The following is a 56,192-nucleotide window of genomic DNA, read 5'->3' as shown; positions in this document are numbered from 1 at the left end:
CGATGTGCCCTACACCAGCAGCAGCCAGATATAATGCAGCCGGAGCTCCCAACCCGCCGGCACCGATAATGAGTACTTTCGCCTGCAGGATTTTCTCCTGGCCTTCTACACCTACATCCTGAAGCAGGATATGGCGGCTGTATCTCTCTATTTGCTCTTCTGTAAGATTAATCATTCTTTATCTTCTGTTTGATGGATGGGAAATAGGATTTACCGGGGACTTCCGCCACCCATGAAGTAAAGAAAGTCCACTTTGTCACCCTCTTTCAACTCGGTGGTACCATAATCCTCTTTCTCAACGAACTCACTGTTAACTTGAACGGTGAGCATATCCGGTTGTAAGACTCGGTTTAACTCAATGAGTTTGTCTAATGTCAGTGGAAGATTAACTTCCTGTTTTTCGTCATTTACAATGATTTGTGCCATTTCTCTTCATTTTGTCTTGGTTTCAGTGCAAAGGTCGCAACTTTTCAGCACGTGTGTAATACCACCATCGGGGTATTTTACCTACCAAACTTATGGGATACGAATACTCATCTTATGGTATTGCCAGTGAAACCAAATGTAGCGACCTTTGCAATCAAGTCTTTAAGAATTTTAAAAAAGAAAATTATGAGTGATTACGAAAGTAGAATCTTATGTACTCGTTATCCGAAGAAAGATGCTTATGGCTCACTGGCCATGCCGGTCTATTATACTGCCGCTTTTGAGTTTGACAATGCTTTGGCCATGCAAAACGCTTTTTCCGGAAGGAGTATGGATCCTGCTTATTCACGTATTTCCAATCCCACAGTGATGTATCTTGAACATCGTGTCCAGGCCGTTACGGGAGCAGCAACTGTGACAGCACTCAATATGGGCATGACAGCCGTAAGTTATTCCCTTACAACTGTTGCTGCAAAAGGTAAGAACATCATTATATCTCCGTACCTTTTCGGTAATACGATCAGTTTTATCCATGATACGCTGGGTGAGTTTGGTGTTGAAACACGCTATGCGAATCTTCTTGATCCGAAGGATACTGAAAGCAAGATAGACGAAAACACAGTAGCCATCTTCTTTGAGATCATCACTAATCCACAGATGACGGTAGTTGACATCAAAAGTCTCTCAGATATTGCACATGCACATCATGTACCCTTGATTGCTGATAGCACTATCGTACCTTTCTCGCGCTTTCATGCTAAAGAATTCGGCGTTGATATCGAAGTGGTATCAAGTACAAAGTACATCAGTGGCGGAGCCACGGGGTTAGGAGGATTGCTGCTTGACTACGGTCATTTCGATTGGAAAAATTCCCATTCACCGGCACTGAGACGTATAGCAAGACAGGCAGGGAAACTTGCTTTCTCGGCTCGTGTGAAGACCGAACTGATCTCAAATCTAGGAGGATTGATGACTCCTCAGGTCGCTTATATGGAAACGCTCGGTTTGGAAACACTTGATCTCCGGTTCGAACGTCAGGCCTCGAGTGCGCTATGGCTGGCAGAGCAACTTCAGGAAGTGCCTGGAATAAAAAGAGTCAGTTATACGGGTTTGAAAGATAATCCTTATTATGAAATAAGCACCAGACAATTCGGTCCGTTACCCGGCGCAATGCTCACCATTGACCTGAAAAGCAAGGAGACAGCATTCCAGTTTATTAATCATCTGAAGTTGATACGCAGGGCTACAAACCTCTTTGACCACAAGAGTCTGGCGATTCATCCTGCAAGTACTATTTTCGTTCATTTTACAGAAGAGGAGCGTCTGGCTATGGATGTGCGCCCTACTGCTGTACGGTTGAGTATCGGGCTGGAAAGGAAAGAGGATCTGTTAGCTGACATTATCCAGGCTGTGAAGGCTGCCGAATCATCTCTATAGAACATCAGTTCTGATTTGAATGAGAAAAAATATATTCATCGGAATAGTATTATGTTTTTTCGGGATATCGGTATTGGCACAGGAGGACAGTTTGCTAAACCGGAAAGTGGTAAGGCTGGGACCTGTTGTCGTCACTGGTGACGGTTACCATCAATATTTGCGCTCTTCGGTAACGCCTGTCCGTGTGATTACACTTGCTGATATTCAGCGGACTGGCTTTGGCAGTTTTACGGATGTCATCACATCTATGATGCCACAACTGTCAGTGTCACCTAATTCTACGGGTTCTTATCTTCATCTCAACGGACTGGGAAACAAATATGTGCTGGTGTTAGTTAACGGCAAAAAGTTGATAGGGGATATCTCTGGAAATATTGACTTGAATAGAATGGATCTATCCGGCATACGCCGTATTGAAGTACTTGACGGTGCAGCGTCTTCTTTATATGGCAGCGATGCTATAGGGGGTGTAATCAATATCATTACGGATCAACCAACTGACCATCCCTTTTCCTTTATTGCAGATACCCGTGTATCCGGAAAAGGGCAGTTCGGTCAATCAGTTCATCTGAATCTATATCGAAAAGGATTTGGCAGTTATACTTCGTTCTGTCATGATCAGGCAGGCTATTTCCGCAACAACGACTATGAATATGTCAGTGGAAATGCCGGAGCAGTCCAACGTTCTCTGGCTCCTCTTACTTCTGGCTTCAGGACTAATCTGTTCACTCAGCGCTTTATCTATCAAACTCAGCAACATTTAAGTTTTTTCGCTGAAGGGAATTATAACTGGCATAAGACCTATCGTCCGCAAACAAGTGATGAGACGACCGGCGGGTTTGATTATGAACTGCGCTCAGAGGATTGGCGGTGGGATACTGGAGTTACATACAAATTTACAAAAGAGGCCAACCTGCAGTTTCGCCTTACGGGTGATAACTATAGTTATGGCAATGAATATAAGGTGGCAACGCCGACACAGTCTGCCGGTGATTATGTCCGGAAAAAGACTCAGAAGATGTATGAAGCAGAACTTAAAGGAACCTTCAGCTTTTACCGGAATTCTGTCACTATTGCAGGTATCGACTGGCGTAATGACTTCCTGAACTCTGTAGCAGGAGATGTTGACAATCATGTATATACATGGGCAGCTTATCTCCAACATGAGTCCCAGTTGGCAAGAGATCTGGAGTTTATTTTTGGAGCACGTTATAACGATCATGAACTTTTTGGCGTCAACTTCACCCCGAAGATTGCTTTGAGGTATGCTCCTGGGCGGTTTGTCTTGCGTGCTGCCTATTCGCGCGGTTATCGTGCACCGGGTCTTGACGAACTCTATTATCGGTATATCAGTTTCGTCAGGAATTTTTCTACGATAACGATTGGCAATAAAACCCTTAAACCCGAGAGCAGCAACTATTTCTCGTTGAGTGCTGAGTACAATGCTCAATACTGGAGCCTTGGGATTACTGGTTTTGCCAATGATGTGAATGATATGATCGTGGAAAAGATTGTCAAATTGGATGCTGAATCTCTTAGCCGACTTCGTGTTGAATTCCCGGAGATAACGGATGCTCAGGCAATAAAAACAGACCATTACAACCTATATGTAAATAGTGACAAAGGTCAAATCTATGGGTTGCAGTTAGATGCAACACTGAATCCGGTTGACGGATTGGATATATCTGCCAAATATGCTTGCATCTATGGACGCCAACAGACAGATGGCGTGTGGCAAAATCTGGAACGCAGTATTAGAAATACTTTGACGCTCATGACCAATTATCATCATGCCTGGCACAAGTATGTACTGGATATCAACTTTAATGGCCGCCTTCAGAGTAAGACCTATTATCCGCCGGAGTATGAGAATGCACCAGGTTTTGGAATCTGGAATCTGAATGTGATACAAACTTTACAATGGGGGAGAGGATGCTCGATTCAACCCAGTATTGGCATAGAAAATATCTTCAACACAAAAGATGATCGTATTGACAGTAGTACTCTCAGATATGCCAATTTTTCTGCAGGAAGGATGATGGTCGTAGGACTAAAAATAAAATTCTGGTAAGCAAGTTGTTTGCAGTTGGAAGAACTAATAGTTGGTCTCTTCTTTTTGGTGCTTGAGCAGTACGCTCATCACAATCGGCGCGCCGATGAGTGCCGTAACTGAGTTGACAGGCAATACACCTTCAAATCCCGGCATACGGGCAATCAGGTTACAGAGCAGTGCCAGGGCAGTACCTGTAAACAATGACGCAGGAACGAGGAGACTGTGATTGTTGGTCCTAAAGAGACTGCGGCAAAGGTGTGGTACTGCCAATCCGATGAAAAGAATGGGACCGCAGTAAGCTGTAACGACAGCTACCAGCATGCTGCTGCAGAGAATCACTTCCAGCCGTGCCTTCCGGATGTTAAGTCCCAGATTACGGGCATAACCTTCACCAAGTAATAATAAATTCATGGGCTTGATCAGAAGAAAAGCCAACGGAAGGAGAATTGCCATAAGTATAAGGAACAGCACAACATTATTGCCTGATACACGCGAAAAACTTCCTAATCCCCAGACCATGTAGGCTCTCACATCATCTTCGTCGCTAAAATATTTCAAGACACCGATGATAGCACTTGTCATATAGCCTATCATCACACCAATAATGAGTAAAGTAACTTTTCCTTTTACCCTTTGGGCTACGAAAGTGATGAGTGCCATCACTGACATGGCACCGATGATGGCAGCTATGGATAATGCAGCATCTCCAATATATCCCATGTTACTGAGAGCTGATCCACCGATTGCTCCTGATAGCAAAACCACCAGTGCTACACCTAAGGCAGCACCACTGGAGATGCCCAAGATAGAAGGGCCGGCCAGAGGATTATGGAATACGGTCTGCATTTGTAGTCCCGCAACAGCCAGTCCTGCCCCGGCAGCCATGGCTGTCAAGGATTGCGGAACGCGGGAAGACCAGATGATGTTACTATGGATAAGCCAGATATCGTTTCTTGTACTATTCTCCGGCACTGCCCTCACGAGGATTTGCAGTACCTCACGGAGAGGAATGCTTACGGATCCTAATAAAAGGTTCATCACGAAAAGTATCATGATGCTGGCAGCAAGTAATGGTATGAGAACCTTTGGATTTCTTCTCATTTAAGAACGGCGTAGAACTTTGGGTGATAATTCTTGATTAATTCTGGATGGAAGGCATATACCAGGTCAGCTAATACCAGGTCGGGATGTAGAGGTGTCAGTTCATGATAACCTGACGTCCGGATATTGCAGTAAATCACATGTTTTTCCCGGAAGGCCTTGAATTTTGTATTTCTGACATCGGCAGCCCGCAGTGCATTATAGCTGAATGTGCCGGGATAACTGTTGATTACTCGCCAGTAATCAGCGTTAGCAGCTTTATTGTACATGGTTTCGAAATCTGTAGGATAGCCACCTGTATGATTATCATTCCCGGGAATATATCGGGCTCCGGCATCGCGGAATAGTTCAGCCATAAAACTCTTGCCTCCCATCACATACCATTCTCCGTCTTTGTTGTCGCCACTGAATATGGTAGGCTTATTTTTCGCTTTGGCTGCGATGGCTTTCACCTTATTATATCGTCTGACTATCTGCCGGAAGTAAGTATTTGCTTCTTTCTCTTTTCCGATAAACATAGCGAAGAGTTTGATCCATTCTGCCTGTCCTAGTGCCGTAGGTTCCTTGAATCCGAGATAGGGCACCAGGATGATGCCGGTCTGTTTCAGTATGTCGTAACCGCCGCGCTTGAAAGGGGAAATAAATATCACATCAGGATTAGCAGCCATGATGACCTCCTGATCGAAGCTGCCCTCGTAACCTATCTTGGCTATTTTTCCTTCTTTGACAAGACGCTTGACGACTTTATTCTGCAGATAATGAGTATTGGTGATACCGGAAACTTTATCTAAAGCATTCAATGCGATGAAATCTGAAAGGTATTCCGTCCCCATCGGAATACAACTTCTGATGGGAACTCTTACCCGGTCATGGTATTCCTCAGGTATGCCTTTAGCTTCTATCCCACGAGGAATCAGAGCGATATGGTAAGTTTTCTGCCGTGATGTATCTTCAGAAGAAGATATGCCGATAAGGCGGATGCCATTCTTGAGGTATTTCACTTTGAAGCATTGTGCATATTGTAGTTTGACACGAGTGCTGTCACTGAGCGGGGCTGTCCTATCAACTTTATCAGATATATTTCCTTTCTGTCGTGGCTGGCAGCCACTCAGGATGATGACAGAAGATAGGACAATAACATACAAAAAATGAAATATAGATATTTTCTTCATGAATTTCCGGTTTTATATCCGAGCGGCTTTATGAATACAGAAGGATAACCCGTTGGCGGAATGAATTTAGTTCATTCTGTCAAATCATATTGATAAGATATTTTCTCAAACAATCTGACGGTGACCGAAATGCACCATTTTGGTATAGTGAAATGCACCATTTTGGGGTACCGAAATGCACCATTTTGGTCACAATGGACTATGACTGTGAAAATCAAGTGATTATGACTGTGACTAAATTCTGCCAACTGGTAAGGACGATATTTAACTGAAAGTTCCATCCAGATAGTTCTTGGTCAGTTCATTCTGGGGGGAATTGAATATTTGTTTGGCCTCACCAGCTTCGATAACCTCACCGAGGTACATGAATATGACATAATCTGCAACACGAAGTGCCTGACGCAGGGTATGGGTAACCATTACGATAGAGTAATCTTTCTTCAGATCCGTGAAGAGTTGCTCTACTCTTTTGCTGCTGATAGGATCAAGGGCACTCGTACTTTCATCTGCAAGCAGGAAACTGGGTTCAACAGCCAGACTGCGAGCGAGGCATAAACGCTGTTGCTGTCCACCACTGAGTCTGGCAGCCGGTGTTTTCAGTCGATCTTTTACTTCTCCCCATAAGCCTACAGCCTGGAGGTAATGCCTTACGATAATATCCAGTTTTCTGTGATTGCGGATGCCATGGATACGGCATCCATAAGCTACATTATCATAGATGCTCATAGGTAGTGGACACGGCCGCTGTGGAACTAAACCGATATTCCGCCTCAGGTCTGATAATTTGCTGCTATTGGCTGACAGAATGTTTGACCCGCCAAGATTCACTTCTCCTTTCATCTTCAGGCCTTCTACACTATCATTCAACCGATTAAAGGTCCGTAACAGGGTGCTCTTGCCGCATCCGGATGGGCCAATGATGCAGGTGATCCTGTTCTTTGGGATATTGACATTGACATTCTTTAAGATATGATTCCCATTAATATATACATTCAGATCCTTGGTGCTAAGACGGGCGTCAGTAAGATGTGCAAACTTGTCATCTATGACAAATGATTCCGGTCTGGAAAAGGAAAACTCTTTCTGTGCGAGTTCTTCTCTTGCATGGGTTAAAATAGTTGTTATTGCATTCATATTCTCTCTTTTATTCTCCTTTCGTTATCTGTTCGGCATTTGGAACATTGCTGGCAAAGATACTGCTAAATGTTAAGCCACAAAATACCATCTTGTTAGTAATTGTATACCATAAGTTTGGTATTTTTCCGGGTTCTTTGATGAGCCTACCATAATTGTGGTATGCTAAATACCGTAGATGTAGGATTTTATCGTATCAAAAAACTACGTAACTTTGCCACATAATTCTATGTAAATTAACTCAACAATATTTGTTTCTTTATAACTTGCGTGCTGGAGGGGGAAACGATACAGGCGTTACAGACAGAGAACAAAATTTGATGAGAAAACTTTAAAATTAAGGTGTAATGAAGAAATTGAGTTTAACCATTTTGGCCATAATGATATTATTAGCCACTACCTTGAATCTGACTTCCTGCGGTAATAAAAAATCGCAGAAGAGTGCTGATGGAGAACAACTGAGTGGCACGATATCGCTGTCAGGTGCTTTCGCCCTTTATCCATTGGCTGTGAAGTGGGCGGATGAGTTTAAGAAGTTGCATCCGGATGTGACTATAGATCTCTCTGCTGGTGGTGCGGGGAAGGGCATTACCGATGTCCTGGCCGGACAAGTAGATCTGGGAATGGTCTCTCGTGAATTAAAGAATGCTGAAATCCAACAAGGCGCTTTGGGCTTTGCTGTTGCTAAAGATGCCGTTGTGCCTACGATCAATGCCCGGAATCCCGTCTATAAAGAGTTGTTGAAAAAAGGATTCTCTATTAAAGCAGCTAAGGGTTTATGGATCACAGGGACCATCAAAACATGGGGACAGGTAGTTGGTTCTGCCAATACTTCCAGGGTAGATGTCTACACTCGCAGTGATGCCTGTGGCGCTGCTGAAACCTTTGCCAAATGGCTGGGTAAGAAACAGGAAGACTTGAAAGGTACGGGTGTCTTTGGCGATCCTGGCGTGGCTCAGCAGGTGGCAAAGGATCCTAATGGAATAGGACTTAATAACATTGGATATGCTTATGATGATAAAACACACAAGTTGAATCCTGGACTGGCAATTGCTCCTATTGATGTCAATGTCAATGGTAAACTCGATGAAGATGAGAAATTCTACGACAGCAAAGACCAACTTATCAAGGCTATTGCAGAAGGTAAATACCCATCGCCACCGGCACGTGACCTGTATCTTGTTACAAAGGGTAAACCTACGAATCCTGTAGTCATCGCTTTTCTGAAATTCATTCTTAGTAAAGGTCAGAAATATAATGTGCCGGCTGGTTATATCTCTCTCGATAAGAAAAAATTGCAGAAAGGTCTTGCTAATTTGAATCGGTAAATTCTGTAAGAATCAGACCTTTACAGAGTTTATATGAAGGAAATGATATCTTTGTGATGGATTTTCTTTTAAAAGGATTAAATAATTCTCTAAAATTTTGGCTGTTTGACAAATAAACTGTAATTTTGCGCTCGCAAAGTATCTGAAAGGGTTCTTTGGCATGAGATCTTGTCCCTCGTGATGGGGAGAGATGATCTTCTGCAAGTCTTGTCAATAAGTTGAATCATTAAAATTAAAAACAAAAAAGCATGATCATTGTACCAGTTAAAGATGGCGAAAACATCGAAAGAGCTTTGAAGAAGTTCAAAAGAAAATTCGAGAAAACAGGTGTTATTAAAGAGCTCCGCACACGTCAGCAGTATGATAAACCTTCTGTGAAGAAGAGACTGAAGTTGGAGCATGCCATCTACGTACAGAAGTTGCGCGCCGAAGAAGAATAAAAAATTCTTCAGGAAAATTTGTCAGTTTGAAGAATTCTTCGTACATTCGCTGTTATTAAACAAAACGTCAGGATCAGCAATAGTCTGCCTGCATGATTTTTGAGACCGATAAGGAAAGACAGCGTATGGTGGATGAATTCTTAAGCTATTTGAAGTTTGAACTGAACCGTTCTGACCTGACCATCACTGGATATGGTGATGACCTTCGGGCTTTTGAAGCGTACTTCAAAAATTTAGATACTCATCTCTCATGGGAGTCTGTAGACTCAGATGTCATCCGCGACTGGATGGAGAGTATGATGGATAAAGGGAACTCTGCGTCATCAATTAACAGAAGATTGAGCGCGTTGCGTTCCTTTTATCGTTTTGCCTTGTCACGAAAGATAGTGGCATCCGATCCTTCTCGCTCTATCCAAGGACCTAAAAAGAGCCGGCCGCTGCCTCAATTCCTGAAAGAAAGTGAAATGGATGAAATCCTGGATCCACGGCGATGGAAGATGGATTGTTATGAAGACGTGCGGACGAGAACTATTATCATGACCTTTTATGAAACCGGTATACGGTTGTCAGAACTGACAGGGTTGAATGATGAGGCAATGGATTTTCGGAATGGACAGTTGAAGGTTACCGGTAAGCGGAATAAGCAGCGGATCATACCATTCGGGGATGAACTTTCAACTACGCTTAAGAACTATATGGTGTTACGTAACCATTGCGTGCCAAAATATTCGGATGCTCTTTTCCTTTCAGATGAGGGCCAACGAATGAGAAATGATAAAGTACGCTATGATGTCAGGAAAAACCTGTCTAAGGTCTGTTCGCTCAAGGAACGTACTCCTCATGTGCTGCGGCATACTTTTGCCACGGCAATGCTCAATCATGATGCAGGACTTGAAAGTCTGAGAAAATTGTTGGGACATGCTTCTCTTTCAACCACCGAGATTTATACACATACCACGTTTGAACAGTTGAAACGAATATATAAAAATGCCCATCCCAGGGCTTAACCCTTAAAATTGGAGGTTACTATGGAAATTAGAATTCAATCGATTCATTTCGATGCTACTGAAAAGTTACAGGCTTTTGTGCAAAAGAAAGTTGCTAAACTGGAAAAGACTTTTGAGGGTATTCAAAAAGTTGATGTACAATTGAAAGTTGTTAAACCTGCCACAACCTTGAATAAGGAAGCAGATATTACAGTTACTGTTCCTGGCAGTCAGATGTTTGCTGAAAAAACATGTAATACTTTTGAAGAGAGTGTGGATCAAGCCGTTGACTCCTTGAAAATTCAGTTGACTAAATTTAAGGAAAAGACGCGCCAGAGATAAAAAAACGCATAAAAAGTTTGGCAGATAAAAAAATAAACTGTATCTTTGCAGCCGTTTACGAAAAGTGAAACAGAGCCGTCTAAACGGCTGCAAGGAAATGCCTCTTTAGCTCAGTTGGCCAGAGCACGTGATTTGTAATCTCGGGGTCGTTGGTTCGAATCCGACAAGAGGCTCGAAAGTTAGGAGCGCAAACAAAACATTTTTAAATTGGGTAGTTACCAGAGTGGCCAAATGGGGCAGACTGTAAATCTGCTGGCTTACGCCTTCGGTGGTTCGAATCCATCACTACCCACTTCAGTAGATAATTTTGCGGAAATAGCTCAGTTGATAGAGCACTAGCCTTCCAAGCTGGGGGTCGCGGGTTTGAGTCCCGTTTTCCGCTCTAATCTCCACGCTGTAATAGCTCAGTGGTAGAGCACTTCCTTGGTAAGGAAGAGGTCCTGAGTTCAACTCTCAGTTACAGCTCTACTTCGGTGCTGTTTGATGATGGTCGCCTTGAAGAAAAACCAAAATTATTTTGGATTAATCATTTATAAATAAAGAATATTAAGCTATGGCTAAGGAAGAATTCGTACGTACCAAACCACATGTTAACATTGGTACGATTGGTCATGTCGACCACGGTAAGACTACTTTGACTGCTGCCATCTCCAAGGTGCTGCACGATGAGCTCGGTTCTAAAGAGGAAGTGAAATCATTCGATCAGATTGATAATGCTCCTGAAGAGAAAGAGCGTGGTATTACCATTAACACTGCGCATATTGAATATGAGACAAAGGCACGTCACTATGCACACGTTGACTGCCCGGGTCATGCCGACTATGTGAAGAACATGGTAACTGGTGCTGCCCAGATGGATGGTGCCATCCTGGTGGTTGCTGCTACTGATGGTCCTATGCCACAGACACGTGAGCACGTGCTGCTGGCCCGTCAGGTAAATGTTCCCCGGTTGGTCGTTTATTTGAACAAGTGTGACCTCGTAGACGATGAGGAAATGCTTGAACTGGTCGAAATGGAAACTCGTGAGATCCTTGAGCAATATGGCTATGAAGAGGATACTCCTATTATTCGTGGATCTGCCCTGGGTGCATTAAACGGTGTTCCAAAATGGGTTGATTCTGTGAAGAAACTGATGGATACTGTAGATACTTGGATCCAGACTCCAAAGCGTGATCTTGATAAACCTTTCCTGATGCCTGTAGAGGATGTCTTCTCTATTACAGGTCGTGGTACAGTTGCTACAGGCCGTATTGAAACAGGTGAGTGCAAGGTCGGTGATGAAGTGGAGCTTTTAGGCTTGGGTGAAAATAAGAAATCAGTCATTACCGGTGTGGAGATGTTCCGCAAGACATTGGCAGAAGGTGAAGCTGGTGACAATGTAGGTCTGCTCCTTCGTGGTATCGACAAGGATGAGTGTAAGCGCGGTATGGTCGTTACACACCCGGGTACAATTACTCCTCATGATCACTTCAAGGCATCTATTTATGTGCTGAAGAAGGAAGAGGGTGGTCGTCATACTCCATTTGGTAATCATTACCGCCCACAATTCTATCTCCGTACGATGGATTGTACCGGTGAAATCAAGCTCCCTGAAGGAGTAGAAATGGTTATGCCAGGTGACAATACTGAGATTGAAGTAACCTTGATCTATAAGGTAGCTCTGAACGTCGGACTGCGCTTCGCTATCCGTGAGGGTGGCCGTACGGTTGGATCCGGTCAGATTACAGAAATTCTTGATGATGTAAAGGAACAAGGTTAATGAAACTTATTCATTAGCAGTGATACAAGTCTCCGCTGCAGCTTGTAACGGAGACTTATTTACGGGTTTAGCTCAGTTGGTAGAGCACTGGTCTCCAAAACCAGGTGTCGAGAGTTCGAGTCTTTCAACCCGTGCCAAAACGAAACAAAATGTTTAAGAAAGTGGTAAATTACTGTAAAGCTTGCTATGATGAGCTTGCACATAAGACAACATGGCCGACGCGTGATGAGTTGGTTCACAGTGCGTATGTCGTATTACTTGCTTCCCTGATCATTGCGCTCATAGTCTTTGGTATGGATTTTGTCTTCCGATGGATCATGGGTGTGATTTATCCTGGTTAAATTTTTTATCAGAAATGGCAGAATCTAAAAACAATTGGTATGTACTCAAGGTGGTCAGTGGCAAGGAAGCCAAGGTCAAAGAGTATATTGACTCTGAGATGAAGCATAATACCCTTTTATCTGATCATGTGGCTCAGGTTATGATACCAACGGAGAAGCATGCTTCTATTCGTGCCGGAAAGCGTGTGGTCAAGGAAAAAATTTCAATGCCGGGGTATGCCTTTGTTCAAGCTGATTTAGGCGAAAATGAGGAGGTGGCTTCTGCGTTGCGTTTTATGCCAAATGTTCTGGGTGTTCTGGGAGGATTGGAACATCCTTCTCCTGTATCTCAATCTGAGATTAACCGGATGTTAGGTACGGCTGAAAATACTGAGTTTGAGGACAATGATGCAGGCCTGTTTACAGTGGATGAAACTGTAAAGGTCATTGACGGACCTTTCAGTGGCTTCAGCGGCGTGATCGATGAGGTGAATGCCGGCCAGCATAAATTAAAGGTAATGGTGAAGATTTTCGGAAGGAAAACGCCATTGGAACTTAGTTTTAATCAGGTGGAAAAAGAATAAAAATAAAAAGAATGAGTTGTATAGTGTTACGATACGCTCATTCTTATATTAGGTTAGAGAGGCTTCCACTCTGTTAACCTGTATGTAAATCAAATAAATTATTAACAAGAAATGGCTAAAGAAGTTGCTGGATTAATCAAATTACAGATTAAGGGTGGCGCTGCAAATCCTTCTCCTCCCGTGGGTCCTGCTTTGGGTTCCAAGGGAATTAATATCATGGGATTTTGCAAGGCGTTCAATGCCCGTACCCAGGATAAGAAAGGTAAAGTATTGCCTGTCGTTATCACTTACTATACCGACAAGTCATTCGATTTCGTTGTTAAAACACCTCCGGCAGCTGTTCAGCTGGTAGAGGCCGCTAAGATCAAGGGGGGCTCAGGTCAGCCTAATCGTCAAAAAGTAGCAAGCGTTACCTGGGATCAGGTGAAAGTAATTGCTCAGGACAAGATGAATGACTTGAACTGTTTTACGGTGGAATCTGCAATGAAAATGGTAGCCGGTACAGCTCGTAGTATGGGCATTACTGTAAAAGGGGACTTCCCTGAAACAAATAAATAACTTCAATTTGAAAAATGAGTAAACTGACAAAAAATCAAAAATCAGTAGCTGATAAGGTTGAAGCAGGGAAGGCATACACTTTGAAAGAGGCAAGTGAACTGGTTAAAGAAATTACTACAACTAAGTTTGATGCGTCTCTGGATATGGATGTCCGCTTGGGCGTTGACCCGCGTAAAGCTAACCAGATGGTCCGTGGCGTAGTATCATTGCCAAACGGGACTGGAAAGAATGTGCGTGTGCTCGTCCTCTGCACTCCTGATCAGGAAGAGGCTGCTAAGGCAGCGGGTGCTGACTATGCAGGCTTGGATGAATATATAGACAAAATCAAAGGGGGATGGCTTGATGTTGACATCATCATTACCATGCCTTCCTGTATGGGTAAAGTAGGTCCTCTGGGTCGTTTCCTCGGCCCTCGTGGCTTGATGCCTAATCCTAAAAGTGGTACGGTCACAATGGATGTGGCCAAAGCTGTGAAGGAAGTAAAGCAGGGTAAGATTGACTTTAAGGTTGATAAGGCTGGCATTATCCATACTTCTATTGGAAAGGTAAGTATGACTGCTGATCAGATTTATGGTAATGCTCAGGCATTCCTTTCTACGGTCATTAAGTTGAAGCCTGCTGCCTCTAAAGGTACGTATCTCAAGAGTATCTATCTTTCAAGCACAATGAGTAAGGGTATCAATATTGATCCTAAATCAGTTGAATAACTCTAAAGCATTTGTAAAATGAAGAAAGAACAAAAAGATACTATTATCAAGGCACTGGGTGAGAAACTCGCTGAGTATCCTCATTTCTATCTGGTAGACGTGACGGGTTTGAATGCACAAGCTACAAGCAATCTGCGTCGCAAGTGCTTTGCTAAAGAAGTCAAGATGGTCGTAGTGAAGAATTCTCTTCTTCACCATGCTATGGAAGCTTCTGATATAGATTATAGTCCTTTATATGATAGCCTGAAAGGTTCAACGGCTTTGATGCTTACCAGCACAGCAAATGTGCCAGGCAAACTTTTGAAGGAGTATAAGGATGATGAGAAACCTTCACTTCGGGCTGCATACGCAGAAGAGAGCTTCTATATTGGAGCAGATAAACTGGATGAACTGGCTTCTCTGAAGAGCAAGAACGAGTTGATTGCAGAAGTTGTAACTTTGTTACAATCTCCTGTCAAAAATGTTGTTTCAGCCCTTCAATCAGGTGGAAATACTATCCAAGGTGTGCTTAAGACATTAGGCGAACGTCCTGAAAAATAAATTAATGTCATTAATAAAAGTATAAACAAAATTAAAATTTAAATAAAATGGCAGACGTAAAAGCTATTGCAGAAGAATTAGTAAATCTTACTGTTAAAGATGTTAATGAGTTGGCAAAGGTCCTGAAGGACGATTATGGAATTGAGCCGGCCGCAGCCGCTGTTGCTGTAGCTGCAGGACCAGCTGCTGGTGCAGCTCCTGCTGCTGAGAAAACCAGTTTTGATGTAGTGCTGACAGATGTTGGTCCTACAAAATTGAAGGTGGTTAAGGCTGTTAAGGAAGCTTGCGGCCTCGGCTTGAAGGAAGCTAAGGATCTTGTAGATGGCGCTCCTTGCAAACTCAAAGAGGGTATGGCTAAGGATGAGGCTGAAAGCCTGAAAAAGACGATTGAGGCTGAAGGTGCCAAAGTTGAGCTCAAGTAAATTGAGTATTGGAGTGTGAGAGACAGGTTCTTCCTGTTTTTCTCTTCTCGGAAATAATTGGTTAGGATTTGCCAGGTAGGTGAATCCTAACCATTTTGTGTCTTTTATAGAGATTATTCGATGGTCATTATAGACCAACTTGAATAAAAGTTGTGAGAATGGTTGGTTTTTATCAAAGTAATTCTGAAGTCATTGCCAATTGCATATTCTACAATTGCAGGCTATCGGGACAAATGAATAAGGACTAATTAAGATTATAATTCGATAACACTGTTTTATTTCTTCTGATGACAAAAACCGTAGATAACAGAATTAATTTTGCTAAGGTTCAGAATCCATATCCATTACCGGATTTTCTGGATGTGCAGTTGAAGTCCTTTAAAGACTTCTTGCAGTTGGACACTCCGCCTGAGGAACGTAAGAATGACGGCTTATATAAGGTGTTCCAAGAGAACTTCCCTATAACCGATACACGAAATAATTTCGTTCTTGAGTTCCTGGACTACTATATTGATCCACCTCGTTATTCCATTGAAGAATGTCTTGAACGAGGGTTGACCTATAGTGTACCTTTGAAGGCTAAGTTAAAACTTTACTGTACGGATCCTGATCATGAGGATTTCGGGACCTTTATACAGGACGTCTTCTTAGGGACAATTCCTTATATGACCCCTAATGGCACTTTTGTCATCAATGGTGCTGAACGTGTAGTAGTTGCTCAGTTGCACCGTTCACCAGGCGTTTTCTTCAGCCAGGGCGTTCATGCTAACGGAACAGTACTCTATTCTGCCCGTATCATTCCATTCAAGGGAAGTTGGATAGAATTTGCGACGGACATTAACAATGTGATGTATGCCTATATCGATAGAAAGAAGAAATTGCCGGTGACGACATTACTCCGGGCTATTGGTTATGAGACGGATAAGGATATTCTTCAGATCTTTGACCTTGCAGAAGAAGTGAAGGTCAACAAAAAGAACATGAAGGCTTCTGTTGGCCGCAAGTTAGCTGCGCGCGTTCTGAAAAGCTGGAATGAGGATTTCGTAGATGAGGATACGGGCGAAGTCGTTTCTATTGAGCGTAATGAAGTTATTATGGAGCGTGAAACAGAATTGACTGAAGATAACATTCAGGAGATTCTGGATTCTGGTACCTCCACAATTTTATTGCATAAAGACGAAGAGGCTGCCAATAAATTTGCAATCATCTTCAATACCCTTGCTAAAGATCCATGTAATTCTGAGAAAGAGGCCGTAAATTATATTTATCGTCAGTTGCGGAATGCTGATCCTGCTGATGATGCCAGTGCGCGGGAGGTGTTTCAGAACCTGTTCTTTTCAGATAAGCGATACGATCTGGGCGAAGTCGGACGTTACCGTATCAATAAGAAATTGGGTCTGAATATTGATACGAATACGCGTGTCCTGACCAAGGAAGACATTATTGAAATTATCAAGTATCTGATTCAGTTGATCAATTCCAACGCCACGGTAGATGATATAGACCACCTCTCTAATCGTCGTGTCCGTACGGTAGGGGAGCAATTGGCTAATCAGTTCTCTATAGGTCTGGCACGAATGAGCCGGACGATTCGGGAGCGCATGAATGTTCGGGATAATGAAGTGTTCACGCCTACTGATCTGATTAATGCGAAGACCATTTCCAGTGTGATCAATTCTTTCTTTGGGACGAATCCTTTGAGCCAGTTTATGGATCAGACGAATCCTCTGGCTGAGGTTACGCATAAGCGCCGGCTATCCGCTTTAGGACCTGGTGGCTTGTCTCGTGATCGTGCCGGTTTTGAGGTCCGTGATGTCCACTATACCCATTATGGCCGGTTGTGCCCTATTGAATCACCTGAAGGACCGAATATTGGTTTGATCTCTTCGCTTTGCGTGTATGCAACGATCAATGATCTGGGATTCATTGAGACTCCCTACCGGCATGTCAATGACGGCAAGGTCGATATGGATAATGGTCATGTGGAATTCCTGACGGCTGAGGAAGAGGAAGGTAAATTAATCGCCCAGGGGAATGCCCCGTTGAATGCAGATGGCACCTTTGCAAATAAGAATGTTCATACTCGCCAGGCCGCAGACTTCCCCGTTGTATCTCCTGAGGAAGTCAATCTTATGGATGTTTCGCCCCAGCAGATCGCTTCTGTGTCAGCCGGGTTGATTCCTTTCTTGGAGCATGATGACGGTCATCGTGCTTTGATGGGATGTAATATGATGCGTCAGGCCGTACCCCTGCTTCATAATGAAGCTCCTATTGTCGGCACAGGTCTGGAAAAGAAGGTCTGTGAGGACAGCCGTACGCAGATTGCAGCCGAAGGTGATGGGGTGGTGGAATATGTAGATGCCACCTTGATCCGCATTCTGTATGATCGTACGGAAGAGGATGATTTTGTCAGTTTTGAGCCGGCTCTGAAAGAATATCGTATTCCGAAGTTCCGCCGTACCAATCAGAATATGACCATTGACCTCCTGCCTATTTGCAGTAAAGGGCAACGTGTTAAGAAGGGGGATATCCTGACAGAAGGATATGCTACTGATCATGGTGAATTAGCTTTGGGACGTAATCTGCTGGTTGCATACGTCCCCTGGAAAGGTTACAACTACGAGGATGCTGTCGTCATTTCTGAACGGATGGTCCGGGAAGATATTCTGACCTCTGTCCATGTAGATGAATATTCCCTTGATGTGAGGGAGACCAAGCGTGGCGTGGAGGAATTTACCAGTGATATTCCTAATGTCAGTGAAGAGGCCACGAAGGATCTTGATGATAACGGTATCATCCGCGTTGGGGCTCGTGTGGAACCGGGGGACATCCTGATTGGGAAAATCTCTCCGAAGGGTGAAAGTGATCCTTCACCTGAAGAGAAGCTTCTTCGTGCTATCTTCGGTGACAAAGCTGGTGATGTGAAAGATTCTTCTTTAAAGGCTAATCCTTCTTTGAGTGGCGTTGTCATTGACAAGAAATTGTTCTCTCGTGCTGTTAAAACCCGTGAATCCAAAAAGCAGGATAAAATTACCCTTGCTAAGATTGATGAGGAGTTTGAGCAGAAGGATAAGGACTTGAAAGATATACTGGTGGACAAGTTGTTGACCTTGACGAATGGGAAGACTTCCCAGGGGGTTAAGGACTACACGGATGCCGAGATCATCACCCGTGGCAGTAAGTTTACCGCAGCGGCCTTGGCAAATATTGAGTATGATGGCATTCAGAGCAATGACTGGACGGAAGATGATCATACCAACAAGTTGATCCAGAGGCTTATTATGAACTATCTTAGGAAGTTCAAGCAGCTTGATGCAGAGATGAAGCGTCGTAAATTCGCAATCACGATAGGAGATGAACTTCCAGCAGGTGTGCTTCAGATGGCTAAAGTCTATGTGGCTAAGAAACGTAAGATCCAGGTGGGGGATAAGCTCGCCGGCCGACATGGAAACAAGGGAATTGTCTCTAAGATCGTCCGGACAGAAGATATGCCGTTCCTCGCTGACGGACGTCCTGTAGACCTGGTGCTGAACCCGATGGGTGTGCCGTCTCGTATGAACCTGGGGCAGATCTTTGAGGCTATCCTCGGCGCTGCCGGAAAGAAACTGGGTGTCAGATTCGCTACCCCTATTTTTGATGGTGCTAAATTGGACGATCTTTCTAAATGGACTGACAAGGCAGGTCTGCCGCGTCTGTGCTCTACTTATATCTATGATGGTGAGACTGGCGAGAGGTTCGATCAGCCCGCAACCATTGGCATAACCTACTTCTTGAAGTTGGGGCACATGGTAGAAGATAAAATGCATGCCCGTTCTATCGGACCGTACAGTTTGATCACTCAACAGCCACTTGGTGGTAAGGCACAGTTTGGAGGCCAGCGTTTCGGAGAAATGGAGGTGTGGGCGCTTGAAGGTTTCGGTGCTGCACATACCCTTCAGGAAATGCTGACGATCAAGAGTGATGATGTGACGGGTCGTAGTAAAGCCTACGAAGCAATCGTCAAGGGTGATCCGATGCCTACACCGGGTATCCCGGAATCTCTGAATGTGTTGATTCATGAACTTCGTGGTCTTGGACTAAGTATCAAACTTGAATAATACAACCCCTTAACAGAAAGTAAATATGGCTTTTAAAAAAGATACAAAGGTAAAGAATAATTTCTCGAAAATTACGATTAGTCTCGCCTCTCCGGAGGAGATACTTGAAAATTCTTATGGTGAGGTAACCAAACCGGAAACCATTAATTATCGTACCTATAAGCCGGAGCGAGACGGTCTGTTCTGTGAGCGCATTTTTGGTCCCACAAAAGACTATGAGTGTGCCTGTGGTAAATATAAACGTATACGATATAAAGGTATCGTCTGCGACCGTTGTGGCGTAGAGGTAACTGAGAAAAAAGTACGTCGTGAACGTTGTGGACACATCGAACTGGTAGTCCCTGTCGCTCATATATGGTATTTCCGTTCGCTTCCGAATAAGATTGGTTATCTGTTGGGATTGCCTACGAAAAAACTGGAAGCTGTCATTTATTATGAGAAGTATATCGTCATTCAGCCGGGTACGATGGCTGGCAAAAAGGATGCTGACGGAATAGAAGTAAACGGCTCTCATAAGATGGATTTGCTCACAGAGGATGAGTATATCGATATAGTAGACAATCAGATTGATCAAAACAATGATCATCTTGAAGATTCTGATCCGAACAAGTTTGTTGCAAAGATGGGGGCAGAGGCGATCTATGATCTTTTGCATGTTATTGATCTGGATGCCCTCTCTTATGAACTTCGTGATCAGGCAAACAATGATTCTAGTCAGCAGCGGCGGACTGAAGCCTTAAAACGCTTGCAGGTGGTGGAAGCTTTCCGCTCTAGTACAGGTATAAATAAACCGGAGTGGATGATCATGAAGATTATTCCCGTGATTCCACCAGATCTCCGCCCGTTGGTTCCTTTGGATGGCGGACGTTTTGCAACCTCTGACCTGAATGATCTTTATCGCCGTGTCATCATCCGTAATAACCGGTTGAAAAGACTGGTGGAAATCAAGGCTCCTGAGGTGATTTTAAGAAACGAGAAGAGAATGCTTCAGGAAGCTGTTGACAGTTTGTTTGATAACTCCCGGAAGAGTTCTGCTGTGAAGAGTGAAAGTAATCGTCCCTTGAAATCCCTTTCTGATTCTCTGAAAGGCAAGCAGGGACGTTTCCGCCAGAACTTGCTGGGAAAGCGTGTTGACTATTCTGCCCGTTCTGTGATCGTTGTCGGTCCGGAATTGAAGATGGGACAGTGCGGCTTGCCGAAATTGATGGCTGCTGAACTCTATAAACCGTTCATTATCCGTAAATTGATTGAACGCGGAATCGTAAAGACAGTGAAGAGTGCCAAGAGAATAGTCGATCGCCGAGAACCGGTTATCTGGGATATTCTCGAAAGTGTGATGAAAGGTCATCCCGTGTTGCTGAACCGTGCTCCTACGTTGCACCGTCTGAGTATTGAGGCTTTCCAGCCTATCCTGATTGAAGGAGAGGCCATTCAGTTGCATCCGTTGGCTTGTACGCCATTTAATGCGGATTTCGATGGTGACCAGATGGCTGTCCATCTCCCACTTAGCAATGAGGCTGTGCTGGAATCACAGATTCTGATGCTTCAGAGTCACAATATCCTGAATCCGGCTAATGGTGCTCCTACTACCGTCCCGACACAGGATATGGTGCTTGGTCTGTATTATATCACCAAATATCGTCCAGGTGCTACGGGTGAAGGCTTGACTTTTTACGGGCCAGAAGAGGCTATAATAGCCAATCATGATCATAAATGCGATCTGCATGCTAAGGTAAAGGTCGTTGTAAAGGATCTGGTGGATGGGAAAATCCAGAATGTCATGAGGGAAACGTCTGTAGGACGTGTGATCGTCAATCAGATTATTCCTGATGAAGTTGGTTATTTTAATGATGTTATTTCCAAAAAATCATTGAGGGGTATCATCGCTGATGTTATACATACGGTAGGTATGGCTCGTGCTTGTACTTTCCTTGATGGTATCAAGAGTCTGGGTTATCACATGTCTTATGTGGCAGGACTTTCCTTTAATCTTGATGATATTATCGTTCCTACAGAAAAACCTGAGATCGTGAAGAAGGGTCAGGAAGAGGTGGATAATATAACGATGAATTATGATACAGGTCTGATTACGGACAAAGAGCGCTACAACCAGGTAATTGATGCCTGGACTCATGTCAACAGTAATTTGAAGAAATCTGTGATGAAGCACATGACTGAGGCTGATCAAGGTTTCAATGCCGTATTTATGATGCTGGATTCCGGTGCTCGTGGTTCGGCAGACCAGATTGCCCAGTTGGCCGGAATGCGCGGACTGATGGCGAAGCCTCAGAAGGCTGGAGCCGGTGGCAATCAGATCATTGAAAATCCTATCTTATCCAACTTTAAGGAGGGTATGTCCGTACAGGAATATTTCATTGCTTCTCATGGAGCTCGTAAAGGGCTCGCCGATACGGCTATGAAGACGGCTGATGCCGGATACCTGACACGCCGTCTTGTAGATGTCTCCCATGACGTTATCATTACGGAAGAGGATTGTGGCACGCTTCGGGGACTGGTTTGTACGGCTTTGAAAGATGGGGATGAAATAGTTTCCTCTCTCTATGAACGTATTCTTGGACGTGTTTCTGTTCATGATGTGATCAATCCTACCACCGGCAAACTGATTGTTGCTGCTGGTGATGAGATCACGGAGGAGAAAGCCCAACTGATAGAGGATAGTCCTATTGAGAGTGTTGAGATCAGGTCAGTACTGACTTGTGAGAGTAAGCATGGGGTTTGCGCTAAGTGTTATGGCCGGAACCTGGCCACGGGTCGTATGGTCCAGTTGGGTGAGGCTGTCGGTGTGATTGCTGCACAGGCTATCGGTGAACCAGGAACCCAGTTGACGCTGAGAACCTTCCATGCCGGTGGTGTAGCCGGTAATGCGGCTGCCAATGCCAGTATTGTGGCTAAAAATGACAGTAAACTAGAATTTGAGGAGCTCCGTACAGTTCCATTTATCGAAGAAGGTGAAGATGGTAAGGATGTGAAATGCCAGATGGTTGTAAGCCGTCTTGCCGAAGTTCAGTTTATTGACCCGAATACCAATATTTCACTCTCTACTTTGAATGTTCCTTATGGTTCATCCTTGTACTTCAAGGATGGAGACATCGTAAAGAAAGGCAACAAGATAGCCAAATGGGACCCGTTCAATGCAGTTATCGTCAGTGAATATGCCGGAACATTAAAGTTCCATGATGTTATCGATGGGATTACTTATCGTGGTGAGACCGATGAAACGACGGGTATGACGGATCGTATCATTACGGATTCAAAGGATAAGTCCAAGGTCCCGACGATGGATGTCGTTGGACCTGATGGGAAAGTTATGGCTACTTACAACTTCCCTGTAGGGGGACATATTGCTGTAGATGATGGTCAGACCATCTCTACGGGTACTACACTGGTCAAGATTCCTCGTGCTGTGGGAGGTGCCGGTGATATTACTGGTGGTCTGCCTCGGGTAACCGAGCTTTTTGAAGCTCGAAATCCTTCTAATCCCGCTGTAGTGAGTGAAATTGACGGTGAGGTTACTATGGGTAAAGTGAAACGTGGTAATCGTGAGATCATCGTTACTTCCAAGACGGGTGAGCAAAAGAAGTATATGGTCAGCTTGAGCAAGCAGATACTGGTTCAGGAGCATGATGCTGTACGGGCTGGTACGCCACTTTCTGATGGCCAGATTACACCGAGTGATATCCTGGCTGTAATGGGGCCGACGGCGGTTCAGGAATATATCGTGAACGAGGTCCAGAATGTATACCGCTTGCAGGGTGTGAAGATTAATGACAAGCATTTCGAGATCATTGTCCGCCAGATGATGCGCAAAGTCCGCATCGATGATCCGGGTGATACGACTTTCCTGGAACAGGAACTTGTAGATAAACTTGATTTCGCTGATGAGAATGATCGTATCTGGGGCAAGAAAGTGGTTACTGATGCCGGCGATTCTGAGAATTTTAAACCGGGGCAGATCATTACTGCACGCAAACTGCGTGATGAAAATTCAATCCTTAAGCGTAAGGATATGAAGGTCGTACAGGTGCGTGATGCTGTCGCTGCTACTTCTACTCAGATCTTGCAAGGAATTACCCGTGCTGCTTTGGGTACGAAGAGTTTTATGAGTGCCGCATCTTTCCAGGAAACGACGAAGGTGTTGAATGAGGCAGCTATCCGTGGAAAGACAGATTATCTCGAGGGCATGAAGGAAAATGTGATCTGTGGTCATCTGATTCCTGCCGGTACCGGACTCCGTCAATGGAACAAACTGGTTGTCGGTTCGAAGGAGGAGTATGAAAGAATGGAAGCCAACAAGAAGAATGTCCTTGATTTCTCAGATCAGGATGTTGTTTCTAAATAAAAAGAAAAGACCGCGGGGGATACTCGCGGCCTTTTTTGTCTCAGACGGATACCTTTCATGTCGGTCCTTTTATCCTTTAAAAAGTAGGATTTTCGGGGAATTTCATTTTATGAAAAAGACGGGATTGGTGCCAATATAAAATAACTTAACGATTTGTTCTGCCTGAAAGGATCAGCAGTGGAGGATATAGACTGATCTTCCTTGAAGGCAGGTCTTAAAATTTATACATACTATGGCAGATAACAAGGATCAGAATCAAAACGGACAGTTGCAGATTGAACTCCGTCCGGAGGTGGCCGAAGGTGAATATGCTAACTTTGCCATTATTACCCATTCCAGTAGTGATTTTGTGCTTGACTTCGCGCGTATTATGCCAGGTGTCCCTAAGGCACAGGTGAGAAGTCGTGTCATTCTCGCTCCGGAACATGCTAAACGGCTCTTACAGGCTCTTCAGGAAAATGTCCTCAATTATGAACGTCAGTTTGGTAAGATCGAGATTCCAAATCAGACTCCTCGTACCATTGCACCTTTCGGAACTGGCAGGGGTGAGGCCTGATCCTGTAAGTTGGGAAGATGGATGAAAGAAATCCCGCAAATGATGAATTTGTGGGATTTTTTATAGTTTGAGTAGTTTCTGACATCGGTTTTCCTTTTGAGGTTATGATTCTTTCCAATAAGAAAAATAGGTTTGAAGGCCGTTTAATGAATTCAAGCGGGCAGCGGATGTACTTATAAAATAAGTTAATATATTATATATTTATATAATTTGACAAAACAAATACCGATGAGAAACTCAACCTATTAGGTATTGTCAAAGATTATTTGTACCTTTGCAGCCCGAAATGGCTTCATGTGGGCAAACTTTAATTATGCCCCGTAATGAATTGATAATAAATAAAATAATATATAAATAAAAACAATTATGCCTACTATTTCACAGTTAGTAAGAAAAGGCAGAAGGGTGACGGCAGACAAAAGCAAGTCACCGGCTTTGGACAATTGTCCTCAGCGCCGTGGTGTATGTGTTCGTGTCTACACAACTACTCCGAAGAAGCCTAATTCGGCAATGCGTAAGGTTGCCCGTGTGCGTTTGACCAATCAGAAGGAGGTCAACTCTTATATTCCGGGAGAAGGTCATAACCTTCAGGAACACAGTATCGTCCTGGTAAGGGGCGGTCGTGTGAAGGACCTCCCTGGCGTGCGTTACCATATCGTACGTGGCACACTGGATACGGCCGGTGTGGCTAACCGTACTCAGCGCCGCTCTAAGTATGGTGCAAAGCGTCCTAAGGCAAAGAAGTAAACTTCTTAAGCAGGAAAATTGAAGCTATGTCGAAGGCTGGAAGTCGTGAATGACTGAAAACCTTCGACTTTACCAAGGAAAAAACAATTATCATTCGTTTTGCTGGAGAAGAACTATAAAGGTTGAGTAAATGTTCAGGTGTGAATGTTGAAGGACAAAATAAAAGTGCAGCCTCCGCAGAATAATATTTTAAAGAACAATGAGAAAAGCAAAACCAAAGAAGAGAGTGATCCTCCCGGATCCTGTCTTTAATGACCAGAAGGTCTCGAAATTTGTAAATCATTTGATGTATGACGGTAAGAAGAATACTTCTTATGCGATCTTCTACAAAGCTCTTGACACCGTTAAAGCAAAGGCTCCCAAGGCAGAAGAAAAATCAGCTTTGGAAATCTGGAAACAAGCGCTGGATAATGTTACTCCCCAGGTAGAGGTGACCAGTCGCCGTGTCGGAGGAGCTACTTTTCAGGTTCCGACGGAAATTCGTCCTGACCGTAAGGAAAGTATTGCTATGAAGAATCTGATTACTTTCGCCCGCAAACGCAGTGGAAAGTCTATGGCTGAAAAACTTGCTGCAGAGATCCTTGATGCTTATAACAATCAGGGGGGTGCCTATAAGCGGAAGGAAGATATTCATCGTATGGCTGAGGCTAACCGTGCTTTTGCACATTTTAGATTCTAATCACTTTTAACAGGTAAAAAGAAAAATGGCAAACCGTGATTTACATTTGACGCGTAATATTGGCATCATGGCTCACATTGATGCGGGTAAAACGACTACGTCAGAGCGTATTCTTTATTATACAGGTAAGACACATAAAATCGGTGAGGTCCATGATGGCGAGGCCGTGATGGACTGGATGGCTGAAGAGCAGGAGAGGGGTATAACGATCACCTCTGCTGCAACTACTTGTAATTGGACATGGAAAGGCAATGATTATAAGATCAACTTGATTGATACTCCGGGACATGTCGACTTTACTGCCGAGGTAGAACGCTCCTTGCGTGTCCTTGATGGTACTATTGCTACTTATTCTGCAGCTGATGGCGTCCAGCCTCAGTCAGAAACGGTGTGGCGCCAGGCTGACAAATACAATGTTCCTCGTATTGGCTATGTCAATAAGATGGACCGCTCTGGTGCTGACTTCTTCGAAACAGTGAAGCAGATGAAAACGATCCTTGGGGCTAATCCTGTCGTTCTCCAGATTCCTATCGGGGCAGAGGAAAACTTTCTTGGGGTGGTTGACCTGATTAAGATGAAGGCTATTCTTTGGCATGATGAAACGCTGGGAGCTGAATATGATGTCGATGATATTCCCGCTGATCTGGTGGATCAGGCTAATGAATATCGGGACAAACTCTTGGAAGCTGCTTCTAATTATGATGATAATTTGATGGAACTTTACCTGGATGGCAAGGACGTTCCTGAAGATATGCTCATTTCTGCGATTCGTAAAGGAACCGTGAAATTGGAGTGCTGCCCGGTATGTCTGGGATCTTCTTATAAGAATAAGGGCGTTCAACCATTGCTGGACTACGTTTGTATGTTCCTGCCTTCTCCACTGGATACTCCTAATATCAAGGGTACAAATCCGGATACGGGTGAAGAGGAAGATCGTAAGCCGTCTGAGTCTGAACCTCTGGCTGCTTTGGCTTTCAAGATCGCTACGGATCCTTTTATGGGTCGTCTGGTGTTCTTCCGGGTTTACTCGGGCAGGGTGGCAGCTGGCTCTTATGTCTTTAATCCACGCTCTGGAAAACGCGAGCGCATCAGCCGTTTGTTCCAGATGAATTCCAAACAGGAAATTCCTATGGAGTCTATTGATGCAGGTGATATCGGTGCCGGCGTCGGTTTCAAGGATATTCATACAGGTGATACATTGTGTGATGAGGATCATCCTATTGTGCTGGAATCCATGACATTCCCTGATCCTGTGATCTCGGTGGCTGTAGAACCTAAATCGCAGGCTGATGTAGCTAAAATGGATAATGGCCTGGCTAAACTGGCTGAAGAGGATCCTACTTTTACAGTTCATACTGATGAACAGAGTGGCCAGACCATCATTTCCGGTATGGGAGAGTTGCATCTGGATATTATCATTGAACGTCTTCGCCGTGAATTCAAAGTAGAATGTACTGAGGGTAAACCTCAGGTCAATTATAAAGAGGCTGTCACTAGGGAGGTTCATGACCGTCAGACTTATAAGAAGCAGACGGGTGGTCGTGGTAAGTTCGCTTGTATTGAAGTGACTATCGGCCCGAAAGACGAAGATTATACGGAAGGAGATTTGCAGTTCGTAAATCAGGTCAAGGGTGGTAATGTGCCTAAGGAATTTATTCCTTCTGTTCAGAAGGGCTTTCAGGAGTGTCTGGGCAGTGGTATCCTCGGCGGATTTCCGATGACTGGTTTGAAAGTGACCCTTCTGGATGGTGGCTTCCATCCTGTTGACTCTGATCAGATTTCGTTCGAGTTGGTAGCTCATCAGGCTTTCCGTGAGATGTGCCCAAAGGCTGGTCCGGTTTTGATGGAACCTATCATGAAGGTGGAAGTTGTTACCCCGGAAGAAAATATGGGTGATGTCATTGGGGATTTGAACAAGCGCCGTGGCATGGTCCAGGGAATGGATGAAACCCGCAGTGGTGCCCGTATCGTCAAGGCCATGGTTCCTCTGGCAGAGATGTTTGGCTATGTGACCGCTTTGCGTACGATTACTTCCGGCCGGGCTACTTCTTCTATGGAGTATGATCACCATGCTCCGGTCTCAAAGAGTATTGCCAAGACGGTACTTGATGAGATAAAGGGACATTCGGAATTATTGTAAATCATTGGGTTAAGGAACAACAGGCTTAGCGAATGACTCTTAAGCAGGTGCTCCTTTTCCTTCATTAATCATTTAATAAATAAAAAAATGAGTCAGAAAATCAGAATTAAACTGAAATCTTACGATCATCAGTTGGTTGATAAGTCAGCAGAAAAAATCGTTAAGGCCGTGAAGGCTACCGGTGCGATTGTAAGTGGTCCTATTCCATTGCCGACGCATAAGCGTATTTACACGGTTAACCGTTCAACGTTCGTAAACAAAAAGTCCCGTGAGCAGTTCCAGTTGTCCGATTTTAAGCGTCTTATCGACATCTATAGTTCAACAGCAAAAACGGTAGATGCTTTGATGAAACTCGAGTTGCCTAGTGGCGTCGAGGTGGAGATTAAAGTCTGAGTGATGTTGGGTACAAAAAGAATTTATCTATTTTAATTTTTATTGAAATGCCAGGATTAATTGGAAGAAAAATCGGAATGACATCCGTGTTCAGTGCCGACGGTAAAAATATTCCGTGCACTGTTATCGAAGCTGGTCCTTGTGTCGTAACCCAGGTAAAAACAGTAGAGAAAGATGGTTACAAGGCCGTTCAGTTAGGTTTCGGCGAGGCAAAGGAGAAAAGATGCTCCAAGTCCTTGATGGGAATCTATAAGAAGGCAGGCACAACACCTAAAAAGCACTTGGCCGAGTTCAGGTTTGATGAGGAGCATAACCTCGGAGATACAATTACAGTTGATATTTTTAATGACACTAAATTTGTGGACGTAGTCGGAACTTCTAAAGGAAAAGGCTTCCAAGGTGTTGTTAAACGTTACAATTTCGGCGGTGTAGGCCAGTCTACCCACGGTCAGGATGACCGTTTGCGTAAACCAGGTTCTATCGGTGCTTGCTCTTACCCTGCAGAAGTCTTCAAAGGCATGCGCATGGGTGGTCAAATGGGAGGAGATCGGGTTACTACCCAGAACCTTCAGGTATTAAAGGTTATTCCAGAACAGAACCTGCTCGTAGTGAAAGGTTCTTTTGCTGGATGTATAGGTTCAACTGTATTAATTGAGAAATAATGGAAGTTAGTGTTTTAAATATCAATGGTCAGGAGACCGGCAGGAAGGTGACTCTCGATGAGAGTATCTTCGGAATTGAGCCTAACGAACACGTTCTCTGGCTTGCAGTAAAGCAATACCTTGCCAATCAACGTCAGGGTACGGCGAAAACTAAGGAAAGAAGTGAACACAGAGGTTCAACACGCAAACTCGGACGTCAGAAGGGTGGCGGCGGTGCCCGTCGGGGTGATATTAATTCTCCTTTGCTCGTCGGCGGTGGTCGTGTTTTTGGTCCTAAGCCCCGTGATTATAGTTTTAAACTGAACAAGAAGACGAATATTCTTGCTCGTAAATCGGCTTTGTCTCAGATGGCTAAGGAAAATGAATTAATCGTCGTTGAGGACTTTAAGTTTGATGCTCCGAAAACAAAAGATTTTATAAATATTACTAAAAATCTTAAAGTAGAGGGCAAGAAACTCCTTTTCGTTTTGCCAGAAGTAGATAAAAATGTATATTTGTCCGCTCGAAATATAAAATGTGCTCATGTGATTACAGCGAAGGCAGTCAATACTTATCAGGTGTTGAATGCTGATTCTGTCGTGATGACGGAAGGTGCATTAAATTCACTAAACGAACTCTTAACCAAATAACAGGAGATTCAATTATGGCATTTATTATTAAACCCTTGGTTACTGAGAAGCAAACTAAGATAACGGATAAGCGGCCTAACCGCTTTGGCTTCGTTGTAAAGCCTGAGGCCAATAAGCTCCAGATAAAGGATGAGGTTGAGAAACTGTACAAAGTTACAGTTGAAAATGTAAACACGATGCGCTATGCTGGCAAACGTCAGTCCCGCTATACGAAAGCAGGAATGGTCAAAGGTCAGAAAAATGCATTCAAAAAGGCTATCGTTACCTTGAAAGAGGGCGATACAATTGATTTTTACAGCAATATCTAAAATAAAAAATGGCAGTACGTAAATTTAACCCGGTCACTCCGGGACAAAGACACAAGATTATTGGCACGTTCGAGGAGATTACTGCATCCGTGCCAGAGAAGTCTCTCGTGTATGGCAAACGTTCTACAGGTGGTCGAAACAACACCGGTAAGATGACGGTTCGCTACATGGGCGGTGGACACAAACGCAAGTTACGTTTCATCGACTTTAAGCGGGAGAAAGATGGTGTTCCAGCTGTAGTAAAGAGTATTGAATATGATCCGAACCGCTCGGCACGGATCGCGTTGCTCTATTATGCAGATGGTGAAAAACGTTACATTATTGCTCCTAATGGATTGCAAGTAGGTGCTACATTGCTTTCCGGTGCTTCTGCAGCTCCTGAGATAGGCAATGCTCTTCCACTGGAAAATATCCCTGTAGGTACCGTAATTCATAACATTGAATTACGTCCGGGGGAGGGTGCACGCCTGGTCCGTTCGGCTGGTAATTTTGCTCAGTTGACTTCTCGTGAGGGCAGTTATTGTGTTATTAAGCTTCCTTCTGGTGAGACTCGCCAGATTCTGAGTGCTTGCAAAGCTACAATTGGCAGCGTGGGGAATTCTGACCATGCCCTTGAACAGTCCGGTAAGGCTGGACGTTCCCGCTGGCTGGGCCGTCGTCCTCATAACCGTGGCGTGGTGATGAATCCTGTTGATCACCCTATGGGTGGTGGTGAAGGTCGCCAGTCCGGTGGTCTTCCACGTTCTCGGAAGGGCTTGTGTGCTAAAGGTCTTAAGACTCGTGCACCTAAGAAGCTTTCTAACAAGTATATTATTGAAAGAGCAAATAAAAAATAAAGAGTAAATTATGAGTCGTTCACTTAAGAAGGGTCCATATATTAATGTTTCTCTGGAGAAGAAAATTCTCGAGATGAACAAAAGTGGCAAGAAAAGTGTTGTCAAAACATGGGCCAGAGCTTGTATGATATCTCCCGATTTCGTGGGGCATACCATTGCAGTTCATAACGGAAATAAATTTATCCCTGTTTACATTACTGAAAATATGGTGGGTCACAGACTTGGTGAGTTTTCACTTACCCGTCGATTCGGCGGCCATAGTGGTAACAATAAAGATTAAGTAAGCGGGTTGAAACCATTTAAATGAAGAAACAATAATGGGAGCAAGAAAACATATTGCGGCTGAAAAGTTAAAAGAAGCTCGCAGAAACCAGTACTTCGCTAAGCTCAAGGGAGTTCCTTCCTCACCCCGTAAGATGCGCTATGTCGTGGACATGGTTCGTGGTATGGAAGTAAATAAGGCTCTTGGAGTACTTAAGTTCTCTAAAAAGCACGCTGCTGCTGACGTTGAGAAACTGTTACGTTCGGCTATTGCAAACTGGGAACAGAAAAATGACCGTAAGGCTGAAGAGGGTGAACTCTATATCAGTAGAGTCTTCGTAGACCCGGGGGTCACTATGAAACGTATGAGACCGGCACCACAAGGCCGTGGCTTCAGAATCCGTAAGCGTTCTAATCACGTTACGCTTTTTGTTGATGCTAAAACTAATGACGAAAATAAGTAAATAGAATGGGACAGAAAGTTAATCCAATAAGTAACCGTTTAGGTGTAATCCGTGGTTGGGATTCTAATTGGTTTGGTGGTAAGTCTTTCGGTGACAACCTCGTAGAGGATATGAAAATCCGAAACTATATCAACGAGCGTCTGGCAAGGGCAAGCGTCTCTCGTATTATCATCGAGCGTACCTTAAAACTCGTTACCATTACTATTTGCACTGCTCGTCCGGGTATTGTCATTGGTAAAGGTGGCCAGGATGTCGATAAACTGAGAGAAGAGTTGAAGAATATCTTCAAGGAAGAGATTCAAATCAACATTTTTGAGGTGAAAAGACCTGAACTGGATGCAACTATTGTAGCAGATAATATCGCCCGTCAGCTCGAAGGTAAGATCGCTTATCGCCGTGCCGTCAAGATGGCTGTTGCCAATACGATGCGTGCTGGTGCTGATGGTATCAAAGTCCAGGTGTCTGGTCGTCTGAATGGAGCTGAGATGGCTCGTAAGGAGATGTTTAAGGAAGGGCGTACACCACTGCATACTCTTCGTGCTGATATTGACTATTGCTCTACTAAAGCAATTACGAAAGTAGGTACGATTGGGGTAAAAGTTTGGATCTGCCGCGGTATGGTCTATGGGAAAGTAGACCTTACACCGAATTTCCAGCAGGACAATAAAAACTCAAATCGTGGTAACGGTGAGAGACGTTCTGGTCGCGGTAATCGCAAGAGAAACAATAACCGTTAAAAGTTAAGAATCTATTATGTTACAGCCAAAAAGAGTAAAATATAGAAGACCTCAAGATGGGCGTGGCAATAAAGGTGACGCTCACAGAGGAACAGAACTGGCTTTCGGTTCATTTGGTATCAAGACTCTTGAATCCAAATGGCTCGACAGCCGTCAGATAGAGGCCGCTCGTGTAGCCGTAAACCGCTATATGAACCGTGAAGGTCAGGTTTGGATTCGTATTTTTCCAGACCATCCCATTACTCGTAAACCTGCTGATGTGCGTATGGGTAAAGGAAAAGGTGACCCCGCAGGATGGGTAGCTCCCGTAACACCGGGACGTATCTTATTTGAGGTAGAGGGCGTAAGTCTTAAAGATGCAAAGGAAGCACTTCGCCTTGCCGCTCAGAAGTTGCCTGTTAAAACTAAGTTTGTCGTCAGACGTGATTACGATAAAAATGCTTAAGCTATGAAGATGAAAGAAGTAAAAGAACTTGAAACTAAGGATTTGGTTGAAAAGTTGAAGGCATCGCAGGCTGATCTTAACCAAAAGATGCTGAACCATAAGATTACTCCGTTAGAGAATCCATCACAGATTAAGACGGCACGTCGTGATATTGCACGGATGAAGACAGAACTCCGTCAAAGAGAACTTAATAAAAAATAATGGTTCAGATGGAAACAAGAAATTTAAGAAAGGTAAGACAGGGTGTTGTGATCAGTAATAAAATGGATAAAACCATAATTATTGCATCAAAGTTTAAGGAGAAGCACCCGATTTATGGTAAGTTCGTCCAGCATACCAAGAAATATTACGCCCATGATGAACAGAATGAAGCCAATGTCGGCGACACTGTACTGATTATGGAGACTCGCCCTCTGTCAAAGACAAAGCGGTGGAGATTAGTAAGAATCGTAGAAAAGGCTAAGTAATTATGATACAAACTGAATCAAAACTTACAGTATGTGATAACAGTGGTGCTCGTACGGCAAAGTGCATTCGTGTACTTGGTGGAACGGGACGCCGTTATGCAAGCGTGGGGGATATCATCGTTGTCGCTGTACAGAATGTCATCCCGTCAAGTGATTTGAAGAAGGGTGCAGTATCGAAGGCCCTGATTGTTCGTACCAGGAAAGAGATCCGTCGCAAGGATGGATCCTATATCCGTTTTGACGACAATGCCTGTGTCTTGTTGAATAGTGCCGGTGAGCTCCGCGGAAGTCGTATCTTCGGTCCGGTTGCCCGTGAACTTCGGACTGTTAATATGAAGGTCGTTTCTTTGGCACCTGAGGTTCTTTAATGTTTAAAATTTAAGAAAGTAATGAGTAAATTACACATAAAAAAAGACGATACCGTAATTGTGCTCGCTGGTAGAGACAAGGGTAAGTCTGGAAAGGTGCTCAAAGTGCTGGTAGATGAAAACCGGGCCATCGTTGAAGGGGTCAATATGGTTACTAAGAGCACTAAGCCTTCAGCTAAAAATCCTCAGGGGGGTATTGTCAAGCAGGAGGCTTCAATTCATATTTCTAATTTAAGTCTGATTGATCCGAAAAGTGGCAAACCTACCCGTATCGCCATTAAGCGTGAAGGGAAGAAGGTCGTTCGTATCGCTAAAAAATCAGGGGAGGAAATCAAGTGATGAATACAGCACGGTTAAAACAAGTATATACAGATACGATTGCACCGTCTCTTACTAAACAGTTTAACTATTCTTCTGTCATGCAGGTTCCTGTCTTGAAGAAGATTGTGATTAATGAGGGACTTGGTGACGCTACCCAGGATAAAAAAATCATTGATGTCGCCATCAATGAACTGTCTTCCATTACGGGTCAGAAAGCTGTTGCTACTTACTCCAAAAAAGACATCGCTAATTTCAAACTTCGTAAATACATGCCTATCGGTGTGATGGTTACTTTGCGCCGTGAGCGGATGTACGAATTCTTGGAGAGGCTCATTCGCGTGGCTCTTCCTCGTATCCGTGACTTCAAAGGTATTGACTCCAGACTGGATGGACATGGCAACTATACCCTCGGTATTTCTGAGCAGATCATCTTCCCGGAAATTAATATCGATAAAGTTGATCGTGTGCAAGGAATGAACATCACCTTTGTAACTTCTGCTACTACAGATGAAGAAGGTTATGCTTTGCTCAAGGGTTTCGGTTTTCCATTTAAGAATGCTAAAAAGACTAAATAGATATGGCAAAAGAATCAATGAAAGCTCGCGAAGTGAAGCGTGCAAGACTTGTAGCACGTTATGCAAAGAAACGCGCAGCTTTGAAAAAGATTATCGCTACTGCTACTGATCCCGCAGAGGCTTATGAGGCTGCTCGTAAGTTACAGGCTATTCCTAAGAATGCTGATCCCATTCGTCTGCATAACCGTTGCAAGATTACGGGGCGTCCAAGAGGATATATCAGACAGTTTGGTCTCTCTCGTATTCAGTTCCGTGAGATGGCTTCCGAGGGCTTGATCCCTGGTGTGAAAAAGGCCAGTTGGTAATCTTATCAATTCATACAGATCACATTTTTAATATTGTCGGGGTGTCCCGATTAATTAATTTTTATTTTTATGACAGATCCTATAGCAGATTATCTGACTAGACTCAGAAATGCAATCATGGCTCATCACCGTGTTGTGGATGTTCCTGCGTCTAACTTGAAGAAAGAGATCACAAAGATCCTCTTTGAGAAAGGATACATTCTGAATTACAAATTTATTGAGGATGGTCCTCAAGGTACAATCAAGGTCGCATTGAAGTATGATCCGAAGACGAAGCAAAATGCTATCAGAAGCTTGAAGCGCGTGTCCACTCCTGGACTTCGTCAGTATACGGGTTACAAAGATATGCCGAGAGTAATTAACGGACTGGGTATTGCAATTCTATCTACGTCTAAAGGTGTAATGACTAACAAAGAGGCTGCTGAACAGAAAATTGGCGGTGAAGTTCTTTGTTTCATATATTAATTGGAGGATTTGATATGTCAAGAATAGGGAAATTACCAGTTAATATTCCGGCAGGTGTAACTGTAAATTTTGATAAAAAGACAGGAATCCTTTCAGTCAAGGGACCAAAAGGTGAACTTTCTCAAAAGATAGATCCTTCTATCAAGGTGGCTCTGGCCGATGGTGCGGTAACGTTTGCTGTCGATGAGAAGAGCCTTGTTGATAGTAAGCAGAAACAGGCATTCCATGGCCTTTACCGCTCTCTGGTGAATAATATGGTCATTGGGGTAAGCGAGGGCTATTCTAAAACAATGGAGCTCGTTGGTGTCGGTTACCGTGTGACGAATCAGGGGAATATTATCGAACTCACCTTGGGTTATACACACCCCATTTATATGCAACTTCCTAAAGAGGTGAAGGTTGAGACGAAGGCTGAAAGGAATCAGAACCCGATGATAACATTGGAGTCTTGTGATAAGGCTTTGCTCGGACTCATCTGTGCAAAAATTCGTTCTTTCCGTATGCCTGAACCTTATAAAGGAAAAGGTATTCTCTTTAAAGGAGAGGTCATCCGCAGAAAGTCTGGTAAGACTGCTGCTGCTAAGTAATTTTAATTTTTTACGACAATGACAACAAAAAAAGTTGAAAGACGAATTAAAATAAAGTTCCGCATTCGTAAACACGTGAAGGGAACTGCTGAGCGTCCACGCCTGAGTGTATTCCGTTCTAATAAGCAAATCTATGCTCAGTTAATCAATGATTTGACGGGAAATACTCTCGCTTATGCCTCTTCTTTAGGAATGGAAAAACTTCCTAAACTGGAGCAGGCTAAGAAAGTCGGTGCTCTTGTTGCTGAGAAGGCAAAGGCTGCCGGAGTAGTATCTATAGTTTTTGACCGTAATGGTTATCTCTATCATGGCCGTGTCCAGGCACTTGCTGACGCAGCTCGTGAGGGTGGCCTTAAATTTTAATCGATTATGGCAATGAATAGAGTAAAAGCAAATAGTGACGTCGAATTGAAAGATCGTCTGGTTGCTATTAACCGTGTAACTAAAGTTACTAAAGGTGGTCGTACCTTTACTTTCGCTGCTATCGTCGTTGTAGGTGATGGCAAGGGTGTTCTCGGTTATGGCCTGGGTAAAGCCGGAGAAGTTACGGCTGCAATAGCTAAAGGTACTGAAGCTGCTAAAAAAAGCTTGATGAAAGTACCGGTTCTCAAAGGTACTATCCCTCACGAAATGGAAGTTTCTTATGAGGGTGCCAAAGTCCTGCTGAAGCCAGCTGCTGCCGGTACAGGGCTGAAAGCTGGAGGTGCTATGCGTGCTGTCCTGGAGAGTGCAGGTATTACGGATGTGATTGCTAAGTCCAAAGGTTCTTCCAATGCACATAACCTGGTCAAAGCTACGATCCTCGCTCTTTCCAAAATGCGTGATCCTTATCAGGTTGCTGGTCAGCGTGGAATAAGTATGGAAAAAGTATTTAATGGTTAATTTGGGGGGAATTAGAAAATGGCAACTATAAAAATCAAGCAAATCAAGAGTAGAGTTGGTGCTCCTGTTGATCAGAAGAATACCCTTATCTATCTTGGGCTCCATAAGATCGGCCAGGTAGTCGAGGTTGAGGACAATCCTGGAAATAGTGGTATGATCCGTAAGGTTCATCACCTGATTGAGATTATTAAATAACGAATTCTTAAAATTTGACGCAATGATTAGATTACATAATTTGAAACCAGCAGTTGGTTCTACACATTCACGTCGCCGTCTTGGACGCGGTTCAGGTTCTGGCTTAGGTGGTACTTCTACCCGTGGATCCAAAGGAGCCAAATCGCGTTCTGGTTATAAAAGAAAGATCGGATTTGAAGGTGGCCAGATGCCATTGCAGCGTCGTGTTCCTAAAGCTGGTTTTAAAAATATCAACCATAAAGAATACCTCGCCGTTAATCTGTCTTCTCTTCAGAAACTCGTAGAGGCGAAGAACTATACCAAGATCGGCTTGAAGGAAATGAAAGAGGCTGGACTTTTTGATGGAAACAAGCTTATCAAGGTTTTGGGTGATGGCGAATTGAAGTCTAAGGTTGATGTAGAGGCAAATGCTTTTTCTAAATCAGCCGAACAGGCCATTACGACATTAGGTGGTAAGGCAACAATAATCTAAGTGAATGAAAAAGTTAATTGAGACACTAAAGAACTGTTGGAAGGTTGAGGATCTGCGTCAGCGGCTCCTCATCACCCTCCTGTTTGTGGCTATATACCGTTTTGGGTCATTTGTCGTTCTTCCTGGTATTGATCCCGGGCAGTTGGCACATTTACAGTCACAGACCGCAGGTGGACTGATGTCTTTGCTTGATATGTTCTCTGGAGGTGCTTTTTCCAATGCGTCTATCTTCGCATTGGGGATAATGCCTTATATTTCTGCCTCAATCGTCATGCAACTCCTTGCTGTTGCTGTTCCTTATTTCCAGAAAATGCAGCGTGAGGGTGAGAGTGGCCGTAAGAAAATTGATTGGTATACAAGGTGGCTGACCATAGCAATTCTGCTTTTTCAGGCTCCGTCTTATCTGATTAACCTTAAGATGCAGGCTTCTCAGGCTCTTGCTACGGGGGTCAGTTGGACAGTCTTTATGGTTCCTGCAACGATCATCCTTGCTGCCGGCAGTATGTTTATCCTTTGGTTGGGAGAACGTATTACAGATAAGGGCGTGGGTAATGGTATTTCTTTGATCATTATGATCGGAATTATTGCTCGGTTGCCCCAGGCTTTCATTCAGGAAGTGGCTTCTCGCCTGCAGGCGATTACCGGGGGAGGATTGATCATGTTCATCGTTGAGATCGTTATCCTTTATGCGGTGGTCTGCGCTTCTATTGTCCTGGTTGAGGGTACTCGTAAAGTCCCTGTGCAGTATGCCCGGAGAGTAGTAGGCAACAAGCAGTATGGTGGAGCTCGTCAGTATATTCCTTTGAAGTTGTTCGCTGCCAATGTGATGCCGATCATCTTTGCACAGGCACTGATGTTTATTCCGTTGGCTATTGTACGCTATAATACGGCAAATTCGGCCTGGTGGGTTCAGGATCTCATGAACACGCGGAGTCTGCTTTATAACATCGTCTATGTGATCTTGGTGATCGCATTCACATATTTTTATACAGCAATCACTTTAAACCCGACGCAGATGGCTGATGACCTTAAGCGTAATAATGGGTTTATTCCTGGTGTCAAGCCGGGTAAGGATACCGCGGAGTATATAGATACTGTGATGTCTCGTATTACCTTCCCTGGTTCCTTGTTCATCGCCTTTATCGCTATCATGCCGGCGCTGGCAGGTCTGTTGAATGTTCAGGAGTCTTTCTCTCAGTTCTTTGGGGGGACATCTCTTCTGATTCTTGTGGGTGTCGTAATTGATACCTTACAGCAGATTGAGAGCTATTTGCTGATGAGACATTATGACGGCTTGCTGAGCTCGGGTCATACTCGTCATGCAGGACTCTCTGCCTATTGATCTTTAGAAATGAAAATATTTCTGAAGACCGAGGATGAAATCCGACTCATGCGTGAGGCTAATCATCTGGTCGGTGCTACGCTCACGGAAGTGGGCAGACATATTAAACCTGGGGTCACGACGATTCAACTTGATAAGATTGCTGCTGAGTTTATTCGTGATCATGGCGCAGAACCTACCTTCAAAGGTGTTCCTAATCCTTTTGGCGTGGATGTGCCTTTCCCTGGTTCTGTTTGTACATCGGTCAATGATGTTGTCGTGCATGGCATACCGAGTGAAAAGACTGTCTTAAAGGATGGTGATGTCATTTCTGTCGATTGCGGCGCATTGCTGAATGGCTATAATGGTGACAGTTGTTATACCTTTTGTGTCGGCGAAGTAGATCCGGAAGTTCAAAAACTCTTGGGAACTACAAAAGCGGCACTCTATAAAGGGATTGAGCAGGCAGTGGCAGGAAACCATGTCGGTGACATTGGTTTTTCGGTACAACAGTGCTGCGAGGCTGAGGGTTATTCGGTGTTCAGAGAGTTAACGGGTCATGGGATAGGAAGGCTGATGCACGAGGATCCCCCGGTTCCTAATTATGGACGACAGGGTGAAGGCTTGCTTCTGAAAGCAGGTATGTGTATTGCTATAGAACCCATGGTTACAATGGGTGAACGCAAATTGTGGCTGCTCCCTGATAAGTGGGGCCTTGCCACGGCAGATCATCAGATCGCTGCTCACTTTGAACATACTATTGCTATTCGTAGGGGAAGAGCTGAGATTTTATCTACATTTGACGGTATCGAACAAATCAGTCGGTGAGTGATCCTGTAAGTCGTTCGCCGAGTTTGGTCCGCAGAGTGTTAACGGTCAAAGAGTATTTAATATTTATAAGGAGTTAATAAGTAATTATGGCAAAGCAGCCAGCTATAGAACAAGACGGAACGATCGTCGAAAGTTTATCCAATGCAATGTTTCGTGTAGAACTTGAAAATGGAGTTCAGATCATAGCTCATATTTCAGGGAAAATGCGTATGCATTACATCAAGATTTTACCTGGAGATAAGGTCAAAGTGGAAATGAGTCCATACGACTTGACAAAGGGAAGAATTGTTTTTAGATATAAATAAAAGATTTCAAAGATATGAAGACTAGAACATCAATAAAGAAACGTACTCCTGAGTGCAAGATTGTGCGTCGTAAAGGACGTTTATTCGTAATCAACAAGAAGAACCCTAAGTTCAAAATGCGTCAGGGGTAATGTTAAAAATTCGTAAAAGTGTACATTGACAATGAATTTTGTTGTATCTTTGCACACTCTTTCGCGAGTATGTAACTATTATTTTTTTATCAATAACAAATGGCAATAAGAATTGTTGGAGTAGATTTGCCCCAGAATAAGCGTGGCGAAATCGCATTGACTTATATTTTTGGTATAGGTCGAAGTAGTTCAGCAAAGATATTGGATGCGGCCGGTGTTAACCGTGACCTGAAGGTCAGTGATTGGACTGATGATCAGGCAGCCAAAATCCGTGAAATTATCGGCGCTGGATATAAAGTAGAAGGTGATCTCCGTTCTGAGATCCAAATGAACATCAAGCGCCTCATGGATATAGGTTGCTATCGTGGCGTCAGGCATCGTAATGGTCTTCCTGTTCGCGGTCAGAGTACTAAGAATAATGCTCGTACCCGTAAGGGGAAAAAGAAGACTGTTGCTAATAAGAAGAAGGCGACTAAGTAAAATTTAGTTGATTTCTTGAGTCTGCTCTTGACTTGTTCAAGGCGGACAAGGATTTCATGCTATAAATTCAATAATCATGGCAAAGACAAAAGCAACATCTAAGAAAAGAAATGTAAGGGTTGATGCAATTGGTCAACTGCATATACACAGTTCTTTCAATAATATTATTGTATCTCTTGCAAATAACGAGGGCCAGACTATTTCCTGGTCATCCGCAGGCAAGATGGGCTTCCGCGGTTCTAAAAAGAATACTCCGTATGCTGCGCAGATGGCAGCTGAGGATTGTGCTAAAGTCGCTTATGAACTTGGTCTGCGCAAGGTGAAAGCATACGTCAAAGGACCGGGCAACGGGCGTGAGTCTGCTATCCGTGCCGTGCATGGCGCTGGCATCGAGGTCACTGAAATCGTGGATGTGACTCCATTACCACATAATGGCTGTCGTCCTCCGAAGCGTCGTCGTGTATAATTTCATCTGAACATCAATTTTTAAAAGAATTTATTTCATTATGGCAAGATACATAGGTCCTAAATCTAGAATTGCACGCCGTTTTGGTGAACCAATCTTTGGTGCTGATAAAGTGCTATCCAAGAGAAATTTCCCTCCTGGGCAGCATGGCAACGACCGCCGTCGTAAGCAGTCAGAGTATGGTGCACAGCTTGCTGAAAAGCAGAAGGCTAAGTATACTTATGGCGTGCTGGAACGTCAGTTCCGCAATATGTTCGATAAGGCCCAGAAAGCTCCTGGAATTACTGGTGAGGTTCTTCTCCAGAATCTTGAGAGTCGTCTGGATAATATCGTGTTCCGTTTGGGCATCGCTCCCACACGTGCTGCCGCTCGTCAGTTGGTAGGTCACCGTCACATCGTTGTTGATGGTCAGGTCGTTAATATTCCTTCTTATTCCGTAAAACCCGGTCAGGTGGTCGGCGTTCGTGTCAAGGCTAAATCTCTTGAAGTCATTGAAGCTGCTCTGGCTGGTTTCAACCATAGCAAATATCCTTGGCTTGAATGGGATGAAAATACGAAGAGCGGTAAGTATCTTCATAAGCCGGACCGTGCTGATATTCCTGAGAATATCAAGGAACAGTTAATCGTTGAGTTGTACTCTAAATAATAAAAATCATTAAATTAATGGCGATATTAGCATTTCAAAAACCTGATAAAGTCGTAATGCTGGAGGCTAACGACCACTACGGAAAGTTCGAATTCCGCCCTCTCGAGCCTGGCTTTGGTGTTACTATTGGTAACGCTCTTCGCCGCATGCTCCTTTCATCACTTGAAGGTTATGCTATCAACACAGTCCGTATAGGTGGTGTTGAGCATGAATTTTCAACTGTACCTGGTGTAAAGGAAGATGTCACCAACATTATCTTGAATCTTAAGCAAGTTCGGTTCAAGCAAGTAGTAGAAGAATTCGAGAACGAGAAAGTTAGTATCACCGTAGAGAATTCCACTGAATTCAAAGCAGGTGATATTGGTAAGTACCTGACTGGATTTGAAGTGTTAAACCCTGATTTGGTGATTTGCCATTTAGACCCTAAAGCTTCAATGCAGATTGATCTTACCATTAACAAGGGACGTGGCTATGTTCCTTCAGAGGAGAACAGGCAATTCTGCACGGATGTCAATGTGCTTCCAATAGATTCTATTTACACGCCTATCCGTAATGTGAAATATTCTGTTGAGCCTTATCGTGTCGAACAAAAGACGGATTATGACAAACTGGTAATTGAAGTTACTACGGATGGTTCCATCAGCCCTAAAGATGCTTTGAAAGAGGCTGCAAAAATCCTTATCTATCATTTCATGTTGTTCTCGGATGAGAAGATAACACTGGAAAACCCTGATAAGGATAATAACCAGGAGTTTGATGAAGAAGTGCTCCATATGCGCCAGTTGCTTAAGACTCGGCTCGTGGACTTGAATCTGAGTGTTCGTGCACTCAATTGCCTGAAGGCCGCTAACGTGGAAACTTTGGGTGATTTGGTACAATATAACAAGACTGATCTTTTGAAGTTCCGTAATTTCGGTAAGAAATCGCTTTCAGAGCTTGATGATTTGCTCGAGAGTCTGAATCTATCGTTTGGAACTGATATTTCAAAGTATAAACTGGACAAGGAATAAGAATAGGATAAGGCTTGCGTGAGCAGAAATCTATTCAAATACAAGTCCAAATAAAAAACAAAATGAGACATAACAAAAAATTCAACCATCTCAGTCGTACTGCATCACATCGGGCATCTATGCTGGCTAATATGTCAGTGTCCCTGATTATGCACAAAAGAATCACTACGACTGTAGCTAAGGCAAAGGCCCTGAAAAAATATGTAGAACCTTTGGTTACTCGTTCTAAGAATGATACGACATCTTCTCGTCGTGTTGTCTTTCGCTATCTTCAGAACAAGGAAGCCATTAAGGAACTTTTTGGTGCCGTCGCTCCTAAGATTGCTAATCGCCCGGGGGGCTATACTCGTGTCATCAAATTAGGCTCACGTCTCGGTGATGGCGCTGATCGGGCTTTTATTGAGCTCGTAGATTTTGACGATAATATGGCTAAGACTCCTAAGACGGGAGCAAAGCGTACCCGCCGTGGCCGTAATAAAAAGAGTGAAAATGTGACATCAGCTGAAGAGACCGCAGAAACTCCTGAAAAGGAAAATGTTCAGAAGACGGAAAAAGAAGCTGAGACCAAGGTTAAGGAAACCAAGGATCCTGTTAAGGTAAAGGATACTAAGGCAGAAGAAACCAAGCCTGAGGATGCAAAAGAAACTCTTAAGGCTGAGTAATAGAAATTCTTGATTATACTTTAGAAAAGTAAATCAGTGACAAGTATTTCAAAAAGTCCGGATTATGATTGATCCGGACTTTTTGATTTTATTTTTAGGTGTATGCTGAAAAATCGGATCATTTTATAAAGTTGGGCTTTTTAACCATCTTATTATGTTTTAGGAATGAAGTAACTCAAATCATATTGTTGTTTTTTACAGTATATATGTCATTTTAAGGCCTTAAAATCACTGACCTTGACGCCTGATTCCGGGAGATATTGTCATGGAGGAGCAAAATGCACCATTTCGCTCACCATTGACTATCGTCGTGAGAATCAGTGACTATGATTCTTATCGTTAAAAAAACAACAATATGACGTGGACCGAAAAATCATGTATCCTTATTAAGAGTTAGATTCTCTTTTGTTTTTTATGCATAATAATATTTATAAGTAATAAAAAGTAAGAAAATATAGCTTCATGGTTACTGGTGAGTGACTTTTATGTTAAAAAGCTATTACATTTTCTTTAAAATCCTTTTCGAACGGATTAACATAGAATTACTACAAAATGTCCGATTAACTTTACAGGCGAATTAAAGGCTGTATCTAAATTGGGCAAATAGGGTATTACTGCGCCTGCACCCAATTGTTCTTCATTTTATATAGAATAAATGTAATGAAACATTTGGATGTAAAAGATAATGCGCATGCGCTTTTCTTTTGGTGTTATGCAATTTGGATTTTTGCACTCGCTGCAATGATGAGCCTCTATACGAAAGAAGAGGCATTTCTTATTATCAATCATTTTAGGTCATCTTTCCTTGATCAGGTAAGCAAGTTTGCCACTTATATGGGGAATGGACTATTTGTGCTGTTGGTGGTTGTAATATTGGCCATTTTGAAGCGTCGTAAAATAGCTTGGACTATATTAGCAAGCTTTTGTTTGTCCGGAATAGTTTGTGTCCTGTTAAAACGTATTTTTAATGAACCCAGGCCTGTATCCTGTTTCTCAGATCCACGGGCGGTATTGGGAGTGGTTGGGATACATCTGAATAGAAGCCATGGATTCCCGTCAGGACATACCACGTCAGCGTTTTCCGTTGCGTCTGTTATAGTCCTTTCTGTGCGCAGAAAAAGATGGATAGGCCTCCTTTGCTTTTTTCTTGCCTGCTTTGTGGGCTATTCCAGGATATACCTTGGACAACATTTTGTCGGAGACATTCTTGTTGGCTCTGTTTTAGGTGGTATAGGTGGTTATGTGTGTGTGTCAAAAAGCAATTTCTGCCTTATCAAATATGGTTTTGGGATAGAATTCTTATTGAGGAAAAAACTGGCGCCTTTTACTTGTAATGACGAGCGAAAAGATGATCATGAAGACGGATGTTGTAAGCGAGGTTTAGGCAACCAAAGGTTGCCAGGGGTAATGGCTATGGTGGAAGGTGAGGCTTCCGAAATTTCCAAAGGAAGGTCAGAGGCCGGGGAGAGCAGGGCACCTGAAGATGAAAATTCTGGTGAACTTTGTGAAAGACATAGAGATCGGTTCAGATCAAGCTAATGTTTCCTTTCATGCCGATGTAATTAATTATTTCAATTAATGTTGCTGGATTTTTATGTTTTTCTTTAAATAATATTACGAAATGTTCAAGTTGAAAAATAATTTAAGTTTGGTCTGGTTCTGTGTTATTGCCAGTATTATCAATTTCCTTTTATATCATTATCCCTTTTTCGCATTTGTCTTCCACAATGTCGATGATAAAAGCCTTAATGGTATTATTATCATTATAAGTTTGGTCGTCATTATGCTAGTGGCCAACTTTTTTACTTTTTATTTGTTCCTTTTCCTGTCAAGAATTGTAGGGAAATGGCTATTGGCAATCACTTTTGTCATCAATGCGGTATGTGTTTATTTTATCAATACTTACAGTATCATCATTGATGAAAGCATGATGGGGAATGTGTTTGATACCCATTATTCAGAGGCGAGTAGTTTCTTTTCTATCAGAATGTTTTTATATGTCTTGATATTCGGCGTAGCACCCGCTGTGTGGGTTATCAGGTCAAAAATAACTAAGGAAAAACCAAAAAGGTTTTTTACAATCTCGTCTCTTTCCTTGTTGTTTCTACTCATTTTATCTTTTGCCAATGCTAGTAACTGGCTTTGGGTTGACAAACATTCAAAACAGCTGGGAGGCCTTGCTATGCCCTGGTCATATACCGTAAATACTTCACTTTTCTATATTCATAAACACCAGAAAAATAGAAAAGAGATTTTATTGCCTAATGCTACAATAGAAAACAATAAGAAAGCGGTTGTGATATTGGTTATTGGAGAATCGGCAAGACGTGCTGACTTTTCGTTATATGGATATAAAAGAAATACTAATCCGTTGCTGTCTAAAACACCAAACCTTCATTGGTTTAAGGCAACTTCCGGGGGTACTTATACAACTGCGGGCGTAAAATGTATATTGGAATACAAAAACACTCGTGATTTATATGAGATATTACCGAATTATCTGTATAGAAATAATGTTGATGTCTATTGGCGGACGACTAACTGGGGAGAACCTCCGGTACATATCAAGCATTATGAGACAAAGGGTGAACTAATTTCTGAATGTAAGAGTAATAAGAATTGTCATTATAACTGTCATTATGATGAAGTGTTATTGACAGGACTGAAGAAAGAGATATTAGCCAGTAAAAAAAATAAAATATTTATTGTATTGCATACCAGTACGAGTCATGGCCCGACCTACAGTACAAAATACCCGCCACAGTTTGAAGTTTTCAAACCGGTTTGCCATAGTGTTGAATTAGGGGATTGTCCTCGTGCGCAACTTGTCAATGCTTATGATAATACGATTGTTTATACAGATTATATCTTACATAGCATAATTGGAATCTTAAAACAGTTGAAAGGCTATGACTGTGCTATGATATTTGTGTCAGATCACGGAGAATCATTAGGAGAAAAAAACTTGTATATGCATGGGCTACCTTTAAGTATTGCTCCTAAGGAACAATATGAAATTCCTTTTATCGTGTGGGTATCGGACGGTTCCAGACAACTAAAACCGGAACGGAATCTGACTCAGTGGAATGTGTTCCACAGTGTTTTGAATTTTCTTAGTGTGAAAAGCCCTATCTATAATGAGAAAATGAATATATTCAAATAGTGGCCATGGAGTCTTCGGATATATGTTACTATAGGGATAGGGGTATGTGCTTTTGTAATCCTCCTGATGAATATGAAAAGCAGAGGTTCATGTCAAGACAATAAAGTAGGAGAATAGCAGGAGAACTCAAAAGGATGAACAATGAAAATTTTTGATTAAATTAAAGAAAGTAAATCATTGAGGTATATTCCAAAAGTCCGGATTGGTAAAATCTGGACTTTTGGTTTCTTTTTGGGGTTGTACAGCAAGTACAATCTTTAAAGTTGTGTCGTGGCTGGATGTATGCTGATCATAAGACAGGCGGAAGATGCCAGTTTAATGGTTGGTTTATTCTTTTAGAGCATTTTCAAATTACGTTTTAAGAAAATTTAATCTCTTTAGGGATTTTCCTACCTCTAAATAGGGAAAAAAGTCTTGTGGAATTGCAAACATTTCACTATCTTTGCTTACGTGATTTAGAGAATAAGATGATGAAAACGAATTTTATCTTATGTGCAACATGCGCGGCACTGATGCTGGGTAGTTGCGGTACTTATGAAGGCCAGGGAGCCTACATAGGCAGCGGGATAGGAGCAGTAGTGGGTTCGTCTATTGGCGATCTGGCTGGTGGATGGAACGGATCAGATGTGGGCACAATTGTCGGTATGGCCGGCGGTGCTGTGATTGGGGGAGCTATTGGCGCTCAGCAGGACCAGCAGCGACAGTCTGATAGGACGCAGATTCATCATCAAGGGAATGTCCCTGACCGGTATGGTTCTGGTGACTATTCTGATGATTCTTATGGTTATCAGGGCGATCAGAATATTTCTCAGGATCGTCAGCAGGATGAGGGACAGAATTATGCTCAGGTGGGTTCTGATGAGAGCGGTTTTAATTCTTCAAATAGTGGTGATGATCGTATCTATGATGTCAATGGTCAAGGGACAAGGGACAATCGAACTGATGCTCCGGAAGCTGTGAGCCCTTCCTTCTCAGAGGGTAGAACGAATACTAATGCCAGTGGTTATGTTTATAATCCTGATCTGGAGATTCGAAATGCCCGTTTTGTGGATTCTGACGGGGATAACCAACTGAGTCGTAACGAGGTTTGTAAGATTACTTTTGAGATTTATAATATGAGTGATCACGCTATGATGGATGTTGTTCCTATGGTTGTAGAGGCTGATGGAAACAGACATATTTATGTTTCTCCCAGTATTCATGTAGAGAAAATCGATGCAGGACGTGGCATTCGCTATACTGCTGTCGTAAAGGCTGACGGAGGACTGAGGAATGGAAACGCCCGTTTTTGCGTGAGTGCAGTACAGGGGAATCGTACCGTCTCCAAGGTGAGTGAATTTGATGTGCCCACGCGTGCATATCAGTGGTCGCATTCTGGATATTCCTCAAGAGGAGAATAAATGATCTTAAAGAGCATTCTGGAGGGATATGCTTTCAGGATGCTCTTGTGAAAGTGGGTCTTGAAAAAATAGCGTAATCGGAAAAATCAGAAGGCCTTCTTCTCTGCTTGGAAGGATGATTATAGTGTTTCATGCTGGTTGGTGGAAGGGGACTCTTTCCCCGTTTTCTTTTGAGCTGAGCACGATCGGATATTTCTACTTCAGAAGGTGGTTACCCCAGTCTTTCAGTTTCTCAAAGACGTTCCCCCAACGATTGGGTGTTTCTTTACGAGGTAAATCTTCGCTTTTTTTGTACAAATCATCTTTCTTACTGTCTTTTTTCTGAAGGTCCTGATTCTTTTCAGACTTGTTGACTGCCTTTTCCTTTGTGGCATGTTTTGTAGAGAGTCCTTTGGGACGGAGATGCCGTTCTTCGGATTTTCTTTGTGCCTTCTTCTCTTCTTCAGTAATGGTCTTAGCCTTTTTCCAATGTTCAATAAAACTATATCCGTCTTCAGCTACTTCAAAGTCCATATCCGGCAAATTAAGATCATCAGCTGAACGAAAAGGAACGGGGTTTTGTACAACTTCGACTCTTACGGTCGCAACGCCTCTTCCGATCATGCCGATCTGCTTGGCAGCTGCCCAGCTTAGATCAATGATTCTTCCATGACCGTACGGACCTCTGTCGATTACACGTACGATAACTGATCTGCCATTATTCAGATTGGTGACTTTGAGTCTTGTTCCAAAGGGGTAAAATCGATGTGCACATACTAAAGAATCACGGTGAAGCCTTTCCCCGCTGGCGGTTCTCGTGCCCGTAGAATGCTTGGAGTAAAATGAAGCTTTCCCTCGCTGCTGGGCTGGCAGTGGAAAGACAATAAAAATGACAAACAGGGCGGACAGGATCATCCGCAGATGGATATTGATGGATGCGTTCTTTAAACTGATAATATTTGTTTTTTAGTTAAAATCCGTGATTCGGGCCCGGTGGTTCGCACTTGACTTATCAGATAAAAGTGCAGCTAAGTGAACCTCCAGATAATTGTTGTTTATGCAAAAATAATACTTTTTGTTGATAATTGCAAATAAACAGTTCGAAAATTGTCAGTTGGTCTTGCTGAAATTCTTGAAAAGGTTCCTGTTGGGCATCCTTGGTCTGTTTTGGGATAACGTAGTGCCTCTTTTTGGGATAGGTATTGCATAAGATTGGATCTTTACGGAATATTAAGACTCTTATTTTGCATCAATATCCAAAGATAGGTATCTTTGCAGATTATATAGTTACATGATTCTTTTCCTACGGGCATTTATGCCGCTTGTGAGAGGGAAGAAAACTTTAGAAAATTGAATGACGATGGAAGTAGGTCAGTATTATAGAAATCAGTCAGATGGACTGGAAGTACAGGTCAATGCGCTTAAACGTTGGAATAAATGGTGGATTATTGCAGAAATTCTCTGTGCTTTGGGAATGATAGCTGCTGTTGTCTTTATGATTGCCTGGACAGTAAAGGCCTGGATGCCTGTTCTTCTGATCATCTCCCTTCTTCTTTGGGTAGTGCTCTCACATCTTGATCAGCGGAATAGCAGACAAGTTGCCGTTTTGCAGGCTTGTATGGAAGCTTTCCAGTGTGAGGCCTTATCACTTTCTGGAGATTATTCTCATTTTCCTGAGGGGGAAGAATATGTTAATACTCATCATGAATATTCTTTTGATTTAGATGTCTTTGGAAAGAGCTCTCTTTTCAACCGCATAGCCCGGACGGTAACCCTTGGTGGAAGTAATTCCCTGGCACGTTCCCTGGCCCATTTGAAATGGGATGATAACCGGCCGGAGGCGTTGCTGGAACTGTCTCATCAGGAATCTTTTCTGACCCGGTTTAAGGCGCAAAGAATCTTGCAAGGTAAAGTCATTGATACCGGGAAAATGATGGAAGCAATACAACAACTTTCAACTTTTTCAATTCCTTCCTTCTTTACCAGCGGTTTGGGGAAGGTCTGTGGCTTTTTGCTTCCTGTAGGTTTTTTACTTTCTGTATTTCTTTCTGTCTTCGCAGTCATCCCCTGGCTCGTTCCTGTATGGTGGGGGATTATTCAACTTGTGTTTGTTTTCTCGTTGTGTAGCAGAAGTCTTAAGGAGATAGAAAAGATTGCTGACAATCTTGGGGAAATGTCAGTGGGCTATGCCGATCTGGTAGAGCTAATTACTAAAGCTGATTTTCATTCTGTGAAAAACCGGCAGATTCAGTCTCGGCTGAAAGACTCTGTAGAGGCTTTTAAAATTCTTCATCAGGTGCTGACGAACCTGGCAAGCCGGGCTAACTTGATCGGGCTGCTCCTTTTTGATCTCCTCTTCCTGAGTGATTTCCAACTGATCCGGAAATTCGCAGTCTGGCAGCATCTTTATGCTGACCGGATGCGAGAATGGGTGGATGCCGTCAGCGAAATGGATGCTTTGGTGTCAATGGCCACCGTCTGGTTTAATCATCCGGAAGGTACTGCTGCAGAAGTTGTTGATTCAGACGACTTTTACTTTGAAGCTCATGGTTTATATCATCCTTTTCTGGGCACCAGCGCTATCCGGAATGATTTTGATCTGAAAAGTCATGAGTTTGTACTGGTGACTGGTGCGAATATGGCTGGGAAGAGCACATTCCTTCGTACGATTGGTATCAATGTTATCTTGGCCTTTAACGCAATGCCCGTGTTTGCTTCGTCTCTGAAATTATCCCGGTTCAGGCTCTTTTCCAGCATGCGAACATCAGATGACCTGACACATGGCATATCATTTTTCAATGCTGAGTTGTTGAGATTACAGCAATTGATCTCATATTGCAAAAGTTCTGAAGAACCTACCTTGATTCTTTTGGATGAAATACTGAAGGGCACGAATTCTCTGGATAAGTTGAATGGTTCTAAATTGTTCTTGCAAGCGATCTCTAGGATGAATGTCAGCGGTGTCATCGCTACACATGATCTGGAACTTTCCAAACTCGCAAATGAGTATCCGGAGACATTCCGGAATGTTTGTTTTGAGATCAAACTGGGTACGGATATTACGTATTCTTATCGGATTACCCCGGGTGTTGCCAGAAATCAGAACGCTACTTATCTGCTGAAGCAGATTCTGAAAGATTTATGACGTAAAAGCCTGGGAAGATCGAAAATGCGTTAATATGTAAGTTGCATCATTAAAATAAGTATAAATATCACTCTTTTAAACCTCAGAATTTGGGGAATGGTGTTTTCTTTAATATCTTTGTGACTGTGTTTTTCATGGTATTAGATTTAAGGTTATAAATTTGGTGTACGGTGGTACACCTTTTTTTATGCTTTTTCCTAAACGAGACAGCGGGATTTTTACTATCTTTGCATTGTTTAGCGATTTCTTTTGAAGGGACAACCGGATTGTATCAGTGATCACCTTATCGTCCGGGTGGTTTTGATCTGTCCGTGGGCTTGTCATTTTGGTCTGTATGGGCGAGCTTTCCACCTCAAGGAGAGGCAGGGTGTTATATGGGGTATATCGTAAGTAATAAAATCTAAATAATGAGTAATAAAAAACCGGCATTAACGGACAAGAAGTATGCTCTGCCTTTTGTCTTGATCACAGTCCTGTTCTTCTTGATCGGGTTCTCAAGGGCTATCTTGGATGTCTTGAACAAACACTTCCAGAACACACTTTGTATTTCTATTACCAGGTCTTCTCTGATACAGGTAATGACCTTTTTAGGCTATTTCCTGCTGGCTATTCCCGCTGGAAAATTTATCACGAAATATGGTTATCGTCGTGGTGTGATCTTCGGGCTGATCCTCTTTGCCGTAGGTGCATTCCTGTTTATTCCAAGCGCACTCAACGGTTCTTTCTACGCTTTTCTGTTCTGTCTCTTTATCATCGGTTGTGGTCTGGTCTTTCTGGAAACGGCCTCAAATCCGTATGCTACCGAACTAGGCCCGAAGGAGACGTCAGCCAGCAGGTTGGTCCTCTCTCAGTCTTTCAATGGATTGGGAAGCATGATGGCAACGCTGTGCGTAGGACAATTCCTTTTCAGTGGTTATGAGGAGGGGCATCATATCTGGATCCCGTATGCCATCCTTGGAGCTGTTGTCTTGGTTATCGCAATTATTTTCTCCCATGTTTCTCTGCCGGAAATAAAGTATGATACTACTGATGAGGAGAAGGGACACCCTTATAGGAGTTTATTGAAGGAACATCGTATTTTCGTGTTCGGCCTTCTGGCTTTGCTGGCATACGAATTTGCGGAAATCTCCATTAATAGTTATTTCATTAATTTCACGACAGGAATGGACTGGATGACTGACCGGACGGCTTCTCTGGTCCTGACCGGAGCTTTGGCCCTGTTTATGGTCGGAAGATTTTTCGGAAGCTGGATCATGCGTATGATGTCAGCAGAGAAATGGCTGTTGGTATGTGCGACGGTTACGGTGCTGGATATGATATTGATCATGACCCTTTGTAAGATTGGTAAACTCTCTCTCTTCTTCCTGATCTTGAATTATTTCTTTGAGGCCATCATGTTTCCTACCATTTTTTCCATTGCGTTAAGAGGCCTTGGGGGATTGACGAAGACAGCGTCTTCTTTATTGATGATGACCCCTATCGGGGGATGCGGATTCCTGTTGATCGGCCTTTTGGCTGACCGTACCCATGTCGTCTTGCCTTTTATCGTACCGTTGATAGGATTCATTATTGTCTGGCTTTATGCACTGACGGTCCTGAGCAGGTCGAAACGGGAAGGAGCGCGGAGAAGAGAATGATTCTCTTTTGTAAGATCTGGGTTACAAGAAAAAGGAAATGACTGGTATTCAAACCTTCAGACGGCCTTTTTATCCTTGTATGACTAAAAAATATGGTTCCTGATTTGCTCAGGCTAAAAGAAAAGGTTAAATTTGCATTCGGTTTCAACAGTAAGAAAAGTAGTTAATGTTTTTAATATAATCAAATTATGGCTATCGTAGATTATAAGAAATTAGGCTTGGTCAACACCCGTGAGATGTTCAAAAGAGCCGTGAATGGTGGCTGGGCAGTACCGGCATTCAATTTTAACAACCTGGAGCAGCTTCAGGCTATCATCAAGGCTTCTGCTACTTTGAAGTCACCGGTGATCCTGCAGGTTTCAAAGGGCGCCCGTGAGTATGCTGATCCCGTTTTACTTCGTTACCTGGGTGCAGGTGCCGTAGCTTATGCTAAGGAATTGGGTTGCAACCATCCGGAAGTTGTTTTGCACTTGGATCATGGTGACAGTTTCGAACTTTGCAAGTCTTGTGTAGACAATGGTTTCTCTTCTGTAATGATTGATGGTTCTTCGCTTCCATACGAGGAAAATATCGCATTAACCAAGAAAGTGGTTGATTATGCTCATCAGTATGGGGTAACTGTAGAAGGTGAGCTTGGCGTTCTTGCAGGAGTTGAAGATGAGGTTTCTGCTGAAGAATCTCACTATACACGTCCTGAAGAAGTGATCGACTTTTCCGGTCGTTCAGGTGTTGACTCCCTGGCTATTTCTATTGGAACCAGTCATGGAGCTTATAAGTTCAAACCTGAGCAGTGTACTCGTGACCCGAAGACAGGCCGCCTGATTCCTCCTCCATTGGCATTTGATATTCTTGCTGAGATTGAGAAGAAACTCCCTGGTTTCCCCATCGTTCTTCATGGCTCTTCTTCTGTTCCTCAGAAGTTTGTTGATATTATTAATCAGTATGGTGGTAATCTTCCTGATGCCGTTGGTATCCCTGAGGAGCAACTCCGTAAGGCTGCTAAGAGTGCAGTATGCAAGATTAACATTGACTCAGATTCTCGTCTGGCCTTTACGGCAGGTGTTCGTGAGACACTGGCTAAGCATCCTGAGTATTTTGATCCTCGTAAGTATTGTGGCGTGGCTCGTGAATATATGACTGAGATGTACGAGCATAAGATCACAGACGTTCTTGGATCAGATAACAAATTGGCAAATCTTGATTAAAGTAAATAATTCTTTCTGGTATTAACTTGAAAGAATTGAAAATAAAGAGGGTGTATCACTTTGATATATCCTCTTTTTTTATCACAAAGCCCCGACTTTCTTAAGCTAGGGCTTTGCTATGTCTAATAAGTTCTTGTACCTTTAGACATCTAATTTATAACTATGACAAGGGTGCACTTTATTTCTTGGACACCCAACCAAATGGTTCTTTTTCCACAAAGAATTGATGAGGATATTGCGGAGAATGCCCCGGTCCGCATCATCAATGGGATCATAGACGGTCTGAAGCTGCACAATATTCCGAATCTCTACAAGGAAACCGGTCGCAGTCCCTATCTCCCCAGGATGATGCTCAAGGTCATCATATATGCCTATATGAACAACATCTATTCCTGTCGCCGTATAGAAAAACTGCTATGCCGTGACATCCATTTCATTTGGATGATATATCCCGCTGATAATCAATGAAATAAATATTAAATATAATTATTCAGCGGACTCTAAGTATGTCCTAAACTAATTCTGCCACGGGTGTAATGCTCACCTAATTATTTCATTTTTCTTTCTAAAATGGGGCGGGTAGTACAATCAAGTCAATATAAAACTGTAATTATTGAGAAATAAACTGTTATTTTTGATAAAATGAAAATGATTTGATAATTTTCATATATATTTGTAAAAAATTAAATAACTAAACCTGAATATTCATGAAAATGCAAAAATTACACTTAATGTATCTTGTATCATTAACTAAATTATAGAACTCATGTGAAATTCTTGGTAAATAAAGCTAAGGGGGATAATTATACCATGTATAAAAAATATATATTCTTAGTATGTCTGTTCAGTCTTTCAATATACGGCTGTTCGGGTAAAGATGACGTTAATAATACTTCTAATAAGCGAATCAGAATAGAGTATTCTTCTTATGACGTGCAGATTTCAAAAAATTCACCTACGGATTCTGTTGCCTTAACAATACGGTGGATTGATGTAGAGGTTCCTTCCTACCAGTTTACGCTTTCCAATAGGTTTAACGGCATTACTTATGCGTTAAATGATGACAGCAAAAATTCTTCCAATGATAGAACATTAGGCATCACGGAGAAAGAATTGGATGATGCTGTTACCCAGATGGGATTGTCAGATAGTATAACTGTTCCTTTGACCTTGACAATTGGTGTAGCAGGCAATGAAAATACGGTAGCGTCCAATACCAAAATTAATGTTACTTTTTCAGAAAACTACTATACGAATCCTGTTGTAGATACGAGTCTGCCTGATCCGACGGTAATCAGAGCGAATGGTAATTATTATCTTTATGCTACAGAAGATATTCATAATGTCCCGATCTTGAAATCCAGAGACATGATACATTGGACACAGATTGGGACTGTGTTTACAGACAAAACACGTCCTACATTTGTTTCAGGTGGTGGAATCTGGGCACCGGATATTGAATATATCAATGGTAAGTATGTTTTGTATTATGCCATGTCTGTCTGGGGAGGAGAGTGGGGCTGCGGCATCGGGGTTGCTACTGCTGATTCTCCTGAAGGCCCTTTCACCAATCTCGGGAAATTGTTTACAAGCAATGAAGTGGGAGTACAGAATTCCATTGACCCATGTTATATTGAAGATAATGGAAAAAAATATCTGATATGGGGGAGTTTTCATGGCATCTATGCCATACAACTGACAGATGATGGATTACAGGTCAAAGAGGGCTCAAAGCCGATACAAATCGTTGGAACTGCCTATGAGGGCTCTTATGTGTTCAAACGAGGAAATTATTATTACTATTTCGGTTCAAACGGAACTTGCTGTGATGGCTTGAACAGTACTTACAGGGTCGTTTGTGGCAGATCAGCCTCTCTTTTTGGTCCTTATGTTGACAAGGAAGGAGAGAGCTTGATGAATAACAAGTATGATGTGTTGATCAATGCTAATTCCTATTTTGTGGGTAACGGGCATGATTCGGGCATTGTGCAGGATGATGCTGGTCAGGACTGGATGTTTTATCATGGTTATGTCAGAAGTACAGGAGCGGGAAGAGATTTGATGCTCAGTCAAATTAAATGGGATAAGGACTGTTGGCCATATATAGTAGGTGGAAGTCCCCAGAAAACCGCACAGATTCCTTTTATAAGAAAAAAATAAACTTTAATCTGAATAAAATGAAAGAACATGAGAAATCACAATTACTAATGACTTAAGTATAAGTTTTAATTCTATGACCTTTTTTTGATAAAACATTTAACTAACTTATAATCAATTATTCCTCTCAGTTGATATTTTCCGTTCCAGTATATAGAGTGGACGACTGTACTTATATTATCTAAATCTTATAACATGAATAGAAAAACATTTCTTTTAATGTGTCTGTTCAGCCTCTTGTTTTATGGCTGTTCAGATACCAACACCGTTACAGGCTATAATCCCAAGGAGGCTGTGACATTTACGGATTTTACCCCTAGTGGAGGCGGGTCCCGAACCCGTTTCTTTATTAATGGGAGTAATTTTGAGACTAATCCTGATAATATTGCTGTAA

Annotated in this window: 62 protein-coding genes, 5 tRNA genes and 2 pseudogenes (1 of these 69 running past the window's edge); 63 read left to right on the top strand and 6 right to left on the bottom strand. The window is 42.9% G+C overall.

Annotated elements, in window-relative coordinates:
* Positions 1-175, bottom strand: partial view of a HesA/MoeB/ThiF family protein gene (locus ACYRYG_RS05155; protein ID WP_293416002.1) — the beginning only. 638 nt of this gene lie to the left of the window's left edge; the window shows 175 of its 813 coding nt (coding positions 1-175); its start codon is at positions 173-175; its stop codon lies beyond the left edge, outside the window.
* Between the two features lie 35 nt (positions 176-210).
* Positions 211-426 (bottom strand): sulfur carrier protein ThiS, encoded by a 216-nt coding sequence (thiS, locus tag ACYRYG_RS05150; RefSeq protein WP_293416004.1) that lies wholly within the window; start codon positions 424-426, stop codon positions 211-213.
* Between the two features lie 186 nt (positions 427-612).
* Here thiS and ACYRYG_RS05145 point away from each other — a divergent pair, with 186 nt between their 5' ends.
* Complete coding sequence (locus ACYRYG_RS05145) at positions 613-1,863, top strand: aminotransferase class V-fold PLP-dependent enzyme (RefSeq protein ID WP_293416006.1); 1,251 nt, start codon at positions 613-615, stop codon at positions 1,861-1,863.
* Between the two features lie 19 nt (positions 1,864-1,882).
* Positions 1,883-3,934, top strand: coding sequence for a TonB-dependent receptor (locus tag ACYRYG_RS05140; protein ID WP_293427109.1), 2,052 nt, complete (start codon positions 1,883-1,885; stop codon positions 3,932-3,934).
* 24 nt (positions 3,935-3,958) lie between these two features.
* On the opposite strand, the gene ACYRYG_RS05135 is transcribed toward ACYRYG_RS05140, so the two are convergent.
* From ACYRYG_RS05135 to ACYRYG_RS05125, 3 genes are all read right to left on the bottom strand, one after another.
* Positions 3,959-5,017, bottom strand: coding sequence for an iron ABC transporter permease (locus ACYRYG_RS05135; protein ID WP_293416010.1), 1,059 nt, complete (start codon positions 5,015-5,017; stop codon positions 3,959-3,961).
* Positions 5,014-6,189 carry an ABC transporter substrate-binding protein gene (locus ACYRYG_RS05130; protein ID WP_293416012.1) on the bottom strand — a complete coding sequence of 392 codons (1,176 nt, stop codon included), beginning with the start codon at positions 6,187-6,189 and terminating at the stop codon, positions 5,014-5,016. The genes ACYRYG_RS05135 and ACYRYG_RS05130 overlap by 4 nt, the downstream gene beginning before the upstream one ends.
* Positions 6,190-6,453: 264 nt before the next feature.
* A complete protein-coding gene (locus tag ACYRYG_RS05125; RefSeq protein ID WP_293416014.1) occupies positions 6,454-7,323 on the bottom strand; it encodes a phosphate ABC transporter ATP-binding protein in 870 nt (289 codons plus the stop codon).
* A 347-nt stretch (positions 7,324-7,670) separates the two neighbouring features.
* Between ACYRYG_RS05125 and ACYRYG_RS05120 the strand changes: the two genes are divergently transcribed.
* The 55 genes from ACYRYG_RS05120 (at position 7,671) to ACYRYG_RS04850 (ending at position 47,675) form a co-directional block, all read left to right on the top strand.
* On the top strand, positions 7,671-8,651 hold the full coding sequence (locus ACYRYG_RS05120; protein ID WP_460197789.1) for a PstS family phosphate ABC transporter substrate-binding protein: 981 nt from the start codon (positions 7,671-7,673) through the stop codon (positions 8,649-8,651).
* Positions 8,652-8,899: 248 nt separating this feature from the next.
* On the top strand, positions 8,900-9,091 hold the full coding sequence (rpsU, locus tag ACYRYG_RS05115; protein WP_293416018.1) for a 30S ribosomal protein S21: 192 nt from the start codon (positions 8,900-8,902) through the stop codon (positions 9,089-9,091).
* A 92-nt stretch (positions 9,092-9,183) separates the two neighbouring features.
* Entirely contained in the window at positions 9,184-10,098 is a 915-nt protein-coding gene (locus ACYRYG_RS05110; RefSeq protein ID WP_293416020.1) for a tyrosine-type recombinase/integrase, read from the top strand.
* A gap of 21 nt (positions 10,099-10,119) precedes the next feature.
* The gene (hpf, locus tag ACYRYG_RS05105) at positions 10,120-10,419 is read left to right on the top strand and encodes a ribosome hibernation-promoting factor, HPF/YfiA family (protein WP_293416022.1); all 300 of its coding nucleotides are present in this window, start codon (positions 10,120-10,122) and stop codon (positions 10,417-10,419) included.
* Positions 10,420-10,518: 99 nt separating this feature from the next.
* Positions 10,519-10,592 (top strand) — tRNA-Thr (locus ACYRYG_RS05100).
* Between the two features lie 36 nt (positions 10,593-10,628).
* Positions 10,629-10,711, top strand: a tRNA-Tyr gene (locus ACYRYG_RS05095).
* 17 nt (positions 10,712-10,728) lie between these two features.
* Positions 10,729-10,801 (top strand) — tRNA-Gly (locus ACYRYG_RS05090).
* Positions 10,802-10,812: 11 nt separating this feature from the next.
* A tRNA-Thr gene (locus ACYRYG_RS05085) sits at positions 10,813-10,884 on the top strand.
* Positions 10,885-10,972: 88 nt separating this feature from the next.
* Entirely contained in the window at positions 10,973-12,178 is a 1,206-nt protein-coding gene (gene tuf / locus ACYRYG_RS05080) for an elongation factor Tu (protein WP_293416024.1), read from the top strand.
* Positions 12,179-12,239: 61 nt separating this feature from the next.
* Positions 12,240-12,315, top strand: a tRNA-Trp gene (locus tag ACYRYG_RS05075).
* Positions 12,316-12,327: 12 nt separating this feature from the next.
* Complete coding sequence (gene secE, locus ACYRYG_RS05070; protein WP_293416026.1) at positions 12,328-12,519, top strand: preprotein translocase subunit SecE; 192 nt, start codon at positions 12,328-12,330, stop codon at positions 12,517-12,519.
* A 14-nt stretch (positions 12,520-12,533) separates the two neighbouring features.
* Positions 12,534-13,082 (top strand): transcription termination/antitermination protein NusG, encoded by a 549-nt coding sequence (gene nusG, locus ACYRYG_RS05065; protein WP_293416028.1) that lies wholly within the window; start codon positions 12,534-12,536, stop codon positions 13,080-13,082.
* A 111-nt stretch (positions 13,083-13,193) separates the two neighbouring features.
* The gene (gene rplK / locus ACYRYG_RS05060) at positions 13,194-13,640 is read left to right on the top strand and encodes a 50S ribosomal protein L11 (protein ID WP_293416030.1); all 447 of its coding nucleotides are present in this window, start codon (positions 13,194-13,196) and stop codon (positions 13,638-13,640) included.
* A gap of 14 nt (positions 13,641-13,654) precedes the next feature.
* Complete coding sequence (gene rplA / locus ACYRYG_RS05055; protein WP_293416032.1) at positions 13,655-14,347, top strand: 50S ribosomal protein L1; 693 nt, start codon at positions 13,655-13,657, stop codon at positions 14,345-14,347.
* A gap of 18 nt (positions 14,348-14,365) precedes the next feature.
* Positions 14,366-14,887: a 50S ribosomal protein L10 gene (gene rplJ / locus ACYRYG_RS05050; RefSeq protein WP_293416034.1), complete on the top strand. Its 522-nt coding sequence runs from the start codon at positions 14,366-14,368 to the stop codon at positions 14,885-14,887.
* Between the two features lie 47 nt (positions 14,888-14,934).
* A complete protein-coding gene (gene rplL, locus ACYRYG_RS05045; protein ID WP_293416036.1) occupies positions 14,935-15,309 on the top strand; it encodes a 50S ribosomal protein L7/L12 in 375 nt (124 codons plus the stop codon).
* 287 nt (positions 15,310-15,596) lie between these two features.
* On the top strand, positions 15,597-19,406 hold the full coding sequence (rpoB, locus tag ACYRYG_RS05040; RefSeq protein ID WP_293416038.1) for a DNA-directed RNA polymerase subunit beta: 3,810 nt from the start codon (positions 15,597-15,599) through the stop codon (positions 19,404-19,406).
* A gap of 25 nt (positions 19,407-19,431) precedes the next feature.
* Positions 19,432-23,766, top strand: coding sequence for a DNA-directed RNA polymerase subunit beta' (gene rpoC / locus ACYRYG_RS05035; protein WP_293416040.1), 4,335 nt, complete (start codon positions 19,432-19,434; stop codon positions 23,764-23,766).
* A gap of 232 nt (positions 23,767-23,998) precedes the next feature.
* Positions 23,999-24,322: a DUF3467 domain-containing protein gene (locus ACYRYG_RS05030; RefSeq protein ID WP_293416042.1), complete on the top strand. Its 324-nt coding sequence runs from the start codon at positions 23,999-24,001 to the stop codon at positions 24,320-24,322.
* Between the two features lie 366 nt (positions 24,323-24,688).
* Entirely contained in the window at positions 24,689-25,069 is a 381-nt protein-coding gene (gene rpsL / locus ACYRYG_RS05025; RefSeq protein ID WP_293416044.1) for a 30S ribosomal protein S12, read from the top strand.
* 199 nt (positions 25,070-25,268) lie between these two features.
* On the top strand, positions 25,269-25,748 hold the full coding sequence (gene rpsG / locus ACYRYG_RS05020) for a 30S ribosomal protein S7 (RefSeq protein ID WP_293416046.1): 480 nt from the start codon (positions 25,269-25,271) through the stop codon (positions 25,746-25,748).
* 25 nt (positions 25,749-25,773) lie between these two features.
* A complete protein-coding gene (gene fusA, locus ACYRYG_RS05015; RefSeq protein ID WP_293416048.1) occupies positions 25,774-27,888 on the top strand; it encodes an elongation factor G in 2,115 nt (704 codons plus the stop codon).
* Between the two features lie 87 nt (positions 27,889-27,975).
* A complete protein-coding gene (gene rpsJ, locus ACYRYG_RS05010; RefSeq protein ID WP_004352787.1) occupies positions 27,976-28,281 on the top strand; it encodes a 30S ribosomal protein S10 in 306 nt (101 codons plus the stop codon).
* Between the two features lie 47 nt (positions 28,282-28,328).
* Positions 28,329-28,943 (top strand): 50S ribosomal protein L3, encoded by a 615-nt coding sequence (rplC, locus tag ACYRYG_RS05005; RefSeq protein ID WP_460197788.1) that lies wholly within the window; start codon positions 28,329-28,331, stop codon positions 28,941-28,943.
* Complete coding sequence (gene rplD / locus ACYRYG_RS05000) at positions 28,943-29,572, top strand: 50S ribosomal protein L4 (protein ID WP_293416052.1); 630 nt, start codon at positions 28,943-28,945, stop codon at positions 29,570-29,572. The genes rplC and rplD overlap by 1 nt, the downstream gene beginning before the upstream one ends.
* 14 nt (positions 29,573-29,586) lie before the next feature.
* The gene (gene rplW, locus ACYRYG_RS04995) at positions 29,587-29,880 is read left to right on the top strand and encodes a 50S ribosomal protein L23 (protein ID WP_293416053.1); all 294 of its coding nucleotides are present in this window, start codon (positions 29,587-29,589) and stop codon (positions 29,878-29,880) included.
* Between the two features lie 8 nt (positions 29,881-29,888).
* Positions 29,889-30,716 carry a 50S ribosomal protein L2 gene (gene rplB, locus ACYRYG_RS04990; RefSeq protein WP_293416054.1) on the top strand — a complete coding sequence of 276 codons (828 nt, stop codon included), beginning with the start codon at positions 29,889-29,891 and terminating at the stop codon, positions 30,714-30,716.
* A gap of 10 nt (positions 30,717-30,726) precedes the next feature.
* Entirely contained in the window at positions 30,727-30,996 is a 270-nt protein-coding gene (gene rpsS / locus ACYRYG_RS04985; protein WP_293416056.1) for a 30S ribosomal protein S19, read from the top strand.
* Between the two features lie 37 nt (positions 30,997-31,033).
* Entirely contained in the window at positions 31,034-31,441 is a 408-nt protein-coding gene (rplV, locus tag ACYRYG_RS04980) for a 50S ribosomal protein L22 (protein WP_293416058.1), read from the top strand.
* Between the two features lie 5 nt (positions 31,442-31,446).
* Positions 31,447-32,178, top strand: a complete 732-nt coding sequence (rpsC, locus tag ACYRYG_RS04975) for a 30S ribosomal protein S3 (protein WP_293416060.1) — start codon at positions 31,447-31,449, stop codon at positions 32,176-32,178.
* A gap of 16 nt (positions 32,179-32,194) precedes the next feature.
* A complete protein-coding gene (gene rplP / locus ACYRYG_RS04970) occupies positions 32,195-32,623 on the top strand; it encodes a 50S ribosomal protein L16 (protein WP_293416062.1) in 429 nt (142 codons plus the stop codon).
* Positions 32,624-32,626: 3 nt separating this feature from the next.
* The gene (gene rpmC / locus ACYRYG_RS04965) at positions 32,627-32,824 is read left to right on the top strand and encodes a 50S ribosomal protein L29 (protein WP_293416064.1); all 198 of its coding nucleotides are present in this window, start codon (positions 32,627-32,629) and stop codon (positions 32,822-32,824) included.
* Complete coding sequence (gene rpsQ, locus ACYRYG_RS04960) at positions 32,824-33,090, top strand: 30S ribosomal protein S17 (RefSeq protein WP_293416066.1); 267 nt, start codon at positions 32,824-32,826, stop codon at positions 33,088-33,090. The genes rpmC and rpsQ overlap by 1 nt, the downstream gene beginning before the upstream one ends.
* A gap of 2 nt (positions 33,091-33,092) precedes the next feature.
* Entirely contained in the window at positions 33,093-33,458 is a 366-nt protein-coding gene (gene rplN, locus ACYRYG_RS04955) for a 50S ribosomal protein L14 (RefSeq protein ID WP_293416068.1), read from the top strand.
* Positions 33,459-33,479: 21 nt separating this feature from the next.
* Positions 33,480-33,797 (top strand): 50S ribosomal protein L24, encoded by a 318-nt coding sequence (gene rplX / locus ACYRYG_RS04950; protein ID WP_293416070.1) that lies wholly within the window; start codon positions 33,480-33,482, stop codon positions 33,795-33,797.
* On the top strand, positions 33,797-34,354 hold the full coding sequence (rplE, locus tag ACYRYG_RS04945; protein WP_293416072.1) for a 50S ribosomal protein L5: 558 nt from the start codon (positions 33,797-33,799) through the stop codon (positions 34,352-34,354). The genes rplX and rplE overlap by 1 nt, the downstream gene beginning before the upstream one ends.
* A 2-nt stretch (positions 34,355-34,356) precedes the next feature.
* Positions 34,357-34,659 (top strand): 30S ribosomal protein S14, encoded by a 303-nt coding sequence (rpsN, locus tag ACYRYG_RS04940; RefSeq protein ID WP_293416074.1) that lies wholly within the window; start codon positions 34,357-34,359, stop codon positions 34,657-34,659.
* 69 nt (positions 34,660-34,728) lie between these two features.
* Positions 34,729-35,124, top strand: a complete 396-nt coding sequence (rpsH, locus tag ACYRYG_RS04935; RefSeq protein WP_293416076.1) for a 30S ribosomal protein S8 — start codon at positions 34,729-34,731, stop codon at positions 35,122-35,124.
* 14 nt (positions 35,125-35,138) lie between these two features.
* Positions 35,139-35,711 carry a 50S ribosomal protein L6 gene (rplF, locus tag ACYRYG_RS04930; RefSeq protein ID WP_293416078.1) on the top strand — a complete coding sequence of 191 codons (573 nt, stop codon included), beginning with the start codon at positions 35,139-35,141 and terminating at the stop codon, positions 35,709-35,711.
* A gap of 18 nt (positions 35,712-35,729) precedes the next feature.
* Positions 35,730-36,074 (top strand): 50S ribosomal protein L18, encoded by a 345-nt coding sequence (rplR, locus tag ACYRYG_RS04925; protein ID WP_293416080.1) that lies wholly within the window; start codon positions 35,730-35,732, stop codon positions 36,072-36,074.
* Between the two features lie 6 nt (positions 36,075-36,080).
* Entirely contained in the window at positions 36,081-36,593 is a 513-nt protein-coding gene (rpsE, locus tag ACYRYG_RS04920; protein WP_293416082.1) for a 30S ribosomal protein S5, read from the top strand.
* Between the two features lie 18 nt (positions 36,594-36,611).
* Positions 36,612-36,788: a 50S ribosomal protein L30 gene (gene rpmD, locus ACYRYG_RS04915; protein WP_293416084.1), complete on the top strand. Its 177-nt coding sequence runs from the start codon at positions 36,612-36,614 to the stop codon at positions 36,786-36,788.
* 25 nt (positions 36,789-36,813) lie between these two features.
* Positions 36,814-37,260, top strand: coding sequence for a 50S ribosomal protein L15 (gene rplO, locus ACYRYG_RS04910; protein WP_293416102.1), 447 nt, complete (start codon positions 36,814-36,816; stop codon positions 37,258-37,260).
* 4 nt (positions 37,261-37,264) lie between these two features.
* Positions 37,265-38,602: a preprotein translocase subunit SecY gene (gene secY / locus ACYRYG_RS04905; protein WP_293416086.1), complete on the top strand. Its 1,338-nt coding sequence runs from the start codon at positions 37,265-37,267 to the stop codon at positions 38,600-38,602.
* Positions 38,603-38,611: 9 nt separating this feature from the next.
* Positions 38,612-39,409, top strand: a complete 798-nt coding sequence (map, locus tag ACYRYG_RS04900) for a type I methionyl aminopeptidase (protein ID WP_293416088.1) — start codon at positions 38,612-38,614, stop codon at positions 39,407-39,409.
* A gap of 89 nt (positions 39,410-39,498) precedes the next feature.
* Positions 39,499-39,717 carry a translation initiation factor IF-1 gene (gene infA / locus ACYRYG_RS04895; RefSeq protein WP_252760868.1) on the top strand — a complete coding sequence of 73 codons (219 nt, stop codon included), beginning with the start codon at positions 39,499-39,501 and terminating at the stop codon, positions 39,715-39,717.
* 14 nt (positions 39,718-39,731) lie between these two features.
* Complete coding sequence (gene rpmJ, locus ACYRYG_RS04890; RefSeq protein ID WP_252760867.1) at positions 39,732-39,848, top strand: 50S ribosomal protein L36; 117 nt, start codon at positions 39,732-39,734, stop codon at positions 39,846-39,848.
* Positions 39,849-39,947: 99 nt separating this feature from the next.
* A complete protein-coding gene (gene rpsM, locus ACYRYG_RS04885) occupies positions 39,948-40,328 on the top strand; it encodes a 30S ribosomal protein S13 (RefSeq protein WP_293416090.1) in 381 nt (126 codons plus the stop codon).
* Between the two features lie 76 nt (positions 40,329-40,404).
* Positions 40,405-40,794, top strand: a complete 390-nt coding sequence (rpsK, locus tag ACYRYG_RS04880) for a 30S ribosomal protein S11 (RefSeq protein WP_252760865.1) — start codon at positions 40,405-40,407, stop codon at positions 40,792-40,794.
* A gap of 40 nt (positions 40,795-40,834) precedes the next feature.
* Positions 40,835-41,440 (top strand): 30S ribosomal protein S4, encoded by a 606-nt coding sequence (gene rpsD / locus ACYRYG_RS04875; RefSeq protein WP_293416092.1) that lies wholly within the window; start codon positions 40,835-40,837, stop codon positions 41,438-41,440.
* Between the two features lie 17 nt (positions 41,441-41,457).
* Positions 41,458-42,450: a DNA-directed RNA polymerase subunit alpha gene (locus ACYRYG_RS04870; protein WP_293416094.1), complete on the top strand. Its 993-nt coding sequence runs from the start codon at positions 41,458-41,460 to the stop codon at positions 42,448-42,450.
* A gap of 62 nt (positions 42,451-42,512) precedes the next feature.
* Positions 42,513-43,112, top strand: a complete 600-nt coding sequence (rplQ, locus tag ACYRYG_RS04865; RefSeq protein WP_293416096.1) for a 50S ribosomal protein L17 — start codon at positions 42,513-42,515, stop codon at positions 43,110-43,112.
* A gap of 660 nt (positions 43,113-43,772) precedes the next feature.
* On the top strand, positions 43,773-44,651 hold the full coding sequence (locus ACYRYG_RS04860; RefSeq protein WP_293416098.1) for a phosphatase PAP2 family protein: 879 nt from the start codon (positions 43,773-43,775) through the stop codon (positions 44,649-44,651).
* Positions 44,652-44,733: 82 nt separating this feature from the next.
* Positions 44,734-46,275: a phosphoethanolamine--lipid A transferase EptA gene (eptA, locus tag ACYRYG_RS04855; protein WP_460197787.1), complete on the top strand. Its 1,542-nt coding sequence runs from the start codon at positions 44,734-44,736 to the stop codon at positions 46,273-46,275.
* 470 nt (positions 46,276-46,745) lie between these two features.
* A complete protein-coding gene (locus tag ACYRYG_RS04850; RefSeq protein WP_294074635.1) occupies positions 46,746-47,675 on the top strand; it encodes a hypothetical protein in 930 nt (309 codons plus the stop codon).
* Between the two features lie 195 nt (positions 47,676-47,870).
* On the opposite strand, the gene ACYRYG_RS04845 is transcribed toward ACYRYG_RS04850, so the two are convergent.
* A complete protein-coding gene (locus ACYRYG_RS04845) occupies positions 47,871-48,569 on the bottom strand; it encodes a septal ring lytic transglycosylase RlpA family protein (RefSeq protein WP_293443452.1) in 699 nt (232 codons plus the stop codon).
* Positions 48,570-49,014: 445 nt separating this feature from the next.
* Here ACYRYG_RS04845 and ACYRYG_RS04840 point away from each other — a divergent pair, with 445 nt between their 5' ends.
* The 6 genes and pseudogenes from ACYRYG_RS04840 to ACYRYG_RS04815 all read left to right on the top strand — a co-directional run.
* On the top strand, positions 49,015-50,799 hold the full coding sequence (locus tag ACYRYG_RS04840; protein ID WP_293424578.1) for a MutS-related protein: 1,785 nt from the start codon (positions 49,015-49,017) through the stop codon (positions 50,797-50,799).
* A gap of 407 nt (positions 50,800-51,206) precedes the next feature.
* Positions 51,207-52,436 (top strand): MFS transporter, encoded by a 1,230-nt coding sequence (locus ACYRYG_RS04835; RefSeq protein ID WP_293419934.1) that lies wholly within the window; start codon positions 51,207-51,209, stop codon positions 52,434-52,436.
* 188 nt (positions 52,437-52,624) lie between these two features.
* On the top strand, positions 52,625-53,641 hold the full coding sequence (locus ACYRYG_RS04830; protein ID WP_293419937.1) for a class II fructose-bisphosphate aldolase: 1,017 nt from the start codon (positions 52,625-52,627) through the stop codon (positions 53,639-53,641).
* A gap of 162 nt (positions 53,642-53,803) precedes the next feature.
* Positions 53,804-54,085: pseudogene (locus tag ACYRYG_RS04825) on the top strand (transposase); the annotation flags it as partial.
* Positions 54,086-54,775: 690 nt separating this feature from the next.
* Positions 54,776-55,801: a family 43 glycosylhydrolase gene (locus tag ACYRYG_RS04820; protein WP_460197815.1), complete on the top strand. Its 1,026-nt coding sequence runs from the start codon at positions 54,776-54,778 to the stop codon at positions 55,799-55,801.
* Between the two features lie 192 nt (positions 55,802-55,993).
* Positions 55,994-56,192: pseudogene (locus ACYRYG_RS04815) on the top strand (IPT/TIG domain-containing protein); the annotation flags it as partial.

This window comes from Segatella asaccharophila, from assembly GCF_054687055.1.
This window is presented reverse-complemented; position numbering and strand designations above follow the sequence as displayed.

Excerpts from the sequence above, each read along its gene's own strand:
- tuf (WP_293416024.1), top strand. The coding sequence starts at position 10,973 with ATGGCTAAGGAAGAATTCGTACGTACCAAACCACATGTTAACATTGGT.
- rpoC (WP_293416040.1), top strand. The coding sequence starts at position 19,432 with ATGGCTTTTAAAAAAGATACAAAGGTAAAGAATAATTTCTCGAAAATT.
- rpsJ (WP_004352787.1), top strand. The coding sequence starts at position 27,976 with ATGAGTCAGAAAATCAGAATTAAACTGAAATCTTACGATCATCAGTTG.
- eptA (WP_460197787.1), top strand. The coding sequence starts at position 44,734 with ATGTTCAAGTTGAAAAATAATTTAAGTTTGGTCTGGTTCTGTGTTATT.
- rpmJ (WP_252760867.1), top strand. The coding sequence starts at position 39,732 with ATGAAGACTAGAACATCAATAAAGAAACGTACTCCTGAGTGCAAGATT.
- nusG (WP_293416028.1), top strand. The coding sequence starts at position 12,534 with ATGGCAGAATCTAAAAACAATTGGTATGTACTCAAGGTGGTCAGTGGC.
- rplW (WP_293416053.1), top strand. The coding sequence starts at position 29,587 with ATGGCATTTATTATTAAACCCTTGGTTACTGAGAAGCAAACTAAGATA.
- ACYRYG_RS04845 (WP_293443452.1), bottom strand. The coding sequence starts at position 48,569 with ATGATCCTGTCCGCCCTGTTTGTCATTTTTATTGTCTTTCCACTGCCA.
- rplK (WP_293416030.1), top strand. The coding sequence starts at position 13,194 with ATGGCTAAAGAAGTTGCTGGATTAATCAAATTACAGATTAAGGGTGGC.
- ACYRYG_RS05030 (WP_293416042.1), top strand. The coding sequence starts at position 23,999 with ATGGCAGATAACAAGGATCAGAATCAAAACGGACAGTTGCAGATTGAA.
- rpmD (WP_293416084.1), top strand. The coding sequence starts at position 36,612 with ATGGCAACTATAAAAATCAAGCAAATCAAGAGTAGAGTTGGTGCTCCT.
- rpsH (WP_293416076.1), top strand. The coding sequence starts at position 34,729 with ATGACAGATCCTATAGCAGATTATCTGACTAGACTCAGAAATGCAATC.
- ACYRYG_RS05120 (WP_460197789.1), top strand. The coding sequence starts at position 7,671 with ATGAAGAAATTGAGTTTAACCATTTTGGCCATAATGATATTATTAGCC.
- ACYRYG_RS05135 (WP_293416010.1), bottom strand. The coding sequence starts at position 5,017 with ATGAGAAGAAATCCAAAGGTTCTCATACCATTACTTGCTGCCAGCATC.
- rpsU (WP_293416018.1), top strand. The coding sequence starts at position 8,900 with ATGATCATTGTACCAGTTAAAGATGGCGAAAACATCGAAAGAGCTTTG.
- rplL (WP_293416036.1), top strand. The coding sequence starts at position 14,935 with ATGGCAGACGTAAAAGCTATTGCAGAAGAATTAGTAAATCTTACTGTT.
- rpsS (WP_293416056.1), top strand. The coding sequence starts at position 30,727 with ATGAGTCGTTCACTTAAGAAGGGTCCATATATTAATGTTTCTCTGGAG.
- rpoB (WP_293416038.1), top strand. The coding sequence starts at position 15,597 with ATGACAAAAACCGTAGATAACAGAATTAATTTTGCTAAGGTTCAGAAT.
- rplD (WP_293416052.1), top strand. The coding sequence starts at position 28,943 with ATGGAAGTTAGTGTTTTAAATATCAATGGTCAGGAGACCGGCAGGAAG.
- fusA (WP_293416048.1), top strand. The coding sequence starts at position 25,774 with ATGGCAAACCGTGATTTACATTTGACGCGTAATATTGGCATCATGGCT.
- rpmC (WP_293416064.1), top strand. The coding sequence starts at position 32,627 with ATGAAGATGAAAGAAGTAAAAGAACTTGAAACTAAGGATTTGGTTGAA.
- rpsL (WP_293416044.1), top strand. The coding sequence starts at position 24,689 with ATGCCTACTATTTCACAGTTAGTAAGAAAAGGCAGAAGGGTGACGGCA.
- ACYRYG_RS04820 (WP_460197815.1), top strand. The coding sequence starts at position 54,776 with ATGGGATTGTCAGATAGTATAACTGTTCCTTTGACCTTGACAATTGGT.
- rplP (WP_293416062.1), top strand. The coding sequence starts at position 32,195 with ATGTTACAGCCAAAAAGAGTAAAATATAGAAGACCTCAAGATGGGCGT.
- secY (WP_293416086.1), top strand. The coding sequence starts at position 37,265 with ATGAAAAAGTTAATTGAGACACTAAAGAACTGTTGGAAGGTTGAGGAT.
- ACYRYG_RS04835 (WP_293419934.1), top strand. The coding sequence starts at position 51,207 with ATGAGTAATAAAAAACCGGCATTAACGGACAAGAAGTATGCTCTGCCT.
- map (WP_293416088.1), top strand. The coding sequence starts at position 38,612 with ATGAAAATATTTCTGAAGACCGAGGATGAAATCCGACTCATGCGTGAG.
- rplX (WP_293416070.1), top strand. The coding sequence starts at position 33,480 with ATGAGTAAATTACACATAAAAAAAGACGATACCGTAATTGTGCTCGCT.
- rplJ (WP_293416034.1), top strand. The coding sequence starts at position 14,366 with ATGAAGAAAGAACAAAAAGATACTATTATCAAGGCACTGGGTGAGAAA.
- rplQ (WP_293416096.1), top strand. The coding sequence starts at position 42,513 with ATGAGACATAACAAAAAATTCAACCATCTCAGTCGTACTGCATCACAT.
- rplV (WP_293416058.1), top strand. The coding sequence starts at position 31,034 with ATGGGAGCAAGAAAACATATTGCGGCTGAAAAGTTAAAAGAAGCTCGC.
- ACYRYG_RS05145 (WP_293416006.1), top strand. The coding sequence starts at position 613 with ATGAGTGATTACGAAAGTAGAATCTTATGTACTCGTTATCCGAAGAAA.
- rpsQ (WP_293416066.1), top strand. The coding sequence starts at position 32,824 with ATGGTTCAGATGGAAACAAGAAATTTAAGAAAGGTAAGACAGGGTGTT.
- rplF (WP_293416078.1), top strand. The coding sequence starts at position 35,139 with ATGTCAAGAATAGGGAAATTACCAGTTAATATTCCGGCAGGTGTAACT.
- ACYRYG_RS05110 (WP_293416020.1), top strand. The coding sequence starts at position 9,184 with ATGATTTTTGAGACCGATAAGGAAAGACAGCGTATGGTGGATGAATTC.
- rpsK (WP_252760865.1), top strand. The coding sequence starts at position 40,405 with ATGGCAAAGACAAAAGCAACATCTAAGAAAAGAAATGTAAGGGTTGAT.
- infA (WP_252760868.1), top strand. The coding sequence starts at position 39,499 with ATGGCAAAGCAGCCAGCTATAGAACAAGACGGAACGATCGTCGAAAGT.
- rpsG (WP_293416046.1), top strand. The coding sequence starts at position 25,269 with ATGAGAAAAGCAAAACCAAAGAAGAGAGTGATCCTCCCGGATCCTGTC.
- rpsD (WP_293416092.1), top strand. The coding sequence starts at position 40,835 with ATGGCAAGATACATAGGTCCTAAATCTAGAATTGCACGCCGTTTTGGT.
- rpsM (WP_293416090.1), top strand. The coding sequence starts at position 39,948 with ATGGCAATAAGAATTGTTGGAGTAGATTTGCCCCAGAATAAGCGTGGC.
- rplA (WP_293416032.1), top strand. The coding sequence starts at position 13,655 with ATGAGTAAACTGACAAAAAATCAAAAATCAGTAGCTGATAAGGTTGAA.
- rplN (WP_293416068.1), top strand. The coding sequence starts at position 33,093 with ATGATACAAACTGAATCAAAACTTACAGTATGTGATAACAGTGGTGCT.
- ACYRYG_RS05130 (WP_293416012.1), bottom strand. The coding sequence starts at position 6,189 with ATGAAGAAAATATCTATATTTCATTTTTTGTATGTTATTGTCCTATCT.
- ACYRYG_RS04860 (WP_293416098.1), top strand. The coding sequence starts at position 43,773 with ATGAAACATTTGGATGTAAAAGATAATGCGCATGCGCTTTTCTTTTGG.
- secE (WP_293416026.1), top strand. The coding sequence starts at position 12,328 with ATGTTTAAGAAAGTGGTAAATTACTGTAAAGCTTGCTATGATGAGCTT.
- ACYRYG_RS05125 (WP_293416014.1), bottom strand. The coding sequence starts at position 7,323 with ATGAATGCAATAACAACTATTTTAACCCATGCAAGAGAAGAACTCGCA.
- ACYRYG_RS04830 (WP_293419937.1), top strand. The coding sequence starts at position 52,625 with ATGGCTATCGTAGATTATAAGAAATTAGGCTTGGTCAACACCCGTGAG.
- ACYRYG_RS04870 (WP_293416094.1), top strand. The coding sequence starts at position 41,458 with ATGGCGATATTAGCATTTCAAAAACCTGATAAAGTCGTAATGCTGGAG.
- ACYRYG_RS04850 (WP_294074635.1), top strand. The coding sequence starts at position 46,746 with ATGAAAACGAATTTTATCTTATGTGCAACATGCGCGGCACTGATGCTG.
- hpf (WP_293416022.1), top strand. The coding sequence starts at position 10,120 with ATGGAAATTAGAATTCAATCGATTCATTTCGATGCTACTGAAAAGTTA.
- rplB (WP_293416054.1), top strand. The coding sequence starts at position 29,889 with ATGGCAGTACGTAAATTTAACCCGGTCACTCCGGGACAAAGACACAAG.
- thiS (WP_293416004.1), bottom strand. The coding sequence starts at position 426 with ATGGCACAAATCATTGTAAATGACGAAAAACAGGAAGTTAATCTTCCA.
- rplE (WP_293416072.1), top strand. The coding sequence starts at position 33,797 with ATGAATACAGCACGGTTAAAACAAGTATATACAGATACGATTGCACCG.
- rpsE (WP_293416082.1), top strand. The coding sequence starts at position 36,081 with ATGGCAATGAATAGAGTAAAAGCAAATAGTGACGTCGAATTGAAAGAT.
- ACYRYG_RS04840 (WP_293424578.1), top strand. The coding sequence starts at position 49,015 with ATGGAAGTAGGTCAGTATTATAGAAATCAGTCAGATGGACTGGAAGTA.
- rpsN (WP_293416074.1), top strand. The coding sequence starts at position 34,357 with ATGGCAAAAGAATCAATGAAAGCTCGCGAAGTGAAGCGTGCAAGACTT.
- ACYRYG_RS05140 (WP_293427109.1), top strand. The coding sequence starts at position 1,883 with ATGAGAAAAAATATATTCATCGGAATAGTATTATGTTTTTTCGGGATA.
- rplC (WP_460197788.1), top strand. The coding sequence starts at position 28,329 with ATGCCAGGATTAATTGGAAGAAAAATCGGAATGACATCCGTGTTCAGT.
- rplR (WP_293416080.1), top strand. The coding sequence starts at position 35,730 with ATGACAACAAAAAAAGTTGAAAGACGAATTAAAATAAAGTTCCGCATT.
- rpsC (WP_293416060.1), top strand. The coding sequence starts at position 31,447 with ATGGGACAGAAAGTTAATCCAATAAGTAACCGTTTAGGTGTAATCCGT.